The sequence below is a fragment of the Paenibacillus sp. KS1 genome (assembly GCF_001680695.1).
Taxonomy (GTDB): domain Bacteria; phylum Bacillota; class Bacilli; order Paenibacillales; family Paenibacillaceae; genus Paenibacillus_B; species Paenibacillus_B suaedae.
This window is the reverse complement of sequence record NZ_MAIS01000040.1, coordinates 1-55908: the sequence shown is the minus strand read 5'-3', so window position 1 is coordinate 55908 and position 55908 is coordinate 1. Positions and strand designations below refer to the sequence as shown.

Here is a 55908-nt window from a genome sequence, read left to right as displayed (position 1 = left end):
TTGTTGCGGGCCTTGCTGCGAGCTTTGTTGTAAGTTAAATTGGGAACTTAATTGATCTCCGTTCGAGGAGGCGGTAGAAGGTGCAGATACAGACCATGCAGATCCGCCCGAGCCTCCCAGCTGATCCGGCCTACTGTTCGTGGCCATGGCACCTTGTGATGCAGCTGAATCTGCTTGCTGTGTGGAATTATCACCTTGCAATATTTGACTATCGTTCAAGAGCGACTCCATCATAAAATCAGTTATAATCGCCTGGTCGGCTAGTCCATCCGTATATACTAATGCGATTCTTTGCTCGCCCTTGCCCCCAACTCGCAATTCACGAATCACAATATCAGAGCTATTGCCGAGCTTCGTCCGAATATAATCCAGATTGCGTTGTAAGCTTGCTTGCAGCTGATCCATAGACGTCCTTCCTCGCTTCTGCAGTTGATCGCATGCCTGCTTGTTGTGCTGCTGGCCTTCCGCCGACAGCCATAGATTCTGCTTTCCAGTATTGCCGTGCATTCAGCCAGTTAAACCGCCAGTCGATTCATACCCGCCCCCTTAGTCGACAGGCCTTCCCCTCAGTGATACTATGAGAGTAATATATGCTACCAAGATTATGCCAGCACGCTGGAAAGATGCATGCCGGCTCATACAGGAGGGACAGCCAACATGGCGACACGAACCAGAGGAATGACGCTCGTATATACAGGTGATGGCAAAGGGAAGACGACAGCAGCAGTCGGGCTATGCGTCAGAGCGGTTGGACATGGCTTCAAGGTACTGATGCTCCAGTTCATCAAGAGTCCCAAGCGCTCTTACGGAGAACAGGCTTCGCTGGAGAAGCTGGGTGTTGAAGTAAGACAGCTGGGGATCGGATTTACTTGGCTGAAGACACCGGAGGAGCATCGTGAAGCATTCAAGCAGGCATGGGCGATTGCGAAGCAGGAGATCCAGTCTGGTGATTATGATCTCATCGTACTGGATGAATTGAACAACGCACTTGCAATTACAAGCTTCCCGATTGATGATGTTCTGCCAAGGGCTGAGGTCGTCGAAGTGATTAAAAATCGTCGCGAGCATCTGAATATCGTGATAACAGGACGTTCAGCTTGTCCGGAAATCATGGAAATTGCAGATCTCGTATCGGAAATTCAGCCCGTGAAGCATTACTACGAAGAAGGCATTCCTGCCGTGCTGGGACTTGAATTTTAATTCATTCTATCTATCTCTCGATTATTCCCTTCATCAAGGCTGCATGTCCCTACGATCTCTACCTGGAGACAAGCAGCCTTATTCTATTACCTGCATCCCTCTTAGCAAACCGCGGCAACACTCCGATGACCCTGACTTACTTTCCATCATTCCTCATTGCACAATTTGCCTATTTTTTTATTGAAATGAGGGTAATTATCCCTCTTTTTTCCATACCATATAGATTGTTACTTCAACCATTTACCACTTTACTATAATATAGAAAAAAAGATGAAACAGCTTCTTTCCACCGCAGACAGGAGGATCGTTTATGGGAAAAACTATCGCAATCATCGGAAGCAGCGGAGGCAACCTATACAACTCAGGGGGCAAAGACCCTCTAAAGCTACTCCAAGAACTTGTCATTCAATTGGAGAGTGCCGAAATCAACTGCGGGGCAATTCAATTCGTCGGCGCAGACGCATCAATGGACAATGCCAAGGGCTCTACGCAGGCTGCCCTGTATGGCTGGAATGAGTCGCTCCAGACTCCGAAGCGACTTGCAGAAGGATCACTAGATGAGATCAATCAGGTTGCCACGCAATTGGATCAAGATATTGCGGCGCAGATTCGCCAGGGTCGTATTGGCGCACTCATTATGATGAGTGCAGATCCTACCCGCACCAACGCATATGCCGTGGAAGCAGCGATAGATATGAATCTGCCGATCACAGGAACTGGCGGCACGTCCATGGCTCTCACCAGTGCCAAGGGAGCGAATGTGCTGGCCGTGTCTGGCACGACCGGAACGACGAATCGTACAAGAGCAGTCACGTTCGTGACCACACTATGTCAGCATTGGGGATTGACCTATCGGCCAATTATCGGCGCAACTGCTGATGCCACATCTGGCAGAACTGGAGAAGGCTCGCCCTGGAGACGCATTAGCATACGCGGCATTATGCTCGCCTCTCTGCCCGGCTTTATTGCGATGGCACTGCTGCTTGCCTTAAGTAAAATCCCTGCACTGGCCGGACTTAGCGAGATATTCGACATTATGATCAAGGCGCTCCCTGTCATACTGGCAGCTATTGCAGCGAAGCAAATCTCGGATCTTGATGAGGTATCCATCGTCTCAGGTATCATCGCTGGAGTCATGTCTGTCGAGGGCGGCATTATTGGAGGAATCATTGGGGGAATTGGGGCTGGACTGCTCGGGCACGCCCTCTTTCGTAAATGTGTGCAGTGGCGCTTCCCTGCTACAACTGTCAACATTGTCGCCGGCGGACTCTCCGGCTTAATTTCTGGGCTTATCGTCTATTTCATGATTGCTCCAATCGCCCTGCAAGCCGGTGAAGGTATTCGCTGGCTGCTGGAAGCAGCTGTATCTACAAGCTCAATACTAGCCGGACTGCTCGCTGGACTGCTCATATGGCCTGCCATTCTAGGCGGTGTATATCATGCAGCCATCCTGCCCATTGTCCTGCTCGAAATGGAGCGGACCGGGAATAGCTTCCTTGGAGCTGTAGACATGGCTGGACTTGTCATGGTGTCTGCCGGTATCACGTTAGCGAATATAATTGCCCCTCGCGATAAGGGAGAAGCAGCCGTCGCCGTACCTGGCTTTCTGATTAATATCGGGTTCGGCACATTCGTAGAAGCAGCGTATCCCTTCATGTTCTCGAACAAATTCATCTTCGGCGGTGCTATCGTATCCGCAGGACTGGGCGGCTTATTGGTCGGAATGTTCGAAGTACAAGGCACCGCATACGTTCCTTCGTTCATGGCGCCTCTGTTATCCAATAACATGACTGGATTCATCGTTGCGATGGTCGGGAGCCTCTTATCTGCCTTCATGATTACTTTGACCGTCAACCAACTGTCACGCAGATCCAAGCGGCTTGAGCATGTGACCAAGCAAGAGGTGCAGACCGACAATCTTGCCGGATAAGCCAAGCATTCATATCACAACCTTCAACCCTTCACCAAACTAAAAAGCGCTGGAGACTTCGCGAACCATTCCGCTTGCTCCAGCGCTTCTGTATGTGGACATACATATAAATAAAAATTACATGATATGAGTTCAACTGTGCACAAGATACAAGTCTATGACGTTACCGCTTGCGAATCATGAACAAGTAGCTCAGTACCGCGCCAAGTCCGCAGCATGCAATAACAACACCCATCGGAACGGCTGTATGGCTGCCGGCAATGCCGACAAGCGGAGCAGCAAGCGAGCCTGCAATGAAGGACATCAAGCCCAGCATAGCCGATGCGCTGCCCGCTCTCTCCCCTTGGCTTTGCATCGCTAGAGAGAAGCCTGCCGTATTGACCACCCCTGTACTCGATACAACAATGAACAGGGCGATGACAACTGCAATTAACGGTGCCTGCAGCAGTATCGCAGCTAAGAGCAGCAAACCACCGCTAACGGTTTGAACAATTCCTGCAATGAAGAGCCGCTTCTCATGGAAGCGAGACGCCAAGCGACCCGTAATTTGTGTCGCAATGATGAGCCCAAGGCCATTGAGTGCGAAAAACAGGCTGTATGCTTGCGGGGATGCGCCGTAAATTTCCTGCAGCACAAAGGGTGATCCCGATATATAACCGAACATCGCAGCGAAAACGAAGCCTTGTGTGCAGGCATATCCCATGAATTCACGATCAGACAGCAGTGTACGGAAGGTTGCCATCGTCGTGCGCAGACCGCCGGTAGAACGGCGCTCAGGCTGAAGTGTCTCCGGCAAACCGAACCATGCGGCGATCATCATAAGCAGACCGAGCAAGCCGAGCACGATAAACACCCCATGCCAAGTCGTAAACTTAAGCAGCTGCCCTCCAGCAATCGGCGCTAATATTGGAGCCAAACCGTTAATAAGCATGAGCAGGGAGAAGAACTTCGTCAGTTCACTGCCCGAATACATGTCGCGCACCATGGCACGGGCAATGACAATGCCTCCAGACCCAGCCATGCCCTGAATGAAGCGGAGAGCAATCAGGCCCCCTATGGACGGAACAACAGCACATAGAATAGAAGCTATCACGTAAATGGCGAGTGAGAGGATCAGCGGCTTCCGGCGCCCTCTTGCGTCACTGAGGGGCCCCAGCATCAACTGACCAAGAGCTAAGCCCATGAGACAGGCAGTTAAGCTCAATTGCGCGAAGGAAGTGCTCGTCTGCAAGTCACTCGCCAACATCGGCAAAGAAGGCAGATACATATCAATCGACAACGGACCAATCGCTGTCATCGATCCAAGAATAACGGCCATGGACAGCCTCTGCTTCCGAGTAGGTGCAGACATGGCTGAGGCCGTATTACTGTGTTGCACAGGTATACTCATAGATGGTTTTTCATTTCCTTTCTTCAATCGTAATCACCGCTGAAACCAACAATACAAGATATGTCAATTTCAACCTACATACATGTAACCATTATAGTTACAACATTACAGCGAATCAACCCTAAATCCTGTAAAGCTCTCTGTTCCGTATTGATAGGCAAATAACAACAGCCCCCACTTCATGTAAGAAATGAGGGCCGCCGCTCGCTTGACCTGCCACGAGGCAAGAAGCGCATCTATTCATGATGATATCGATTAATTGCGAATGAGATAATCGAATGCACCCAATGCTGCTGTAGCACCAGATCCCATCGAGATGATGATCTGCTTGTATGGGCTATTCGTGCAATCGCCGGCTGCAAATACACCAGGTACGCTTGTTGCACCATGGCTGTCTACTACGATTTCACCCATGCGAGTGCGCTCAACGGTATCAGCTAACCAGTCTGTGTTCGGCACAAGACCGATTTGTACGAATACACCTTGCAGCTCAACATGCTTCGTCTCCCCCGTAGCGCGATCGATATAGGAGATGCCGTCAACCTTATCTGTACCGGTAATTTCTGACGTTTGCACGTTCTTCAATACCGTTACATTCGGTAGGCTGTACAAGCGGTCTTGCAATACAGCGTCGGCTTTCAGTTCTGGAGCGAACTCAAGTACCGTCACATGTTTCACAATACCTGCAAGGTCAATTGCGGCCTCAATACCAGAGTTCCCGCCGCCAACGACTGCAACATCTTTGCCTGTGAACAGAGGCCCGTCACAGTGTGGACAGTAAGCTACCCCTTTGTTCTTGAACTCAGCTTCACCAGGGACGCCGATGTTCCGCCAACGGGCACCTGTCGATACGATTACGGTCTTACTTTTCAGTACAGCACCGTTTTCGAGTTCAATTTCGATAAGATCCTTCTTCTCCAAGCGTTTTGCACGCTGAAGCTTCATGACATCGATATTGTACTCTTTCACTTGATTTTCAATATTCGCTACGAGCTGAGGACCTTCCGTGTATTTCACACTGATGAAGTTCTCAATGCCAAGCGTATCATTGACCTGACCGCCGAAGCGCTCTGCAACGATACCCGTGCGGATCCCTTTGCGTGCTGCATAAATCGCCGCACTCGCACCGGAAGGCCCGCCGCCGATAACAAGAACATCGAATGGATCTTTATTATCGAACTCGGATGCATCTGGAGCTGTACCGAGCTTAGCCAGAATTTCTTCAACGGTCATACGTCCGCCGCCGAAGAATTCGCCGTTCAGGTATACGCTAGGGACAGACATAACATCCTTGCTCTCTACCTCTTCCTTGAATACGGCACCGTCAATCATCGTGTGCGAAATGCCAGGGTTAAGAATGCTCATCAAGTTCAGCGCCTGCACAACATCCGGACAGTTATGGCAGCTCAGGCTGATATAAGTTTCAAACTTATATTCGCCGCGAATGCTTTTAATTTGATCAATCACACTCTGCTCTACCTTCGGAGCTCTTCCGCTCACTTGCAGCAAAGCCAATACCAAAGAGGTAAACTCATGACCAAGCGGAGTACCGGCAAAAGTAACGCCTGTATCTTCACCTACACGGTTCACACTAAAGCTTGGAGTGCGGGACAACTGTGTCTTCTCCACAGTAATCCGAGACGACATGCCAGCGAGTTCCTCCACCAAGGACAGCATCTCCGAAGACGCATCATCAGAGCCAGCGCTGACCTTGAGAACAATATCTCCCTCAAGAAGCTGGAGATATTGTTCTAGTTGTGCTTTGATATCTTGATCTAATGCCATTGTAAGGACACTCCTTAGATTTTACCCACGAGGTCAAGGCTTGGCTTCAATGTTTTGCCGCCTTCTTGCCATTTCGCTGGGCAAACTTCACCTGGATTGTTGCGAACATATTGTGCCGCTTTGATCTTGTTGATAAGAGCACTTGCATCACGGCCGATGCCGCCAGCGTTGATTTCAGCTGCTTGAATGATTCCATCTGGGTCGATAATGAACGTACCGCGGTCTGCAAGACCTGCTTCTTCGATCAATACGTCGAAGTTGCGGGATACGATATGGGATGGGTCGCCGATCATAATATATTCAACCTTGCCGATAGCCTGGGAGCTTTCATGCCAAGCTTTGTGCGTGAAGTGTGTATCTGTGGATACGGAATACACTTCAACACCCAATTTCTTCAGCTCTGCATATTGGTTTTGCAAGTCTTCGAGCTCAGTAGGGCAGACAAATGTGAAGTCAGCTGGATAGAAGCACACTACGCTCCATTTACCTTTGAAGTTCTCTTCTGTAACTTCGATGAATTGACCTTTTTGGAATGCATTTGCTTTGAATGGCAGTACTTCTTTTCCGATAAGTGACATAGTTACTATCTCCTCTACTTTGATTTATGGTTTATTTAGAGCATGTCGGTAACAACACACTCAGTAACACACTTTATAATAATTATTATTAACTAAACGATTCAATCTGTCAAGCTATTTTATAATAATTATAATGTGAAAATGATATTCTTTCTCAATTAGGTCATAATTCAGACATACCTTCTTCATTATGCTGTTAAATAAGGCGAAGTATTCATTTCTCATTCTCAGGTGAATGCCGAGCTGCAGTTCAATGCTACTTATTTATTACCCTATTTGAACCGTTAGCAATCTCCTTCATTAGAAATTCGATCACCCTGTCCATCTTCCTTCCTGTTTACGAAAAACATCGGGAACGATAGCAAAGAAAATACTCATATTGAAAAAATAGCACCAGAGTCTCACCCTGATGCTACCCTGACTTTTTCTAATTCTTCTATATAGAAGCATACAAAACAAAACCTCAAACGCTATGAAAATTACAGTAACCCTTTGCCTGGGCGATCTAAATGATACAAGTTGCGGTAGCGCGGATATTGCTCCATAAGCTCGGCATGCGTACCATGCATTTCCACCTGGCCATTTTCGATAAATACGATCTCATCCATCTGCTCAACACCAACAAGATGGTGGGTAATCCAGATGAGCGATTTGCCCTTCATCGTCTCGAACATGGTCGCCAGCAGCTCCCGCTCCGTCTTCGGATCGAGACCAACTGTCGGCTCATCGAGGATGACGACTGGCGTACGCTGAAGCAGTACGCGCGCCAGCGCGATACGCTGCCGCTCCCCTCCGGAGAAGCGCTGTCCGGTCTCCATCATCGCCGTATCATACCCTCTCGGAAGAGAAGCAATAAGTGTATCCAGCTTCACTTGTTCCGCTACCTGACGAATCTCTTCATCCGAGGCACTGCGCCGTCCTAGACGAATATTGTTCGCTACTGTCGTATCGAATAGATGTGGACGTTGATTTAGCACAGACAGAATCTCTGGGATATGCTCACCATACTCGTCAGCGCGAACATTATTGATCATGACGCTTCCAGACTCCGGCATAAGCGCACCTTGAATTAAGGTAGACAATGTGGACTTGCCGGCACCGCTGCGTCCGATAAGCGCAATCTTCTTGCCTTGCGGCACATCAAGTGATACCCCATCAATCGTTAAGGAGGCCGATCCTGCATGCCGGAAGCTGACTTGATCCAAGCGGATATGGGTAGACTCGCGCGCTTGCTGCAGCAGTTCTGGCTTCACATTCGCTGCGCTGCCGACAGTTTGTTCCACAGGCGCCTCTCCCATGCCCGACAGACGTTCTAACGAATCTTCATACTGAGGAAGCTTCTCTACTGCTTCCGATACCGGCAGGAAAGCTTCCATTAGAGGGAATACAACAAGGCCGAACGCCGCAATCATGACGGCAGGCATATTTCCATCAGCCGCTTGACCGCCAGCCCAGTACACCATCGTAATGACCGTCAAGCCGACGACAGACTGGGCAATGAGTGTCCGCCACCGCGCCCACATCCGTAGATCTCGGTCTATACGGGCCACTCGCGCCTCATCCGTTTCATACGAATCGACGAATTGGGGAGCTCGGCCGCTAATGACCCAATCGCTCATACCAAGTACCGCATCCGTCAGCTTCCGATATAGCCCGCTGCGCTCCTGCTTCATTAGGCGGTGCTTCCGACGTGTGAACCATAGCGATATCCATGGCAGAATGAAGACGAGTACGGCAATATATAGTGCCATCAGCAGTGCGAACGGGAGATCGAACCAGCCGAGGGCTGCGATCCCTGCCGCATACATTACAATCGCGACAATGCTCGGAAAAATAGTACGTACATAGACATTTTGCAAATGTTCAATATCATCTGCCAGCACGCCAAGCACATCCCCTGTGCGGAATCGGGAGCGAATGAATAAAGCTTGCGGCTCCAAAATCCGGTACAGGCGAACACGCATCTTCGATAAGATGCGAAGCACGGCATCATGACCTACAAGCCGCTCTACATAATGCACGACGGCTCTGCCAATACCAAATGTGCGCACAAGCACAATCGGTACATACACCATGAGGATGTTCTCCGGACGTGCAGCTGATTTGGATATCAAGAATCCAGAGGTGAACATGAGCGCACTCGCGCACAGTACTGTCAGCATGCCGAGGAAAATAATGAGCGCGAAGCGACCGCAGTAGCGCCGCAAATAAGGGCGCAGCCATTGATTCTGTTCACGTGTCATGATATCCCCTCCTGCTGCGAAATCAACATGCTGTAATACACGCCTTGGCGTTCAAGCAGCTCCTGGTGCGTACCTGCCTCTGCTACCTTTCCATGATCCATGACGATAATCCAATCCATATCTTCCATCCAATGCAGGCGATGCGTCGCAAGGAAGACCAGCTTGCCTTCGAACAGCGATAGCATCGTCTGCTTCAGCTCATATTCTGTCTCAATATCCAGATGGGCCGTAGGCTCATCCAGCATCATAATCGGTCTGTCGCTCAGGAATGCACGAGCAAGCGCCACACGCTGCTCCTGTCCGCCGCTAAGAGAGCGGCCTCCATTGCCAATAAGCTCATCCCGACCATTTGGCAGCTCAGCAGTCAATGTAGACAAACCAGCGGCTGCAAGGGCGCGATCCACTTCTTCATCAGAAGCTTCAGGCGCATAGAATCGGATATTGTCCGCGAGCGACACGTTGAAAAGATACGGATGCTGAGGAATATAAGTCGTCAGCTGACGCCAAGCTTCCTCATCAAGCGATGGCACATCCACGCCGTTCAAGGTGAACTGTCCTGATGTCGGACGAAGGAAACCGCCAAGCACATCAATGAGCGTAGACTTGCCCGCCCCGCTCTCGCCGACAATGCCGACTTTCAAAAGCCCCGTCACCTCACACGCTACATCCTTCAGTGAAGACGGTCCATCCGCTTCATGCTTCACACCTATACCGGACAAGGCGATTGTGCTATCCTTCGTCCAAATAAGAGAGGACGGAAGCTGTGAGGCACTTTCTCCTACTTCAGTTTCATGTTTAATGATCGCATCAATTGCTTTTCCAGCTTCTTTCCCGTTCAATGTCGCGTGATAATCCGCGCCAACCATGCGAACAGGCAGGAAATACTCAGGGGCTAGAATCAGCACCGTAAGCCCCGTCACCAATGTCATTTCTCCATTAATAAGACGAAGACCCAGGCCGACTGCTACAGAGGCAACGGATAACATCGTAAAGAAGTCAAGGGCGAAGGAGGAGAGAAAAGCAACACGAAGCGTACGCATTGTCGCAGAGCGATACTTGTCACTCACTTGCCCAATCGTATCACTGTGCTTGCGGCTCTGCCCCAGAAAACGAAGCGTCTCCAAGCCTCGAAGCGCATCGACAAAGTGGTTCGATAAAATGCGGTACGACTCCCATTGTCGATCCATCTGCTTGCGCGCAGCAAGCCCAACCAGTATCAGAAATACAATCAAAATCGGCAGCGTCACAATCAAAATAATACCGGACGCCGTATCTAGCGTGAGTACATAGAATAGGATGAGAATTGGCGTAATGCCCGTACCCATCATCCGAGGAAGAATCAGTTCCACATACGTGCGGAATTGGGAGACCCCTTCAAGCACAAGAGTTACGAGATTGCCCGTACCTTCTGACTTGGCAAAGCGAGGTCCATACTGGAACAACTTATCCATCAACTGACGCCGCAAGTTTACCCCTGTCTTCTCGGCGAAGTTGTAGGCTACCTTCTGCATAAGCAAGGTCGTCACTTGACGGACGGTAAACGCAAGCAGGAACAGACCCATATTTGCGGCTTGTTCCTGCAACGGCGCGCCGGCAAACAGGGCGGAGATAACCTCCGCCAGCTTGATTGCCAGACCTATGATGGATAGTGTTTGCACAAGAGTAAGGACGGCAATGATGAACATCGTCGGCCTTGCCCCTTCATACTTGAGCAAATTTTTATCCATTAGTATTCTAAATGCTCCTTCTCGTGAAGCCGTTTATGAAAGACGAAATAACTCCAAATTTGATATCCTAGCACGAACGGCAGCAAGGTTACAGCTACGATCGTCATCACTTTCAATGAGTATTGCCCAGAAGCTGCGTTATGAATCGTTAAGTCAAATGCCTTATCAATCGAGCTAATCATAACACGCGGGAATAATCCGATAAAGACTGATGCGATCGATAGAATGATAACCCCGCCTGTCATGCCAAATGCCCAGCCATCGCGCTTCTTCGCCATGAAGTAGCCAGCGAGCAAATAGACAATAACTCCAACTACAGCGACAGCCGCTAAGATCCCACCACGAACCTCAAATACATCCGTCTTGAAGTACGTCATAGCACCGAAAGCAACAAGCAATACCGCCAAAGGCACAAGCAGCATCTTCGCTTGCTTACGAGCGCGCTCCTGCAAGGAGCCAATTGTGCGCAGTGTTGTGAACATCAAGCCATGCACGAGACATAGTACCGTCACGGTTACCCCGCCAAGCAACGTGTACACATTCACCATATCGAACAGTCCAGCCTTCATTTCCATCTGGCCGTCAATTGGCAAGCCTTGAATCAGACCCGCGAATACTACCCCGAACAAGAATGGAGGAAGCAGACTTCCCAAGAAGATCGCCCAGTCCCAGGACTTCTTCCAGCGTTCTGTCTCTTTCTTGCCGCGGAATTCGAATGCGACACCGCGTCCGATCAATGCAAGCAGTACAACGACAAGCGGCGTATAATATCCGCTGAACAGCGTAGCATACCAGTTCGGGAATGCTGCGAACATCGCCCCGCCGGCCGTAAGCAGCCATACTTCATTGGCATCCCAGAATGGACCGATCGAGTTGATTAATACGCGTTTCTCTCCATCTGTACGGGCCAAGAACTTTGTCGACATGCCGACACCGAAGTCGAAGCCTTCCAAGAAGAAGAATCCGACAAATAACACTCCAACTAGTAGAAACCACAATTCATTAAGAGATAACATGTTGTCCCTCCTGATCAAACGGGTCATTCGAATGTTCTGCCTTCAACACTTCATTCGGACCCTTTTTGATGACACGAACGAACAAATACACAAGCACGATAGCAAGTACGGTGTAAATTGTCGAGAATGCGATAAGCGAGAATAGCACTTGACCGCCCGACACGCTCGGCGAAATACTGTCTTCTGTCCGCATGAGACCGAATACCGTCATGGCTGACGACCAATTTCCGTCATAATCCAACCTGCTGTATTCGCAATGAACGGCAATGAGATTGCATAGAGCATGAAACGCATAAACCACTTATTCGGATTGCCCAGCTTCTTGCGTGCTGCCAAGAACCAGCCATACATGCCAAGCAGAATCATCAATGTTCCGGCAAGAACCATGATGCGGAAGCTCCAGAATGTTGTCTTCACCGGTGGAATGTAATCGCCTGGGCCATACAGTTGTTCATATTCCGCTTGCAATTCCTTCATCCCGCGGACTTCGCCGGAGAACTTACTATAAGATAGGAAGCTAAGCAAGTATGGAACTTTGAATTCCATGCTGTTCTCTTGCTTGTCTGTATTGATTGCTGCAAATACCGTCCACGGCGCAGGGTCGCCACTTGTTTCCCATAAGCCTTCACTTGCCGCCATCTTCATTGGTTGGGTATGCATCAAATATTGTGCCTGCTGGTGACCGAAAACCGCAACCAGAATGGAAGAGACCGTAGCTACGATAACACCAATCTTGAACGATTTTTGGAAGAAAGAAACGTCCTGCTTCTTCAGCAGTTTATAAGCACTCACCCCAGTGATGAGGAACGCTCCTGTTGCAAATGCACCGAAAATCGTATGCGGGAATTCAACAAGCAGCTGACCATTTGTCAGCAGCGCGAAGAAATCGTTCATTTCCGCACGGCCATTGTTAATCTCGAATCCGACCGGACGCTGCATGAAGGAGTTCGCCGCCAAGATCCACAAGGCGGACAACGTTGTACCGATGGCTACAAGCCAAATGCACAAGCAGTGCACCTTCTTCGATAAGCGATCCCATCCAAATATCCATAATCCGATAAACGTTGATTCCATAAAGAATGCCAGCAATGCTTCAATCGCAAGCGGCGCACCGAACACGTCTCCGACGAAGCGAGAATAGTTCGACCAGTTCATCCCGAACTGGAATTCCTGAATAATACCTGTGACAACACCGACACCGAAGTTAATGAGGAACAGCTTCCCCCAGAACTTCGTCATCTTCTTGTACTCTTCATTTCCCTTGACGACATACATCGTCTCCATCATTGCGATGAGCAATGCTAGACCAATCGATACCGGTACGAAGAAGAAGTGAAAAATCGTCGTCGATGCAAACTGAATGCGCGATAATAAGATCGTATCCCACATATCGTTGTCCTTCCACCTTTCTATTTATACTCTCAATTCCTATGCTGAATAGGCTGTAATGCCTGCGTCGAACACGGGATCAATGACGTTGATTACATGTTCCAGTTGTATTCTGTCAGATACAGAAACGCTGCAATGTGATATTAATCACAATTTTAAAGCAATTACTTGATCAAAATAAGAACATTGTGTCGAATTTCACAAATATGTCGAAAAAAAGTGAAAAAAAGAAGAAAAAAGACATTGTGCCTTCTTTCCTCTTTACAAGCAGCCCGCAGTGTGCTGCACCTTTTTACCAAAAGTTATTCTGAAATTTGTCACGAATTTGGGCATGTCACATTGCTGTCACAACAATGTATTTCACTGCATCTATTTTTATTTATACAGGTCGATCGTATCAATCTTGCGAATCGTCAAGTAACCAATCACTATACCAAGCGCAGCAAAAGCAAATGGCACTGCAATAATGGACCACAGAGTAAATCCGCCAGTCGACGAGCCTAGAAAGCCTGCAATTAGAATGGAGCTCGTAATGGTCGCCGCCGCTGAATATTTGCGCATGCCGAACCATAATGGAATCAGACTTAAGCAGCTGGCTGCTAAAGAGTTGATAACACTAGTTGTCACTTGATGCGCGACCATACTTATTGTCGCCGTGCCAGGTACAGTGTGCGCATAAGAATTGTATAAGAGGAATCCACTGATTAGTACAATATTTGATAGAATAATGGCAATGAAGGTGTACAAGACCACAATGATCAGCTTAGCTGTCATGAGCTTTTTCCGTGGAATCGGGTACATGAACATGACCGTTATAGACTTGCTCTTGAACTCATCAATAACCATCCGGCTTAGCAATACCGAGGCCGTAATAATGAAGGCTACCTTCACAAACGTATCGATGATACTGAATACCTCGGATATATCATGGAACGCGATATCGCTTGTATCTCCATAGATTCCAAGCAGAATAAAGAGGAAAATCCCGATCGTGACATACATGGCCGTACGTATATAGGTAGCAAACCGGAATTTCTTCAGTTCCAGTCGAATGAGCTTATTCACGAGCAGCCCCTCCATTCAACAGCTTCATAAAGTAATCCTCCAAGGAATGATGCTTCTTATGGACAGACTCAACCATGACATCGTTCATAACAAATGCCTTCGTAATATCTTGCTGAGACACCCCCGATTGATAGATACGGATGATCCGGTTGTCTGTAATGCGGAAATTCGAAATATGCATGACTTCTTCAAGCACATAGGCTGCCTTGCTCGCATTATCAGTGATGACCTCAATGAATTCAGACTGCTGCGCCCGGACCCGCTCCATTGGCACTTCCTCCAACAGCACCCCATGGTTAATGACACCGATCGTGTCTGCAACCAACTCCATTTCCCCTAAGATGTGGCTGGAGATCAAGAGCGTAATACCGAACTCGCGTGACAGCTTCTTGAATAGGTCACGTATCTCCTTAATCCCAATTGGGTCAAGACCATTGATCGGCTCATCCAGGAGCAACAGCTCTGGCTTGATCGATATGGCCCGCGCGATGCCTAGACGCTGCTTCATCCCGAGGGAGAAGTCCTTCACCTGCTTGCGTTCAATGCCGTTCAGCCCTACCAGTTCCAATGCTTCCCCAATCGCCTGCTTATTATGGTAGCCCATGTAATCGCAATGAAGCTCCAGATTCTCTTGCGCAGTAAGGCGATCATAGAAGATCGGCTGCTCAATAATCGTTCCCATGCGAGATAGCAAGGAATAGGATGAGGGCGTCATCTTCTCGCCGAACATCTCAATCTCACCGCTCGTTGGCTGCACGAGATTTGTCATCATTTTCATAATCGTCGTCTTCCCCGCGCCATTGGGGCCAAGGAATCCGTATATCTCGCCCTTCTTAATATTCATGCTCACATTCGATACGACATCTTTGCCCTGATAATTCTTCGTCAAACGATGCGTCCGTATAAGGAAGGTCATTTCATTTACCCCTCTCATCTCTTCTGATATCCTCATTGTATCGATGAGCTATTTCTTATTTCTTACCTAATCCTTACGAATTCCTTACGTTCTTTCCGTCTTGACATACAAATAAGGTCCGCAGAGTGCCATACTGGCTACAGCACAGCAAATCTCTTCGAACCTTGTAACCCTTCCTTCGACGATAATAGACCTGAACCGTCTATTCATTCTCAGCCAGCACCAATCGGTTTCTCGTAGAATACCTCAAGATATTCGCAGGAGCTTAATTGTAAAAGTCGTTTTCTTATACGGCTTACTATGAAGTTCTATCGAACCGCCCATTGATTCAGCGAGCCGCTTCGTGATCGTTAACCCCAATCCGCTGCCTTCGTAATTTTTGTTGCGGGAATCCTCCAATGTATACATGCGCTCAAATACACGGTCTTGGTGCTGTTCAGGAATCCCCTTGCCACGATCCCATACATCTACGAATAGATGCGTATCATCACTGCGCAGGGCTATGCCCAGCACACAGCCATCAGCCCCATACTCTATGGCATTGGAAATGAGATTGTTCAGCATGCGATCCAGTGCGTCTTCATTTCCCCTCGCATAAAGAGAGGCTTCCGGAATCTGAATATCAACCTCGAACCCCTTCTTTGTAAGCCGCTCATAAAATTGGAGAATATTCTTGCGGCATAGCTCGCTCATATCGACTCGAGTCAGCTCGACATGCTTGTCCCCAGATTCCAGCTTCGCTAAATCAAAAAAGGTATGTATAAGCTCGATCACTTCTACCGTCTTGCCATGCACCCGTGTGAGCAGGCGATTCCGTTCTTCGTCACTAATGCGCTCACTGCTCAGATTCAGCGTCTCCAAGTAACCAAGTACAACAGTAAGCGGGGTCTTCAGATCATGAGAGATGTTCGATATCATCTTCCTCATCGCGATCTCCGTCTTCGCGTAATTCGCCAGTGCCTTCTCATGATCGACCAGTAATTCATTTATTTGCTCAATGACCCCAATAATCTGCTTATCATCCGTAAACAGCAGAAGCTTCTCGGCAGATTGTGTCCGATGAATATGTTCCAACTTCTTTTGAATTTCTGTTAATTGCTTATTTCGTCTTGAATGATTCACATGCTGCGTGTAGACTACGATCAACAGGATTACCATACATATAGATAAAAGGCCCGTTATCATCATTGCTCAACCTTCCCACTTGTAGCCAATCCCCCACAAGGTCTTAATATGGATAGGATTCGACGGATCGTCCTCAATCTTCTCCCGCAGCCGGCGAATGTGAACGTTAATGACATTTTCATCGCCATAGTATTCATCGTTCCATACAAATCCATATATTTGTGCTTTTGTGAACACACGATTCGGGTTGGTTACGAATAACTTTAAAATATCGAATTCTTTGGAAGTGAGTTTCATAGTTTCTTCTTGCTTCTGTACAAGATAATTATCAAGATCGATTAGCAGTTGACCTGCCTGAATGACGTTCTGTTCGGGCATCGGCTTCACCGTATCGATCTGAACGTACTTCGTAGCGCGTCTAATTGCCGCCTTGATTCTCGCAGAGATCTCTATCATCGAGAAGGGCTTCGCGATATAATCATCTGCGCCGAAGCCAAGTCCGAGTGCCTTGTCTACATCGCTGTCCTTCGCGGACATAATGAGAATAGGGATTGCGCTCCGCTCTCGAACAAGCTTAATCATCTCAAACCCATCCAGCTTCGGCATCATCAGATCGACAATCATCATATCGTATGTGTCAGAGGTGAACTTGGCCATGCCTTCTTCACCATTGCTTGCGGTCACTACATAAAATCCTTCCCTACTCAAATAATCCGATACCATTTCTACAATAGAAGCGTCATCTTCTACGATCAACAGCTTATGCTGCATGCCAGACTCACACCTTTCTCAGACCTTCTCGTTCATTATAGAACAATTACTTAATTTTGGGTCAAATCCCATTGGAAAAGGTAAGTAATAAAAAAAGCTGAAAATCCCCATAAATAGGACCAATAGCGGATAGAACTGGAATAGAGTCCGGACAGCATGCCCGACTCAGGTCTAGGATATAACCGAACTGAGGGCCATTTTCATGAATGAGGAGTTAGGATACGATATTAGTACCAGATAACAAGGAAACGATTGGCAGCTCAGCGCAATCGAATATATAGACGAAGACTCAACTACGGCGAAGGAGTGTTATGAACATGTTCGAACGGATGGAAGCACCGTCCACACCGGGCAGGGCGAAGGTGCTTGTACTATCAGGCTCGATTGGCCACGGCCATATGCAGACTGCACAAGCAATTAAAGAAACGGCTGAACGCTGGTACGGTACAGAAGCAGATGTACACGTTGTTGATTATATGGAGCAGGTATCTCCTCACTTGCACAGTGTCGGCACGTATTGCTTCGTACAATGGGTGAAGCTGTTCCCTAGCATGTACGGGTACTTGTTCAATATGACTCGCAAGGATCGCAAGCTTGCACAATTATTGAAGGGAGTTCGCTTCACAAGCTTGCGCCCGCTGATAAAGCTCGTAGAGCAGATGAAGCCAACTGTCATTGTCAGTACGTTCCCTGCTGCCAGTGCAGCAGTATCGAAGCTGAAGGAGCGCGGCATGATTGATTGCCCAGCTGTCACGGTCATTACTGACCATACAGATCACAGCTTCTGGCTGCATCCCTATACAGATTTATATTTAGCTGGCTCTGAAGATGCCAAGACGCAATTGATTGAGCAGGGTGTTCCTCAATCCCGCATTCAGGTGACGGGAATTCCGGTTCGTCCAGCCTTCTATGAATCCTATTCGAAGACAGAACTGCGCAAGAAGTACGGACTTGATTCCTCCAAGCTGACCGTTCTTCTGATGGGTGGTGGCTGCGGTTTGATGGATCCATCCATGTTGGATGTCATTGAGCAAGCTGGATGGGCACAGGATATGCAATTTATCATCATTTGTGGCAGCAACGATAAGCTTCGTTCACAATTAGAACGCTGGGCCGAATCCAGCCCGCTGCATGTTCGTATTGAAGGCTATGTGAAGCCTGTGCACGAATATATGGCGATGTCCGACCTAATGATTACGAAATCCGGCGGTGTTACTACCTCCGAGGCAGTTGTCCAACAGCTGCCACTGCTCGTCTATAAGCCACTTCCTGGTCAAGAACAGGATAACATTCGCTACTTGCTGCGCAGTGGGGTTGCCTGCTGTGCGGAGGATGCAGAAGAATTGGTTGCGCAGTTGTCGATCTTCTCCCGACATCCGGAGACACTGCAATGGATGCGAGAGCGCGCGCAAGAAGAGGCTCCACGTTCCCCATTCCATGCGATGGATGCGATCGTGAATGCCCAGAGATACTCCTTATCGCGACGCCACACAATGGACCAATGGCTGAACGAGACAATTGTGTAACTTTTCAATTTGCTTTCTTCACCTACCGCATAGGGCTATTCGCTTTATACTACGTATAAAGCAGAATAGCTCTTTTTTTAGAGCCATGCACCTGGCATTTTGCTTTATACTGCACGATCACATATCATATGAATAACCATCAGATTCTATCTTTCACGAAATTTGTTAGGAGTCATATAGAGACAGTGTAATAATATGATCTAATAAAAAAGGGGGAGTGATTTGACCGAATAAAAAATAGACCTCACCGCGTGAGGCCTATATGTATAAGTCCGATTTTATTCAAAACAAGCGGAATAGATTGCTCCTGCACCAAAAAGACCCAATAAAGCGTCTATTATTTCCTGACCGGCAGTTTTGGCTGCATCTTGCACACCCATTTTGATAGCCTCCATCGTAGACAAGCCCATTCCTTTGGCCACTTTGTAGGTTTCCAGGACCTTTGTCACGAACTTCACGGTTCCGCCGCCCGCTTTAATGGCGTCTTTTATTTTTGCAATTTTGGCTGGTGCAAAAATAAGACCTACCAAAGCCCCCCTACAGCAGATATGCAGCCAAAAGTTCCGCTTGATGTATATTCGGAGATTCGAAACTCCGTATTCGTATTAAACCACTCCATGATCGCTTCCGGACCGCGCTCAATGACATCATCAGGTATTCTTTCGATTGCAGCAAGAGCTTTTTCCACTTCAACGAAATTCGGATCAGCCTGTGAAATTTCAGCACTAACTGGCAAGCTTGCTTGACTTGCTGCTGCACTTGCCGCGCTCCCCCACGAGAACACAGCAACTGCAATTGCGGTGACCAGCGACAATGCCTTCATTCCAAAACGTTTAAACACGGTACATCACCCTTTCTTCAGGAAATATTATCCATTTTTATGTTACCATGTTGTATAATATTGTCAACAATGGATTTATTAAAAAGGAGTGGTTTTAATTGAAAAAAATAAGATTTAGTTACATTCTTCTTGCGATCATCGTAGCATTTGCCGTTTTTGCGTACTTTTTCATCCCCAATCCTCTCATACAGGAGATTGCCGTTTCTGGCGCCATTTTATATTTCGCAATTATGATGCTCCTACTCAGAATAAGGGACGATAGGGAGCAGCCAGATAGAGCGAATAAAAAGACGGGGATTTACTCCGAATTTTACAGAGGAGTTTACATCGGTTTCGGTATCGTTCTAGGCATTAATTTTTTCATTCACCTATTTGCCGATGATGAAACCATGAAAATTACATCTAGAGTGTTCACATGTACCTATGCCGCTATTTTAGGCATTTTCTATTTGACAACGAGGAACAAGTAACAAGTGCTGCTATTTAGTAAACCGCCTTTATGTGGACATGATTTTCCCTTCAACCGGTTATAGTATCAAGGAATGCCTAACAAGGAGGGATCTGTTCAATGGAAGACACCAAGCAATTCGTGGATAAACTGCATGAAGACCAGCAGAAGGCGAAGCGCAACCAGCAGCGCCATGGCGAAGGCAACCCGGGTTCAAGCTTGCCGGGAAAGCAGCACAGCACTAACAAATAAAAAAAAGAAAAGCCGCGCAAAAGATCCCGAAGCCGCATTCAATCGCGGTAAGGAATCCTGCACGGCTTGTTTACTATATAGGGGAATCATTCATCCTGCATACTCTAACTTTATCTACAACGCCAAACAGAAGGACGGGCGCATGCGTTGACTTAGACGAATGTGCAGCAGTACGATAGACAGGGGGTTTCCGAAATTCGGCAGACTAAATGAACAAGCAAAGAAAGCCTAACGTGGAGCCTTATTTACATTGAATCATGATCCGAGGTGGAACCATTTGTAATTCAAGAGCAAGTCACGCTAACGTTACAACGAACAGAACTTCCGAACCCAGCTACGTAAAACTACGCCGCAGAGATATCCGCCAAGCTGCCGTCGTCCTTGCGCAAGGCTTTATGGATGACCCGCTATATGAGCATATGCTTCCGGAGCGGACAACCCGCCTTGAGGTGCTCATCATCTTCTTCCGCAACTATATTGCCATGCTGTATGGGGAAGCCGACCTGTATGCAACGTCCGAACGGCTTGAAGCCGTTGCCCTCGTGTTCCGCTCTGAGCGGACAGGAGTGTCCCGGTTCTCACATGCACAGTACTTGTACCGAATTGCTTGTGCAATTATCAAATCAATCCCCATGTGCCGTTATATCAGCTTCCATCAATTTCTACGTGGACTGTCAACGCTTAACTCCATGAGCTCCGCCTGGATATCCGAACTGAACGAGCAGGATTATATCCATTTGGACATGCTTGTCGTGCAGCCGCAATGCCGCGGCCAGGGTTTCGTCAGCCAATTGATGAGGCCCTTGCTCTCTGAGTGCGATGTGCGTGGCATTCCTTGCACGCTGGAGACACATAACCCTAGCAACATTTCCTTGTATGGACATTATGGATTTGAAGTGGTGGATACAATCCCAATGCCCGGGAATAGCGTATCCCAACAATACTGCATGGTGTATCGTCCCGACAAATAGATAATTCACACTTTTTACATGTATTTACATTTACTAAGCCGCATATGATCAATTATCCCTGAGCATAGGTTAAAATAACCTATGCTCTAATTTATATACGAACAGGAGGACATATGTACATCGATATATTGTTGCTTCATCATCTCATGATTAAGCCTAAGCACGGCTATGAGGTAAAGAAGCAGTTGGAGCGTCTGTTTGCTGACACCATCCGTGTCAACAACAATATGCTCTATCCCTCCCTTCGCAAGTTCGAACAGATGGGGGCCATTACAAAAGAAGTGGACGCCCGGCCTGGGAAGCCTTCCCGCCACATGTATGCCATTACTGAGTTAGGAAAAAAAATGTTCCATAAGCTGCTGCGGGAATTCCCTCCGGAATTTGCAGCTCATGAGAATGAATTCATTGTTCGCGTTAGTTTGTTCGATTATTTGCAGCTTCCCGAACAGCAGGCGATTTTGAACGCCCGAACCGATTATCTTCGCAGCCAACTCGAAATCATTACCCAAGGACAGTCACTCACCGAAGGAAAACCGTTCGCCATGAGCACGTTTCAATTCCTGATCAAGAAGCTTCGAGACGAACTGAACTGGATCGAAACTCTTAACGACCAGCTATACAATTACGGAGGAGGTAAATCAATTGAAAACAAAGGGTGAAATTTTTATTCATGAGATTACTGGGTTCAAAACGAAAGAGCAGTTGTGGAATCCGTATGCCTGGTTCCAGCATATGCGTGAAAAGAACCCTGTCTATTACGACGCAGAGCAGGATGTGTGGAATGTATTCCGCTATGAGGATGCAAAACGAGTTCTCTCGGATCATCAACTCTTCTCCAGCGTACGCGACCGTAGTATCGTCCCCGTTCCGAGGGATAACAGCGGTATCAGCCTGACCCTCTCGGATCCGCCGATACATCGGAAGCGCCGTGCGCTTATTGCCAAAGCATTCGTTCCACGCAGCTTGGATCAGTGGAAGCCGAAAATTCAAGCAATCGTCGATGGATTACTTGACAACATGCAATCACAGAGCACGGTGGACATTGTGAAGGCATACGCTGTCCCGCTGCCTGTGACCGTAATTGCCAACCTGCTTGGCGTGCCGTCACGGGATTGGGAACAGATCAAACACTGGTCCAACATTTTGTTCATGGGCCATCATCGGGGGAGCATTGAGCAGCAGAAGCTTCAAAAAGACACTGCCATTAAAGAATTCTCAGCATATTTACTCCCCCTTGTTTTGGAGAAACGAGCACACCCTCAAGATGACATCTTGTCCGACCTGACCATGGCAGAATACGAAGGAAGCCGATTGACCGATGAGGAAATCGCAAGAACTGGTATCGGCCTCTTGGGTGCCGGAAATGAAACGACAACTACACTCATTACGAATTGTTTCTATAGTCTGCTCTATGATCAACCGTCTGCTTATAAAGAGCTGCGCCAACATCCTGAGCTTGCCCCGCAAGCGATCGACGAAACACTGCGCCACCGGTTCCACATATCCATTGATCGTACAATCACGCAGGATACGAATGTGTTCGGCCCGCCTATGAAGAAGGGGCAGATCGTGATCGCTTGGATGAGTTCCGCGAATCGGGACGACAGACAATTTGCCCATCCAGAGAAATTCGATATTCATCGCATAGGCAACGACAAGCATTTGACCTTCGGCAGCGGCCATCATTTCTGTCTTGGCGCACCACTTGCCCGGCTGGAGGCAGAATATGCGATAACATCCTTCGTCAAGCGGTTCCCTTTCGCTTCCGCATCGGAGACCTTCTACCTTGACGAGCATATGCCTGATCACAGCCACAAACTCTCCAGCCTACCGATCCGAATTCATGGATAGTCCATTTCCATCTCCAACTCCACCTTTCCGCAACAAGAGAAATCTATCGCCGTATTTTTAGCAAATTCGACAAATTTTTTAAATGAACTTACAGAAGTCAATCCGCCCCGTTGCATTTCTATCAACCTTTCGATATGCTAAAGATAACTATCTTCATCTATGAAAAGGAATGTTTCGACATGCAGGATTGGATTGACTATTGTTTTGACAAACAAGGCGCTCGTCTAACCTACCCGTTCGGTGACGAAATTCCCGTATTTCGTGTAGGCGGCAAAATGTTTGCTTTGTTCCGTGAAACGGACGGTTCTCCAAGTGTTACGTTGAAGTGTGACCCCTTCCGTGCCGAGTCCCTGCGCGAGCAATTCGCCGAGATCACACCGGGTTATCACATGAACAAGCGACATTGGAACACGGTGGCGCTCAATGGCAGCTTAAGTGATCAAGATATTCAGATGCTCATTGACCACTCTTATGATCTCGTCTTTAAGTCTCTGACGAGAGAAGAGAAAGCCATCATTACCGCAAATCAATTGATGGGGCGAGTGTAGGTGATCATTCACCTTTACGGTTCGGAGGACGTCAAGGTTCTACATGGATGACGTCTTTTTGCGGACAAATAAGACAAGGGATGTGCCAAGCGGCACATCCCTTGTCTTATTTTCAAGAGAATAAGATTGCTAATCCCAACACAAGGATACGAGCAGCATTCATCAGAATGAAGTTCTTCACGGCCAGTACAAAGGTATGTTCCTTCGTCTGCTTCGTTATGAATTTCTTCATATTTCTTCGTACAGGAATGAACGTCGCCACAATAAGCAGCAACAGCAAGGGGTGCACCCCGATGGCAAAGAGGACAATGACGTCCAGGTACGCCGCCACATACAACCATTGGAACAACATCAGTGCGCTCGGCTTCCCGATATATACGGGCAGTGTATACCGCTTGTTCGCCAGATCATCCTCAATGTCGCAAATATTATTGGCCAACATAATATTCGCTATGCTCAGAACAGCTGGAATCGATATCGCGAACACCAACAGCACTTCTATTAGATTGATATCGAGATGAGCCATCCGGAAGTCAATCGCCAGTGATACAAGCTGTTCCTTGTCTACATGTATGTATGTAGAAATGAAAATGATAACGAACCCCATAAACAATCCGGAGAACAACTCGCCAAGCGGCATTCGTGATATCGCAATCGGACCCAGCGAATAGAGGAAACCTACAAGGAATGACAAGCCTCCTAACCCAAGAATAAGAATATCCGTCTGCAGCACCAAGACAACCCCAGAACTTATGGCCGTTACAAGAAGCGTCGCAATGACCCCGACTACCGTTGACTCCTTAAGTCCATAGGATACAATCGCATTGTGTACTTCATAACCATATCCGTGTGTTTTAATCGCCTTTTTGTAATCAATATAATTATTAATGGCCGTGGTCGCCATGTCGAAAGACAATAATGAGGCGAACATAAGTAGAAATGGAACTAGCCGAAATTCATGAAATCGATATAGCGCGTATAACGTTCCGATGAAGAACGGTATCATGCTCGCTACTTTCGTTTGGATTTCAACTAACCTAAAAAATTGCCCAACCTTCACCTCGTTACCCCCATGTTTCGCAAATAAATTGGTGTACCGCCACTGTTCTCGAACCCACATAAAAATATATCAAAATCCGCCTTCCTCGGATAGCGGATGATATATTCTACCTCATAAAGTGTCGTATTCTAGCGAAAACCCGCGAATTCACGAGTAATTAGAGCTAAAAACACTCTATCCTACTTAAAATTAGAATTATTTCCTAACAATCGTTATGAATGGTTATTCTGTGCTGTTCGTAAACGATGCATTACAAAACGGAGCGAGCGTGCGCTAGAACGAGCAATTCGGATCTCCCTATTGCTTATATACCACGGTTCATACCAACTTGCACATTCACTTCTGTTGTACACAAATCCTTTAAAATTGAGGAATAATGTGGGTTTTACCCCCTTTGAAGGGCGCACAATTGTGACAGTATTGGTACACTTGATGGTCTTAGAGGCAATTATGAACAAATTTCAAAAACGGCGATTTTGGCGGAAATTCAATGATATTTATCACTTTTTCGGCTTTTGGGCTTAATTTGGGCAGGAAAACTTGATCCTTATATGGATATCTATGTCAACTAAGGATCACTATGTCATTTGTAATTCAGAGTGCTTCCTAATAAGATATAGCATGGTTACAATATCCCGATTTCCTACTATATATAAAGCCAACCAACAGAGAAAGGGGTACCTTGATGAAAAAGAAAGGGTTGTTATTCACCTTATTCGCAGCTCTTCTTGTCCTCTTGACCGGTTGTGATTCATTAGATGTTTTGAATCCGAAAGGTCCTCAGGCCAAGACGCAGTCCGACGTCATTATTTTCTCCATGATTATGATGGCAGGAATTTTGTTCGTCGTGTACGCACTTTATATTTTCATGTTAACGAAGTATCGCGCTTCAAAATCAGCACCTGATTATGAGCCTCCTCATGAGGAAGGAAGCAAGTGGCTGGAGATTACGTGGACGTTAATTCCGGTCATTATTGTAACCGTGCTATCTGTTGTGACGATTCGCTCTACTGTTGCAGTAGAATCGCCTCCAGAAGGCTATGACAATCAGAAGCCACTCGTTATCTATGCCGCATCTTCGAACTTCAAATGGCATTTCAGCTATCCAGAAGAAGGCATTGAAACGGTGAACTATCTGAATATCCCTACGGATCGCCCAATCGAGTTCCGTCTCTATTCTTACGGACCGATTACAAGCTTCTGGGTACCGCAGCTTGGCGGTCAGAAGTACGCGATGAGCGACATGGTGACGACGCTTCACCTTGCAGCTGATCATGAAGGTTCATTTATGGGTAAAAACTCGAACTTCAGCGGTAAAGGCTTTGCACACATGCAATTCGAAGTGCTCGCAATGTCCCCTACCAAGTACACAGAGTGGGTAAAAGAAGTGAAGGGTACCGCTTCTGAATTGACAGAAGAGGAATTCAACTCCTTGCTGAAGACCGAATTTGTGGGACGGAAATCTTATTCCTCCACACACTTGACATTCAGACCAGCACCAGAGGGCGAACATGGCGGCCACAATCATGGTGGATCGTCTCATGACGACTCTCATAAGGAATCGGATAAAGAAATGGACCACTCGAAAATGGATCACTCGAAAATGGAACATTCCAACGATGAACACCAAGAGATGGATCATTCTCAACATGGCAACTAGATTGAACAAGAAAGGAGTAATTTGAGACTATGAAATGGGACGAATTTTTCGTTACCGGCGAACCGATGATTTATGGCGCTATGGCCAGCATCGTGCTCGTGACGATAGCCATCATCTTCAGCTTGACCTATTTCAAAAAATGGGGCTATCTGTGGCGGGAATGGCTGACAACCGTTGACCATAAGAAAATCGGTATCATGTACATCCTGAGTGCCCTGGTCATGCTGTTCCGCGGCGGTATGGACGCTCTGATGATGCGTACGCAGCTGGCTGCACCTGATATGAAGTTCTTGGATGCCCAGCACTATAATGAAGTATTTACAACGCACGGCGTTATTATGATTCTCTTTATGGCGATGCCATTTATTATCGGCTTGATGAACGTAGTTATACCGCTCCAAATCGGGGCACGCGACGTCGCATTCCCTCGCCTGAACGCAGTCAGCTTCTGGCTGTTCTTCTGGGGAGCAATGCTGTTCAACATCTCGTTCGTTATCGGGGGCTCCCCGGATGCGGGCTGGACATCTTACTTCCCGCTTGCAGGTCCTGAGCTTGCACCGAAGATCGGGAATAACTTCTATGCGATCGCTTTGCAGATTGCAGGTCTTGGTACTTTGATGACAGGCGTCAACTTCATTGTTACAATCTTGAGAATGCGCGCACCTGGCATGACATTGATGAAAATGCCAATGTTCACGTGGTCGGTTCTGATCACGAACGTTATCATTTTGTTCGCATTCCCTGTATTGACTGTAGCGCTTGCGCTTATGACATTCGACCGCATGTTCGGCTCTCAGTTCTTCTCGATGGCCAACGGCGGTATGGATATGCTCTGGGCCAACCTGTTCTGGGTATGGGGACATCCTGAGGTATATATCGTTATCTTGCCGGCCTTCGGTATATATAGTGAAATTATCTCAACGTTCTCTCGCAAGAACTTGTACGGTTACAAATCGATGGTTGTCAGTATGGTAGCCATCTCGCTCTTGTCCTTCCTCGTGTGGGCGCATCACTTCTACACGATGGGTCATGGCGCAATGGTTAACGGATTCTTCTCCGTTAGTACGATGGCGATCTCAATTCCGACCGGGGTTAAGATATTCAACTGGCTGTTCACCCTGCGAAAGGGTAAGATACAGTTCACAACACCGATGCTGTACTCCTTGGCCTTCATTCCAATCTTCACGATTGGTGGCGTAACAGGCGTTATGCTTGCAATGGCAAGTGCTGACTATCAGTATCACAATACGATGTTCTTGGTTGCTCACTTCCACTACGTATTGATTCCAGGTACCGTATTTGCGGTTATCGCAGGTATGTACTACTGGTTCCCTAAATTGTTCGGCTTCCGCCTGAACGAGCGTCTTGGTAAGATCAGCTTCTGGTTCATCGCAATCTTCTTTAACGTGACATTCCTTCCATTGTTCTTCTTGGGACTGAAAGGTATGACACGCCGTATGTACACGTACTCTGCAGAAACTGGCTTCGGCCCGCTCAACTTGCTTGCAACAATCGGTTCTGTCGGTCTTGCTATCGGCTTCGCGATTCTCGTGTACAACATTTACTGGAGCTTCCGCTACCAGCCTAGAGATACAACGAGCGATCCGTGGGATGCACGCTCGCTTGAATGGGCAACGCACAGTCCGGTGCCTGAATATAACTTTGCTATCGTTCCAAAGGTGAAGAGCCTTGATGCCTTCTGGCTCTGGAAAAAGAACAAGCAACCATTGTTCGAAGGTGAGCTTGAAGAAATCCATATGCCGAACAATAACGGCCAGCCGTTCATTCTCGGTGTTATCTTCTTCTTCTGGGGATTCTTTATGGTATTTATGTGGTGGACACCTGCCATTATCACAAGCTTCCTCATTCTGATTATGCTTGCAGTACGTTCCTTTGAACGGGATCATGGCCGCCATATCTCGGTGAAGGAAATCAAAAAGACGGAACAACAATTGCGGGGTGATAGAGCATGAAGATCGATAATACGCTGCCGCTAGAATATCAGACAGAGGAGAACCGTAACCGGATCTTCGGCTTCTGGCTGTTCCTCGGCGCGGAGATTGTACTCTTCGCGACTTTGTTCGCCGTTTACTTTACACTGTGGACTCGTACGGGCAACGGCCCGTCTGCCAAAGAAATCTTTGAAATCAAGCCTGTATTGCTGGAGACATTCCTGCTCTTAACGAGTAGCTTCACTTGCGGACTTGCGATTCACAGCATGCGCATGAAACTGAAGAAGCCAGCCATGGTCTTCTTCGGAATCACGCTGCTGCTCGGCCTAGGCTTCCTGGGCGTTGAGATTTTCGAATTCGTCACTTACGTGCATGAAGGTGCAACACTGCAAACTTCTGCCTTCCTATCCAGCTTGTTCGTCTTGCTTGGAACACACGGTGCGCACGTAACGATGGGTCTTCTGTGGGGATCCGGATTGATGATGCAAATCAAGCGTGAAGGATTTACACATGATACAGCGAACAAGTCGTTCATCTTCTCGCTGTACTGGCACTTCCTTGACGTAGTATGGATCTTTATCTTCAGCTTCGTATACTTGAAAGGAATGATGTGATATGAAACAACTATTCCCGATACGTCATATAATGGGTTATGTCTTCTCTCTCGTCCTTTCTGTCGTTGCGTTAGCCGTCATTGTATGGGATATGTCATTCACAACAGGACTTACAATCTTGATCATCTGCGCAGCTATCCAGGCTGCCGTGCAATTGTTCCTGTTCATGCATATCGATGAAGATAAGACAACGAAAACAGCCAACTATACGAATATTCTGTACGCATTATTCGTAGCTCTCGTAACATTGTTCGGTACATTGTTCACGATGATCTGGGGTTACTTGTAAGAAGAACGAAGAGGCTATCCTTGAAGTCGCAAGACTTCGGGATAGCCTCTTTTTATATGTGCTGTATTCTGGTTGTCATCGTATAAGTACAACCTAACCGTTCAACATAAGAGCATCCACGTCCTAGAGTGGTTGCTTGGACCTTATGACTAGTATGGAACGTTGGTGCCTGTATGAAGAATAAATTCGTTATGCAGCGACCATGCCTTTTGCTTGCATTGCGGAGCGTGATTGCTCGTCAGCTGGATGATAGCCCTTTTCCATCAATTCTTTGATATACATTTTGTTGTAGATAAAAGAGAAGATAATTCCCGGAATCCACGCTCCAATCCCCAACGTGAATAATCCGAATAGAAACGAGCAAATAAACATAATGCACGCCCACTTCAAATCGCCTCTGAACAGTGCTGGGAAAAACGCGAAGAAGAGGGTTGTCCAACTGAAGCCCAGCTTTGCATTCTTTAATCCACCTGCAGCATTTTTCAAGGTAATCATCATCTTTACAATTTCCCCTTTCCATGATTTACATATACAAGGAATAATTATAGGTAAAAAGTATGATTTTGTCGATATTTTGTTTTTTACATAAAATTTTATCGATTATTGCGCTAAATAAGAAAAATTAGGTACCAAGATGTATAGAAGCAGCATCTGGCTGCAAATCGAAGATGCTTTCGTACTATCACTTCCCCTACATCGATAATTAGAACTATAACGTTACTAATTCTGGAGTTCACTGTTTGTCGTTGTTCTGATCAGTGAAGAGGCTATCCTGAAGGTAACAAGAACTCAGGATAGCCTCATCATTGTAATAATCTACTTCTTTGCCAAGAAGGCATCGATTTGACGCTGCAGCTCCTGCTGAATCCGCTTGAGGGAAGGCCCTGCCTCAGCCTCGAACTTCTTCAGTGTCTCCTCAGGATCGAGGACGCCATTAAACAACGCAGGATAGTACTTCGCTTCGACCGTATTATATTGGCTAAGGTCATTCTGTACAGCAGAGGAATCAAATTCAAATCCCGTCAGAATATCCTTCGTGAAGCTGTCTGCATCGCGGAGTACAGCATCGAAGTGTTCGTACGTTTTGTCTGCTTCCACATCTGTCCGCTCATCGATTGGATTCCATACCCATACATAGCCGAATTGCGAATACCCCTTCGTATCGAGCAATTTGAATTCTTTGTCGCCAAGAGCTTCCCAATGTTTCCCTTGTATCCCGTAGGACAGCAGATCATAATTTTCCTTCTGATTCGCCCAATCCATAAACATGACAGCGCGTTCCTTATTTTTGCTTACCTTCGGAACGGCGAGGAAGTTCCACTGCTTGAAGTTCGAGATATTTGCCCCTTTGGTCGGATCGAAGAAGGTCACGGTCTCCAGATCACCGTTCGGAACATTGCTCTTGAACTGTTGATCGAAGGAGAGTCCTGTACCGAACGATCCCTTCGTCACGATAGCGGCTTTCCCGCTCATGAAAGGCTGAATGAAATCCTTCGCAGTCAAAATATCCTTGTATACGAGGCCATCTTTATACATCTGTCTGGCCTCCTTCAACCATGCCATAATCGGTTCCTTATCCTCGAACAGATTGAATACCTTGCCATCATTATTTTTGTAGTATAAGGTCAGACTGCTTCCGAGTGCATGGGTAAACCGCGCATGCGTAATGTAATCATGAAGACTGCGCTGGCCGACAATCGAATACGTCTGCTGCCCGGTAGTTCCTGCCGCCGTAAACGGCGCAATGCCCGGCTCCTTATCCTTCACCTTGTAAGCAAAATCAATTAACTCCTTATAGGTCTTGATAGGCGGCACACCCAGCTTCTCACGAATATCCTTGCGCACGACATAAGCGTTGCCCGCCATGTAGACTAATCCAAGCGGCACTGCCATGATTTTGCCGTCATACTTGTTCGCATCCCACATTTGCTGTGGACGCTTCTCTAACACGTTCTTGCCATACTGCTTGAGCAGATCATCTAGCGGCTCATAGTAGCCGTCTGCAATCATTTGATTGATATGCAGCCATGGTGCATCGAAGATCAGATCGATATTTTCACCAGAAGCAAGGGTCACCTGTGTCTTCTGTCCCAAGTCAGCCCACGGCACGAATACGATGTCCAGCTTGACGTTAATCGTATCCTTCATCCGCTTTTCTGCTTCAGCAATGACAAGATCCATATCTGGCGGACGGTCTCCCGGGATCATAATCTTCAATGTAACCGGTTCCAATTTACTGCCTGACGACTCGCTCCCCTTCGAGGCATCCGTGCTGGACGATCCTTCCGTCCCTTTCGAGCAGCCCACAATCAGAGACAAGGACAATAGCAACACAAGCGAGATCTTCCACCAGCGTTTCATTTTCATTTCTTCGTCCCCCCTACAACAAGATATGAATTAGCCTTTCACGGATCCTAATGTCATGCCTTTAATGAAATATTTCTGTACAAATGGATATACGAACACAATCGGCCCAATTGTGATGCAGACAATAGCAAGCTGCATGCCGTAGGTTGGGACGACAATATTGTATTCCGTCCTGCTCCCGGCTACGTATGCCATGGCATTCAAGTTAGACATCAGCTGCCTGATCATCATCTGCAGCGGATGAAGCTTATAGTTATCAATAAATAGCAGCGACAAGTACCAGTCATTCCAATATTGCAGCGCATAGAACAGAGCAACCGTTGCAATGACCGGCAAGGAAATCGGCCATATGACACGGAAGAAGATACGAATGTCATTGGCCCCATCCACAGTGGCTGCTTCGTTCAACTCATAAGGCAGAGACCGATAATAGGACACAAGGATGAAGGCATAGAACGGGTTAAGCAGGTATGGCAGGACAAGAGCCCATAAAGAGTCTTTCAGATTAAGCCAGTTTGCAATGAGCATGTAGAATCCTACAAGTCCTGCGCCAACAGCATCGTGAAGAAGGTCAGGAAGGACAGAATATTCCGATATTTCACCTTCGGATGACTCAGCACGTATGCATAGGAAGCTGTAAGGAGAACGCCAAGCACCGTTCCGGTAATGGTGACAAATAACGTGACACCATAGCTCCGGAAGACCTGCTCTCCGGACAAGAGCATGGCGTACGCATCTAAGCTGAAGGACGTGGGGAACAACTGATATCCAGCAGTCTGGATATAGGATTCGTTCGCAAAGGAATTGATCAACACAATCCAAAACGGGATGAAGCAAATCAGGGCAAAACCAATTAGAAAACCATATACAATGACAAGAAACAATCGTTCACGCATGTTCATCACACCTTAGAACAATCTAGAATCTGGGTCAACCTTCCGTGTCAACCAATTGAAAAAAACAACGGCGATGAGTCCCATAAGAGACTGATAGAGGATAATCGCAGAGGACATGCTGAAGTTGCCCATCTGCCGCAGCGCGCGATATGCATACGTATCAATGACATCCGTCGTTGGGAATAATACGCCAACATCTCCAATAATGGCGTATATCATACCAAAATCCCCGTAGAATATTCGGCCGATGCCAATCAGCGTCATAATGATGATGATCGGACGCAATAGCGGAAGCGTGATATACATGATTTGCTGGAAGCGGCTCGCCCCTTCCATTTTGGCACATTCATAATATTCAGAAGAAATACTCGTAATCGATGCCAGAAAGATAATGGAGTTGTATCCCGCTACCTTCCATACGTACACGAAGGTTAGAATATACGGCCATACTCCAGGGGATAGATACCAATCCACCCCTTCAAAGCCAAGCGCCGTCAATGCCTGATTCATCATTCCTTCTGTTGAGCTGAACATCGTCTGCACCAACATGCTGACAACGAGCCAAGAAATGAAGTAGGGCAGAAAGACAAATGATTGCGCGGTCTTCTTGAACCACTTGCCTGTGACCTCATTCAACAGAATGGCGAGCACAACTGCTGTCCCAAGACCGAACACAAGAAATAATCCGTTCAGAAATACGGTGTTCCATGTGACGCGCAGCCAGTCATTGCCTTGAAAGAAGAACTCGAAGTTCTGGAAGCCTATCCACTCACTGCCGAACAGTCCATCGGCAAGCCGGTATCTCTGGAAAGCCAGCAAGTGCCCCAGCATTGGCATATAAGCAAAGAGAAGCAGAAACAGCAGCCCTGGCAGAGCGAGTAAGTATAGGTATCGATTCTCCCTTATCTCATAAACAAATCCATGGCCTCCTCTTTTTGTACGTCGCAAAGCCTCCCCTCCTCACTATTCACGATCTATGTGTGGAACCATTGAGTAATAGGGTCATCGTAGCAGTTCACCTATGGATCTCACTAGTTCTCATTGGCCGAATCAGGTTCTGCTGTGGTATATGTCAGGGTTCTTATTTTGCCGATTTGGCTTCTATTTGCGTTTACGGCTCATTCCCTCCGCTAACCACTTGCCTCTTGCACCTGCTCCAGTCGGTACTGTGCTGGTGTCATCCCTGTTGATTTTTTGAAGGCGGTGAAGAAGTGGCTCTTGGTCTGGAAGCCTGCCTGCTGTGAAATATCTGCAACACTCAAATCGGAATGCAGCAGCAATTCCTTCACCATTTCGATACGCCTATTGAGTATGTACTGAGACATGGAGTATCCATAATGATCGAGAAATAGCTGGCGCACGTATTTGGCGGAGAGTGCAATATGGTCTGCGATATCATCGACGGACAGTGCTGGATCGTGAATATGATATTGAATATATTCGACCACCTCTTGAACGATCTTCCCCTTGCGATTCAAGCTCTTCTGATTACCAAGCAGCGACATGATACGGACTATCTCTTCCTTCATCCACATATGGATATCCTCCAGCTTCGTGAACCTCTTCAGGCGCTGCTCCATCCCCTCCACATTATCAATGGAAGTCAGCTTGCTGAAGGATTTGACGAAAGAGAAGAATAATAGCCGCAGCTGGAACTGACATTCTGAATACCTCATCGTCTGCAATCTTGCAAATAATTGCTCCAGGAGGTTCAAGGATTGCTCTTCCTTGCCGCTCCGAATAGACTGGATGAGCTGATCCAGCAATATATCATCCGGCTGACAGTGCAAATCTGCGTATCGTTCATACTCCTGCTCCGTATAAATACGATCCTCGCCGCTAACGAACTTGAACAATGTCACCTCACATAGCTCATCATAGACAACACGCATATCATCGCGAACATGCTTGGCTGCACTATAAGCAACAGTGATGTTCATCTGCACATGCTCCTTAGCCTGACGACGGAGCTCCGTTAATTGCTCCATCACATCATCTGCAGGTTCGGCAACTCCAATCAGAAGCAGCAGGTGATCACCGCCAAAGTCGACTACTTCGATCGTTCGGCTCTCGCTGCCTAGAAGTTCTTCCGCAATATTGCCAACTGCATACTTGAGCAGCTTCCGGGACATAAAGTCATATTGCTCCGCAATGTCATAGAAGCCATCAATCTTCACGACAGACAGCCTTATCCATTCGTGTTGAAGAATCCTCGATTCACGAGCAAGCGCTGCCCGCGTGCTGTCTCCCAATCTGCCCTGAAGAATCCATTGACGCAGGTATTCCGTCTTGATAAGGGGGGAATGATCGCGCAGCAGCGTGACACTCTGCTGAATCGCATCGTAATCACTGACAGCATGAACTCCAAGCTTCCCGTGAACCTGATTCGCCAGTCTTCGGAAGGGCTTGAAGAAGAGATGTGAATTCCAAAATACAACGATGAGCAGGACAACTAGCAGAAGTACCGAGTACAGCACGATCGTCTGCTGAAAAGTCGTCGCCTGCTGCCGGAATTGCTTCATTCCCGAGAGCGAATATAGGGTCCAGCCTTGCGCTTCTAAGTCGATATAGTTGATGTACAGTCTCTCCCCCTCGGTCTTGAGTTCGAGAGCACCATGTTTATCATTCGATCTGGACTGAATAACCTCAGGCATAATTGACTCGTTGATTGCGCCAAGCACCTGTCTCCCCGACCGGTCTAATAACGCGACTTGATAATCCGGATCAGCGTCTCCCGCGATGAGGTACTGCTCCATTGCACGCTTATTCAACAATACTACGAGATAGCCATACTGCTCCTTACGGATATAGGAGGACGGAAGCAATAAGCCTATGTAGGATTTGTTTCCTACTTCATGATGAAAATATTGCAATAGAGTGGGAGCGCCTTGCTTCACTTTCTCGAGAATCGTATGGTCGGAGAATTCCTGAAAGTCGATCAGCCCTACATTGAAATCAATCACTTTTTCTCTGCGCATATTCAATAAGTAAGCGCCTTCAAAAAAGGGTTCTTTCGATAGGTACTTGGATAGGGTTTGGAGTGCTGCTGCATCCTGCAGTGGATCATCTTGATTCGAATACATCCAGTTCTGAATGGTCTGATCCCCATACATAGTCAGGCCATACCCTTTCAGCTTCGACAGAATAAATTCCGTCCGCTCCCTCGTCTCCTCAATTCTCTCCCGATTCATCGTACCTAACTGCACAGTGGCATAATCTGAGAAACGCTGAACAAGAAACAAGGAGAACGGAATAATTATGAGGGTGATAAATATGCCACTCCATACAAAAATGCGCAAATACGTAGATTTGAACATAACCGTAAACTGCCCCCCTCCTCGACGATCTGAACAGACAGTTGTCTGGAAACTTATGAGTACTATCTTAGCCGAACCTCCCCGCAATTGCCTAGTTCTCGATCTTCCGTCAAGTTCTCTTTCGCCCAATTTCCATGTGTCCAAGCTATATTCTCGCCTATTGATCGTGGTCGAATCCTTGACCTGTTGCCTTCCCCTTTCCAGATTCGTCCTGTAATATAGAATGTATATACCTATTTGGAGGGAGATCCTTGAAGATCCTAAAGTGGTTAAACTATGTTTTGGCCGCCGCCGTATTGTTGACAGCCGCCGTCTTCCTCTTCCGTCCCAAAATTGGTTTAGAGTCCGATATTACCATCCGGATTAACCATGCAGAGGCAGAACTAAACGGTAAACCCATATTTCAGTCGGGACGCATATACGTGCCGATGTTTTCACTTGGCCATTATTTATCCTTTTTCACCTGGATGGATAGTTCCAACGATTCCTTTCGCGTGCTTGTTCCCGGACAAGAGGTCATAATGAAGGTAGGGGAATCTCAAGTCAAATCCTTTGGCAAAACGATACAGCTTGAGGGAGCCCCGATTATACATAACAACGCGCTGTATGTTCCGCTTCAGCTGTTCTCTTCCGTATTGCAAGTACCGATGTCTTGGGAAAGCAGGACTGGCATCGTGGATATTACGTATAACACGCCGTATATATTCGCAAAAGAGAAGGGTGCGGCATTTTGGTTTCGAAAAAGTATAGGAGACCTGTATATGAGTACAGGCAATAAGCCATTTTTACTTAAAAATATAAACTTGGAAACTTCGGATACCAGCATATTGACTGCATCCCAGATCAGTAATGACAGCTATATGCTGCAAATCGAAGATGACTCTACTAGGAGTTATGTTATCTATAAAGCGATCATCCATCATCATGAAGTTGCGACTTCGTCCATAGTCGGTTACGAGAGAAACGGAACTAATCTTAAAAGCATTGAAAAAGCCGGAGACTTATGGATCATGATCGACAACAGCACCTTGAAGCTCGCCGATACGGACGGAACAATCAAGACATCCTATTCTGCACAGGAGATTTTCGGAGAGAACGATACGTTTACGGTGGAGGAAGCCTTCGACGATTACTTGCTCGTGCGCCCATCCACACAGAAAATCCTGTATCTCTTCAATAGGAGGACCAAAGAATCGATAGCTTTATACAAGCACCTCCTGACCGGCGAAGAAAAAGCATCGATCGACTCCGCATTGGCCAACGGATTGAACGAGTTTGGCGACAGTCTTCACTTCGAGCATATAAAGGGAGACGTGCTCTATTTTACTCGTCGAATCGCTGGCGCGAATCCGAGCTCTTATACATATCAACTGAAGCAGTAGGACAAGCCTCAGGACTGATCTCATTTGGGTCAGGCATCCCAGTGAACCTGCTTCCCGGTCATGATATTACACAGGCACAATCCGTTCTAACGGATATGGGAAGGTTCTCAAGAAGCGCTTCGTTCACAGCTCCTGGAGGAGAACAGGGGATTAGTATGGCGGTCGTCAATGCGCTCTCATCCAACCTTTCTGTGGAGATTCGCCGTGAAGGAAGAGTATTCCGCCAAGATTATAAGCAGGGTATTCCACAAGGAAGATTACGGACAATCGGTATTACTCAAGATACAGGAACGAGCATTACATTCCTGCCAGACAATAAGCTTTTCCGCTTGGCAATTGAATACGACATACTAGCTGCACAAGTTAACATAATTAACGGAGCTTACCCCGATTTAAACATCTGTATTCATCATGAATAGCTGCACGCTTTAGGCATGAGGCTGGCCAAGAATCCATTTACACATCTTGTACTGTTGCAGTCTATAAAGGAATCTTGGCCCCCCGTTGGGCTGCTGTCAGCGATCCGGTTAATCAAGCAGCTTCAAACCGACCACGCAGCCAATGATCCCTAATATGCATAACAGGCGAAATGGGCGCTTCGATTCCCGGTATACCAGCATCCCCACCAATGCCGAACCTACCGTACCGACACCTGTCCATACCGCATAAGCGGTCGATAGTGGTATCATCTGCATGGCTCCGATAAGCAATTTAAAGCTGAGGAGGAAAGCGGCAATCATCATCATATTATTTGGCCAATTGTTCTTCTCAGCAACCCGTTTAATACCGATGACACCGATGACTTCAAGCAGCCCTGCCGCAATTAATGCTATCCACGCCATCTCAGTGCCCCTCCTTCCCACTCGTCAGCTTCAAGCCCATGATGAACAGCAGAAGCAGCAGTATGATTCCGATTTTGAGCGGATTAAACGTATTAGACATAACCGCTTCTACAACGACCGTTCCAACAGTCCCAATACCTGCAAATACGGCGTACGTTGTCCCGATTGGGATGACCGCAGCAGCACGGATAATAAGGTCAAAACTAAGCAGCAGCGCTACAAGAACAACTAGCGGTGGAATCTGCTCGTACTTGAAGCCGCTTGCCCACACGATCTCTAAGGTTCCTCCTACCACAATGTACAGCCACGCACGATTGACTGAGATTACCTTGCTCTTCTTGGCAGCAGCTTCCGCCTCCGCGGGCTTTAATGGAGGGCTCTCATTCATTGCACTCTCTCCCTTTCTTCTTATGGCGTTCTACTTGTGACCTTCTACTACTTCAATTGCCTCTTCTTCTTGCCACAACAGTTTCCTATATATACCATTATATAATTATCCTCTACTACGATTATCTCGAAATTAAGTAACTAAATTTTCAATAAATGCGGTGAAATATAGCCCGATCGAGTCTTGTCTGCTTTTTCGCATCCACATACAATGACCTAGTATTGCAACCTAGCCCCTGTTTTTAGAGGAGGAACATCATAGTATGAAAACAAACAACAGACTTAGCCATATGTTTTGGCGATGGCATTTCTATGCGGGGTTGTTCATTGCCCCCCTGCTGATTACGTTATCGCTTAGCGGAATTGGATATCTGTTCAAATCGGAAATTGAGGATATCGCATACAAATCACTTTACTTTGGACAGAGCACCAACACCCAGACCTTAACAACAAGTCAAGCGATTGCCGCTGCGGAGCAAGCGTACCCGGGGGAACGAGTGACGAAGGTCAGTTACTTCGATGATGAATCGCGCAACACCAGATTCTCCATGCGTGATGATGCTGGTCAAGAAAGATATGTATTTGTAGATCGTAACAAACAACTCGTTGGAAGCATCCTTGCCGACGATACTTTTGGCAATATAACTCGGAATTTGCATAGTTCATTGCTAGTGGGTGGAACCGCCGTTAACTACTTGGTGGAACTAGCGGCGTGCTGGGCAGTATTTCTGATCATCTCTGGCCTATATATGGGTTGGAAAAAGAGAGCGTCTGCCACTGGAACGAAGCGTGAGAAGGCGAAATCAAGGCATACCGTTTTCGGTATTATATTCACCATACCGTTGCTTATTCTTATCGTTACAGGGCTGCCTTGGTCTGGCTTCATGGGCAATCAGATCTATCAACTGGCGGCAAGCAATGAATCGATCGGGTATCCGAAGCTGTATGTGAGCCCGCCGCAATCCGAAGCGCAGGAGCTGCCATGGGCTACTAGAAAGGAGAAAGCTCCGCAATCCTCATCCGGCTATCTGCCACTCTCTGTAGACGATATCGAGCATATGCTCCATCATTACGGAGTGACCAAGCCTTTCGTCTTGAGCCTGCCAGCAGATGAGAAAGACGTCTACACGGCATCTAAATCCGCAGGATCAGGCATTACCGGAATGGATGTTATCAAACCTAGCGAGGAAATAACAGCTTACTTCGATCAATATAGCGGCACACAGATTCATAAGATCGACTACCGTGATTACGGACTTATCGCCCAGTGGTTCACTTATGGGATTCCTTTGCATGAAGGGCATCTATTCGGTTGGCCGAACCAGATCCTATGCCTGCTGACGGTAATTGCACTGCTTGCCATTGTATACTGGGGAGTTAAAATGTGGTGGATGCGCAGACCTCGCGGAAGACTTGCAGCACCTCCAAGACAGCCGTACACGAAATCAATGATCGGCTTCTATGTCATTTTAATCATTCTCGGTCTGCTCATGCCGCTGCTTGGCATGTCCCTGCTTGTGATTGCACTTATTGAATTGTTACGCTTCCTGTTATTCCGAGGAAAATCAGCGAAATCCGTAACCGGTTAATTGAAAATTAGAAAAGGGGGCAGGCCTCGGCCTTCCCCTTTCTTTGCTCTACCCGGTTACAATAAAATAATCGTCCTGCCGCACACGTATGATATAATCCCCACAAACCTAATGTAAAGGAAGTGGTATTTCATGACTCTCTCTATAATGGGGGTTATGGCTCTATTATTATTCTACGCCTCATTGACAATAGGCGTTATTATCCTAATCAGCAAACGAGCAAATAACCCCAATCGTAAACTCGCTCTCCTCACGCTAACCATTACATGTGCGATTTTGCTCAATGAATTGATATCCAAGTTCTTATATGGACAGCGAATTAATCTATTTACAATATTTTTATTAATCATCTTAGCTGCCTCTTGTTCTATACAATTCAGAAAGAAAAATTAAGGGAGAGCGTACTTCATCATCACCTTATCCCTTGACTCGCCTACGCATCACCTGATGCAGAACTTCTGAAAAAATGATTCCGATCGCGATAGCGCCCGATATCATCGACGCCTTGAAGGCAAGTTGAATCGCCTGATCGTACTGATCTTCTACAATATTTCGCATCGCATCATATGCTATGCCACCGGGTACAAGCGGAATGACACCGGCAACGTTGAACACAATAATCGGGGTGCGATACAGCTTAGCGAACAAATGACTCATCATCGCAATGACGAATGATGCGGCCAAGCTCGCAGGAATAGGGCCAATATTATTGTCCGTGCACAGAATATATACGAACCAGCCTGCCATGCCGACAAATCCACATTGAAGCATCAGCTTAGGCGGACTGTTGAATAGAATTCCGAACGCAGCCGAAGCAACGAAGCTCACAATGAGCTGCTCAATCATAACCAAGTGCCTCCCTCAGTCTATATGTCCATCGTGTTGAGTTCTAAATCCACTACTTAATTGCGATCCTAGGCAAATGACAAGACACAAGCGACTCCTGCTCCAATCGCGAAGGCAGTCAAAAATGCTTCCGCTCCCTTCGAGATCCCAGATACTAAGTGTCCCGCCATCAAATCACGAACTGCATTCGTAATGAGCAGCCCAGGAACAAGCGGCATCACCGATCCGATGATGATCTTATCGAGATCACGACCTAGACCATACTGAACACAGAAATAGGATACCGTTCCGACTACAATCGATGCTAGAAATTCAGAGAAAAACTTAATCCGCGATAAGCGATGGAAATACAGAAAGAGTGAAAATCCAAGCCCGCCAGCAAGCAGCGAGGGAATGAACTCAGGCCATCCGCCCCGGAACATAATCGTAAAGCAGCCGCTCGACAGCATCGCAGCAGCAATCTGCAGCCATATGGGGTAAGCCAGATTGGAGACCTCAATTTTTTTCAGCAAACGATGAGCCTCTGTATAGGACAAGCTGCCGCTGCTGATCTTCCGTGAAATATCATTGACGAGCGTCACCTTCTTCAGATCCGTCGACCGCTCAGAGATTCGGTACAAGCGTGTAATTGGTGCTGAACCATCTATTGCGAAAATAATACCTGTAGGTGTCACGAAGCTATGGCAATTCTCGTATCCATAGGAAGCAGCAATACGTATCATGGTATCTTCCACCCGACTCGTCTCTCCGCCGCTCTGCAGCATAATCTTCCCGGCTAATAAGCACAGCTGTGTAATTTCATAGCTCTCATTTGCTTGTAGGCTCATCCGATGTCTCCCCTATGAATGGCATGAATTTCCCATATTGTAACCGACAGTACAATCTTTAGTCTATGCCTGCTGATTATGCGTCTATTCGCGAGATTTGTGGTTGGATCCCTTACGGTTGAACGACACCCCAAAAAGGCCCATTGAGTCTTCAATGAGCCTTACCATGCCGTTGAGCTCAAGCAGCGGACTCAAGCCTCAACGCCTAGTTTTGTTAAGCGCCTCCGTTATCACCTCGCGGTAGCACGTAAACGGGACAGCGTGGGTGCTGCAGCGATTACTCCGTTGCTCGATGGATTCTTCGAAACTGCTGGCAGTATCGTCTCGAATGTCGTCTGATACGTATTGCTGTATGCCGCGATTTGCCCTCCATGAGCCTCGATAATACTTTTCGTTATCGCCAGCCCGAGCCCCGTACCGCCTGTCTCCTTGGAACGAGACTGCTCCACACGATAGAATCGGTCGAAGATGAATGGCAGATCCCGCTCCGGTATCGGATCCCCGTAATTGATAATGCGAATAACCGCCTGTTCGTCCAGCGACTGGATCTCAATATCGATATATCGCCCCTTGCGGCCATATTGAATTGCGTTTGACAATAAATTCTCATAAGCTCGAACGAGCCTGTCGCCGTCTGCCAGTACCTTGAGCGTGTCCTTCTCTACATGCAGCCTGCATTCCAAGCCTGCCTTCTCCAGACTCGGTACGAATTCCTCCACTAATTGACGGATGAAGCTCGTAATGTGCAGTTCCTGTACTTGAAGTGGAAGCCCGTTATTGATACGTGTATACTCGAACAAATCATCGATTAGTTTTTTCAAGTCGAGCGCTTTCTCATAGGCAATGTTGACATAATAACGAATCTCCACCTCGTCATGATAACGATCCTTCTCAATAAGCTCAAGGAAGCCGAGGATCGATGTTAGCGGTGTGCGCAAATCATGCGATACCCCTGTAATGAGATCGCTCTTTGTTTTCTCCGCCTTCCGCTCTTCCTCAATCGATTGGCTTAACTGTCGACTCATTTGGTTAATACTCTCCGCCACATTGCCCAGCATTTGAGCTGATCTTACCGGTATTTCATGTTGAAGCTCACCCGTAGCGATTTCACCCAGTCCATGAGTAATCTCTTGCAGGTAGCTGTCCAATTCAGTTGCTACGCCATTGATCCTTTGTGCAATATCGCCTAGTTCGTCCGACGAATCTATTTGGATATTCACAGCGAAGTTCCCGTTCGCCATCTCCTGTAGCCCATTCGAGATATTCGTGAATTGACTTACTATAGGGCGACTCAGCTGATAGTAGCTAAATATAAATAATAGGCATCCCGACATGACAAACACGGGCTGGGAGCCGATATTATTGATCACCCATTTCAGCGCTATATTATACGGGCTGTGCTGCAGCAAGTAAGAGGCCAGCAGCTGTCCGAGCAGTAAAAAAATACCCGTGGCACCGATACTCGCAATAAATGTAATCAGGAATTTCCATCGAATCGAATTCAGCCATTTCTTCGTCATGTTTCGCTTCTCCATATCCGTTCTTATCCCATTTTATAGCCGATGCCCCAGACCGTCTTGATATATTGCGGGTTTTGGCGATCCTTCTCGATTTTTTCCCTTATCTTACGAATATGTACCATTACCGTGTTTTTAGATTCCATGAAGGGCTCGTTCCACACTTCCTCGTATATCTTCTCCATGCTGAGCACGATCCCACGATTGACCGCAAGCAGCTTCAATATGGCGAACTCCCGCGGCGTTAGCTTTACCGGAATATCATCTACCATAACCGTGTAGGTCGCTGTATTGATCACCATATCGTCAATGAAGATTTCATGTTCAGTATGCGGATTTTCCTCTTTCCGGAGCTGTTTCGTTCTCCGCAACAGAGATTTGATTCGCGCCATCAGCACGAGCGGATTGAACGGCTTCGTCTCATAATCATCGGCGCCAATGCTGAGCCCTGTAATTTTATCTATATCCTGATCCTTCGCGGATAGCATAATAATAGGTGTATTGCGTTCCTCCCGAATCTTCATGCATGCCTGAATGCCATCCATATGAGGCATCATCACATCCAGAATAATCAGCTGCACCTCATGCTTCTCCAGTAGATCCAAAGCCTCGATTCCATTGGATGCCTGAAGCAGCTCGTACCCTTCATTCTTCAAATAAATTTGCAGCAGTTCAATAATTTCCTTCTCATCATCAACGACAAGAATCGTTTCCTTGCCCATGTGACTATCTCCCTTTCCATGTATGCTAATAAAACGCTTCTGCTTGAAGGAGCGTCTTCCCTTGGTACATATTAATTCGACTTCCAACTACTTACTCCTCTTCTAGCAGCGGGATGAATACGAACCCCTTACGCGTTACAATTCAGCTTACGTAAGCGATATTATGCGATATATAATAGGACGCCCAGTTAGGGGGATTGTTCCTGCCGTTAAGTGAATGTTAAGAAATTAAGAATTTGATAAGGATTGGCCCTCAACCAGAGACAAGAGACATCTGAATATGCCGTATTGCTGCACAGCCCTAACAAGACAGCAGGAAATATCATAACGCGGGAAGCTTATCCCGCTACACTAGAACAAGAGCTAACAATGTCATGAAGGGGGATTTATGTATGCAGCAAATCCAAGGCTATTTTTCTTATATCGAGGGAACGCGTTTTGAGGCGGGGTACCAGCAAGGAGAGTTTGCGAAGAGGCATCCTCACTTTCTGCAAGGCATATTATTGAACGAGCCGTTACCTGAGGATCAATGGAAAGAGGCGGCCGCACTACTTGAACAATATTGTCCAGGAATAACGGAGGAGATTGACGGATTCTGTGCGGCATTAGAAGTGCCGCCGTCGCTGATTTCTTATTATGCCAACTCTGCGCTTCATTCAGGATGCAGCCATTGTGCTATCCTTCCAGCTAAAACCGAGAATGGGCACACGTACATGCTCCGCAATTACGATCTCTCCCCCAATGTGGATGATATGAGGCTATGCTCTACATCCATTGAGAAGGCGTATAAGCATACTGGCTTTTCCGTATTTCTGTTCGGCAGAACGGAAGGCATGAATGAGCATGGACTATGCGTCACCTTCTCTGCTTGCGGTATGCCTGTAGGCAATGCACCCGGTATGAGACCCCCTAGAGCTAGCGGCTTGCAATTCTGGGCAGTCGTGCGCGCTTTACTAGAACAGTGCCGCAACGTCAGCGAAGCCCTGCATCTCGTGAAGGAGATGCCGATTGCATCCAACATGAATCTCATCATCTGCGACCCGCATGGTCATGCAGCATTGGTTGAAACCTTCGACGGACACAAAGCAATTCGCGAGGTAGGAGATACAAGCCAAACTCCTTATATCGCAGCCACGAACCATCCGCTGTTCGCGGATATTGAGCAATTGGAGCCCGGCAAATTGAATCATTCGGTCGTCCGCCAGCACATCTTGCAGCAGTTCCTGGAGCGGCCTGATTCTGTAACGATGGAGGATCTGCAATCCTTAGTTTCAACTGAATACCCGCAAGGCTTGGCTGTTCATAATTACAACCAGTGGTTCGGCACATTGCGTTCCATGCTGTTCGACTTGGATGATCGAACGATCAATATATGCTTTGGTTCTCCAATTGATAATCCATGGTATACTGTGCCCGTAGGCGGGAAAATGCCAGTTGATCATGTGCAGATATCGATACGTCATCATGATTATGCACCTGATTTTTGGCAAATGAAATAAGTGGTGATCCGGTTATGCAAACCTATAAGGAACAAATTGAACAAGCGATTCGATTCATCGAATCACATCTGACAGAGCGGCTGGATGCAGAGCGTGTAGCCGCCTCTGTCCATTTGTCATACTATCATTTTCATCGTATTTTTGCTGCAATGACAGGGGAGAAACTCGGTGACTACATTCGCAAGCGTAGACTAACCGAAGCTGCTGTAGTCTTACTGTCGAGTGAGCGATCCATATTGGACATTGCCTTAGAGTTTCAATTTGAGTCCCAAGAGGCCTTCTCCCGCTCATTCAAGCAGGTCTTCGGCATAACGCCAGGCAGTTTCCGTAAGCGCAGCAGACGTCCCATCTTCCTCGAGAAGGATACACTGTTGGGCGAGCGCCTGCAGCATCGGCTTGATTCCATTAGCCTTGTCCCCAGCATCACGGAAATCGATGATATTCATGTCGTAGGGGTTAGCGGGGCTGTCTCTCCCGATCACAATACGATACCGGAACTGTGGAAGGAACTACTTCAACGTCGTCATGAAATCCGCGCTCTGACGTCGGAACTCACAAGCTACGGAATATGTCCACCCCAACAAGATGTCAGGTTCCGAGACATCACGGAGCATTCAACTTTTGGGCATATGGCTGGATTCGCCGTGGAGCGTATTGCTGACATTCCGCACGGCATGTGGTCGTACACCATATCTGCCGGTACCTATGCTGTCTTCAAGCATCAGGGTACTACCCAGCAGCTCCGGAGCACCTACGATTACATCTGGGGAACATGGCTGAACAACACACCGCTTCGCCTCGATGATCGGGCAGACTTCGAGGTATATGGACGTGACTTCTATGGACCACAGCATCCACAGTCGACGATATGGATTCACATCCCCATTCAAAAATAGGGAGGGTTCATGAGAAGTTGGAATGGCACCCCCTCCCCTCTTAAACATGTTCCAAGGGGACGCTGCCACAAATAGGGTAAAGTCCTGCTATTCGTGGTAAGATGAAAGGAGATTGATACGCTACTATTCAGAGGTGAAATGTCGTGAAACAAGAACTAATTGAACGCTTTACATCCTATGTTAAAGTGAATACCCAATCCAATGACGACAGCGAAACTTGCCCTTCCACACCTGGACAGCTCGACTTGGCTCGCCTGCTCGTGGATGAGCTGAAGGCACTCGGCATGGAAGAAGTGACAATGGACGAGAACGGCTACGTCATGGCTACGCTTCCTGCCAATACAGACAAGGACATTCCTACAATCGGCTTCCTCTCCCATGTGGACACAGCTACCGAACTATCGGGCGAAGGCGTGAATCCTCAACTGGTTGAGAACTACGACGGCAAGGACATCGTGCTGAATGAAGCACAAGGCGTTGTTCTCTCGCCAAAGGACTTCCCTGAACTACATAATTACATCGGGCATACGCTCGTTACAACAGATGGCACAACACTGCTCGGCGCAGACGATAAAGCTGGCATTACTGAAATTATGACAGCGATGGCGTACTTGATTCGTAATCCAGAAATCAAGCACGGGAAGGTTCGCGTTGCCTTCACTCCGGACGAGGAAATCGGCAGAGGCCCTCATCGCTTCGATGTAGAAGCCTTTAATGCTCGTTATGCGTACACGGTAGACGGAGGCCCGCTTGGCGAGTTGGAATATGAGAGCTTCAATGCTGCACAAGCCACATTGACCTTCAAGGGCAAGAACGTGCATCCAGGTACGGCCAAGAACAAAATGGTCAATGCTGCGAAAATCGCCATGGAGTTCAATAGCCGCTTGCCTGTAGAGGAAGCTCCAGAATCGACAGAAGGCTATGAAGGCTTCTACCATCTGTCCTCCATTAGCGGCGACGTAGAGCTGACGAAGCTTCGCTACATTATTCGTGATTTCGATCGAGACAACTTCAACGCTCGCAAGCAGAACATGGAGAACATCGTGAAGAGCTTGCAGGAGAAGTATGGAGCTGAACGCATCAGCATTGAGCTGAAGGATCAGTATTACAATATGCGTGAAAAAATCGAACCTGTGAAGCACATAGTCGACATTGCCTACAAAGCGATGAAGAACGTTGGCGTAGAGCCTGATATCAAGCCGATCCGCGGTGGTACAGACGGTTCACAATTGTCTTATATGGGACTGCCTACACCGAACATTTTCACAGGCGGAGAGAACTATCATGGCCGCTATGAATATGTGTCTGTCGATAATATGCAGAAGGCTACAGAGGTCATTGTTGAAATTGTGAAGCTGTTCGAACAGCAAGGCGCTGAATAATTGCTTCACGCGTTCTGTCTAAAATAGAGGAACGGAAGAAGGCTGTCCAAGTTGGGAGATTCCCCATTCTGTTGGACAGCCTTTCTTTATGGTAGTACGGAAATAAACGCTTAGACTGGCGATCGTATGGGGACGATCCTCCTTGTGCACGTAGGTCTGATGCACAAAAATTCTAGCTCCGTTATTAGCTATGTTATTCACTATGCATATGGGAATCTGCCTCATCCCATGGAACTCGATACGCCTGTCCCTTGGCACAGAAGATGGAAGAGGATGTATAGGCCGGATCTGCGTCCTTGTCGTAGCTCTTGCGTGCAATCACCTCATCCGCATTATGACACACATCGTATCCGCCGAATAGAAGCTGAATCATCCCTTTGCCCTGTGTATAGGCGGCAAGCTCCGTGCTGTAGTTCATGAAAGTGGAGACCGGAACCTTCCCTGTGATGACCGCCTTACTGCCGATAAATGCAGGGGGTTCAAGTGCACCATGCGCCTTCTGCACATCCGCCATTACCTTGCCCATATCATCCGTATCCACCGTTATTTTGAAGTCGTAATACGGTTCCAACAGTACGTTATCCGCCTGCTCCAACCCTTGACGCAGCGCACGGAAAGAAGCCTCTCGGAAATCCCCGCCACTCGTATGGCAGTTATGTGCTCGTCCTGTCAGCAGTGTAATCCGCACGTCCGTTAGCGGCGACCCCGTCAGCAGCCCATGGTGATCCCTTTCCAGCAAATGCTGCATAATTAAATTCTGATAATTGACGCCAAGCTCATCGGGATGACACTCGTTGAACACCTGAATGCCGCTGTCTCGTTCTCCAGGCTCCATACGCAAGCGTGCCTCTGCATAGTGCCCAAGCGGTTCAAAGTGTCCGCATCCATTCACGGTAGAGCGTATCGTTTCTTTATAGAGAATTTCAGGATCCGCAAATGATACCGTAATGCCGAATCGTTCCTTCACGATCCGCGCTAACACTTCCAGTTGAATAGCACCCATGACGTGAATGTGAATCTCCTGAACATGCTCATCCCACTGCACACGAAGAGCAGGATCTTCCGCATCCAACCGGTGGAAGCAAGCCAGCACCTCCTTCACGTGCAACTCGGCTGGGAAGATAACCTTGGACTTGAGTGTAGGTACAATATGATAGATAGCAGTGTCCTTATAGGCGCCGACACCCACTCCTGCAGAAGCAGCCGTAAGCCCCGTTACCGCACATAGCTGTCCTGCTTCTACAAACTCGACCTTTTGTGCCTTCTGCCCATTATAGACACGAATAGATGTAATCTTCTCAAGGATGGTATCCACTTCTGTCCCATATCGGATTTCATCCCGAACAGACAACGTCCCGCTCGTAACCTTCATATGGGTAGTACGCGTTCCCTGGTCATCAAAGCGGACTTTATACACCAGTCCCGCCATTTCTCCCGTGGTGCAATATTCAGTCTGCACGAATTGATGGATAAGCTCCAAAGCCTGCTGCACGCCTACATCCTGCAGCGCCGAACCGCATACGCAAGGGAACCATCTGCGCTCGGCAAGCATATGCCGCATCTCCCTGAGCCATACCGCTTGCTCATAGCCTTCCTCCATATAGAGCTCGAACAACTGATCATTCCGCTCAGCCATGAAGGCAATGATCTCTTCACTCAGCCCTTGATCCGGATCATAAGATGTCATGTTGATGATATCTGGGGTCAAATTCTCGTGGATATCTGCGATGACCTGATCTACATCCGCACCCACTCGATCTATTTTGTTCAAGAAGAAGACTGTTGGCACTCCCCGCTCCTGCAGCAGCTTCCATACCGTTTCGGTGTGCCCTTGAATACCTTCCACACTGCTTACAATGATGACGGCGACATCCATAACTTGTATCGCCCGCTCCATTTCTGCGGAAAAATCGACGTGGCCGGGTGTATCGATAAGTGTGTAGATATTGCCTCTATACGTCATCACGGCTTGATCGGCAAATATCGTAATGCCGCGTTCCTTCTCAATCTCATGGCTATCCAGAAAAGCATCCTTGTTATCTCCCCGTCCCCGCTGCTGTATGCTTCTCGTATGATATAGAACCTGCTCGGCAAAAGTCGTTTTCCCTGCGTCCACATGGGCGAACAGGCCCAATGTAATATTCATAAAGACACCTCATTGCTGCTATAAATGTCTGTCCCCTGCGTCTGTTTTGCCCATTTCTGCTTATGTCCCTTTCCTGTTGTCTATGATAGCATAGACTTACCTACTTCATGAGAGGCGGATAGAAACAATGAGCGAAGACAACAATCAATTCGTGCCACAGCCAAAGCAAAATGAACGAATCATCAGCTTGGAAGGCGCATGCAATGTGCGTGACCTAGGGGGATATCCAACAAAAGAAGGGCGTGCAATCCAATGGGGGCGCTTCTATCGCGGCGATGGCCAGCACAAGCTGACCGAGCGCGACCAAGCGCTATTGCTGGGACGTGGAATTCATACGGTTATCGACTTGCGTCACGCGCAAGAGGTGAGCGTCGCCAAGGATGCATTTGCTGATTCCGACAACGTTGCCTATCATAATGTCGATCTCCTGAATCCAGCGACAACGAACCAACCTCAAGTTAATAGTCTAGGCCAACTGTACCTCAGTATGCTGGACAATAGCCAAGATGCATTCCTGGGAATATTCGAAATTCTTGCTAATCCTTCTGACGAAGCCGTTCTCTTCCACTGTACAGCTGGGAAAGATCGAACAGGTATGGTTGCTGCCTTGCTGCTGGATCTGGCAGGTGTACCGCATACAATCATTATTGAGGATTATGCGATGACAGCTGAATGTCTCCTCCCTATTATGGACGAGCTGCGCGCCGGCCGACCGGAAGGAATGCCCGCAGACTTATATGAACAGTTCCTTGGATGCGATCCTAGCAACATGGAGATGATGCTTCAATATCTGCATGCAGCATATGGAGGATCAGAGCGTTATTTAGCGGCAATTGGATTGACCGAAAGTCAAATCATAGCCTTGAAGCAGAAACTGCTTGAGGCATTGAACAATAGTTAAGAACAGGACTAACCCCACTCGGATTAGTCCTGTTTGCGTGTGAGGATGAAGTCAATCCCAGAGAACGTATTGCACCTAGCCATAAGTGTGGTATAAACTCATTTTAAAGGGTATTTACCCCATTTATTGATGGCACATGATTATCATCTCTTTGTATAGGAGGTATTGCGAATTATGGCAGGTGCTATTGGAGTTGGTAGGATAGCAGCCATTTTATTTTTTTCTTACTCTCATCCTAATTGATACTTAATAGTTCCAATATCTCTTATAGCAAATGTATATCAGTGACATAAATAGAACTTGTTGATCAATCAGGGCAAACCCACATCGGCTAGCCCCTATGATCCATTGCCTTCTTCTCCTGAGTCAGGAGGATCGAGGCGTACATCTTTCGCTTCTCAACGGCTATCGTTCTGACAGATTCCAGCTGTTCAATCTGCGCGTTAAGTCGCGTAAGATGACGATCAAGCATGTCCATTCGTTTGTGCAAGGTATCCTCTATATCATGCGGCAGACGCTCGCCAGACAATAGGCATCCATCCTCAGCAAACGCTGCAATATCTTCCAGCTTCATGCCCGTTTGCTTCAATCCATAGATGAATTGAATGAATCTCAAATCCTGATCGCTATACTGTCTCACACCTTCCGGTTTCCCACCTTGACGCTGCGGACTAGGGAGGAGGCCAATCTGTTCATAATATCGAAGTGTATAGGCAGATACCCCGGTTATTCGTGCTGCTTCCCCAATGGAGTACATCCCTTTATTAGCTCCTTCCCAACGACTTAATTACGTATTTTCCACAAGAATGATTTTCCCCACAGAATGGGCTCCTGTCAACAGCTCCTGCGCGTGAGCTGCCTCTTGCAGTGGAATCCGATGAGAGATAAGAGGATGGATCTCACCCGCTTCCAGCAGGGACATGACGGCTTGCACATCTTCACGGAACCAATCCAATCGTTCCTTCTTCAGCGTAGTAATACTATACATGTGCACAGGGTTCCCGCTCTCCGTTGTCCCGCAGGCAGCGGCCCCCGTCCAATCCTTCACCCAATTGTTTGTATGTCCTTTCTCCAGTACGGATGTATAGCCGTAACCGACAAAGCGTCCCTTCGTACTCAACGTCCGCATGGAACGCTCCCAATTGGAGCCCCCAATCGGATCGAACACGGCATCCATTCCTTCAGGAGCGATGCTAGCAAGTACCTCAACAAAGTCATCTGCATGATAGTCTATCGGAATCGCACCATACCCTGCAACAACCTGATGCTTCGCTGCCGAGGCTGTTCCGTACATCTCCAGTTTCGCCAATCGCCCCAAGTCCAGCAACGCCGTCCCTACACCACCGCTCGCGCCATGGATAAGGATTCGTTCCCCCTCCGATACATTCGCGATGCGGTGCAGCATCTGATATGCCGTCACATAATTCAGCATACAAGCTGCCGCCTCTGAAGCATCTACTTCCGCAGGGATCAGAACAACCTCCTCCATTCGGGCATACACATGCGATGCATATCCGCCTGTTCCGTTAAAAAATACAGCAACGCGATCCCCTACTGCATAGTCGTTCACGTCAGCTCCAACTGCATCAACGATCCCAACCGCATCATATCCAGGAACAAAAGGTACCTCAGGCGACATCGGATACAGACCTTCCCTGCGCATAATATCTGCAAGCGCAACGCCAGCACTTTGTACCTTCACGCGAACTTCGCCCGCTTCGGGTGTACGCAGCGGTTCTTGCATAGCATGCAGCACATCCGGCCCTCCATATTCAGTTACAGTCATCTTGATATTACACACAAGCCATCTCTCCTTTAGCTGATTCTTCGTCGATGGCTGTATTGTAGACCTTCGAGTTCACTCGAAGTCAACACTCAAGCTTATTTCGCATCATCCCTCCAAATTACTTCTCCCGTCTTGTTAATACATGCATGGATCGAATGGTTGGGATCAGGCGATTGTAATTCCACTTGGGCGATCCCGCCTTCAAAGGTGGAGGCATACTTAAATTGAGGTTCAATAATCGTCTTCCCGTTCACATCCATATAGCCATACAAGCCTTTGCGCTGAAAGCGAACAAGCCCTTCAGAAAGGTCGGAGAGATTGCTGACATTAGGAAACAGCAGCTTTTTCCCCTTCTTATCGATGAAACCTGTTGTTTTGGACTTCCGATCATAGTACTGTGCGAATCCATTTTGAAAAGGGTAGAGATCTGCATCTTGCATCGTAATTATCCATTTTCCCGTTCTGTCTATATAACCATTTTTCTTGCCGCTTTCAGCAGCCGCCATCGCCATTCCATCAGAAAAATATCCGGCATAATCGAACATAGGTGGTATCACGAACTTGCCAGTCGTATCAATAAATCCAGTTTTCTGCTTGATCTCTCCATTGGATTGAGTAAAAACAGTGACGGCTGTCAATCCCTCATGGAATGGATCGGTACTAGCACTATTCGGTATTGGTGCAATCGCCGTCTTGCCATTATGATCGATATAAAATGTTTTTCCGTTCAGCACGACTTTGGCCAACCCGTCGGAGAAGCTATAACCGTGATCATACTTGGCAGGAATGGCAACTTTCCCTGTACGGTTCAAGTAGCCGTACTTCACTTGATACCCATTTCCGCTTTTTTGCAATTCTTTGAATGCTGCTAGTCCTTCGGAAAAAGAATCAAGTCGATAATACGGCGCTTGAACAGCCAGCTTGCCACTGCGATCCATGTATCCAACATACTGATAACCATTCATGACCGGAGTAAGCTCATCATAACCAAAGTCTACATGGCCGCCGTATTCCGAATTCAGCAAGATTTCTCCCTGATTATTCATAAACCGCGTATTCTGCTCATTATTCAGCACATGCCAATACTGCTTCTGAATATGCGCTAGTGCATCTCCCTCAATAGGCCGAAGCTGAATGAAGGATGTTCCGGGTACAACAGAATAACCGATATCGGTCAAATAACCCGCCATTTCCATCGTGATGAACAGATTGCCGTTAATGAAAACTGCAGGTTTCTCCATCTGCTTGTTTGCTGCATCATTTATACGGACAGTCGTGCTGCCCGCCGTGAATAACAATTTCCCGACTACGCCGCCTTGGGCTAATACCTTATCCTTTGACGCAAGACTCACTTGGTAGCCAAATCGCTCAGCAATCGGACGAAGCGGCACCATAATGACTCCATCCTGTTCGATTGGCCCTTCGGGTAAAAATACGTGCTCGCCCTTGTCATAAATCTCCCAATTTGCTGCTTGAGCTGCATCTGCCCCTAGTCCTATCGCTGCTCCCATCACGATGAACGCGATCGAAATGGTTCCCACTATCTTAGTGAACCTAAATTTAGCAAATAAATTCATACTCCCCCTCCTTACTCATTCGGATCATTGGACGTATGCAAAAAGGTAAATGTTTCTATTTACGATAAATATATTTGAAGCCGAGCACAAAAAAGCACAGGAACCCGTATCCTGTGCTTCACCTTAACATATACATGTATTTCGCTTAGCGCCGAGCTTGCCTGCGGCTTCCACTTTGCGAATATAGGCCGCCGCTTCCGGTACTTTGCAAGCTGTCTCGCCCATATTGACCTTCACTTTGCCAATAGCCTCTGCCACCCGCATTGCCTCAGCATGCAGGGCCAATACATACGAACCTACTACAATGACAAATTGATTCATTGCATACCGCACCCGATTGCGTTCCTGATGAACCGTCGATTCGACGAGCGCAAGCATTCTACTTAACTCATCGATATCCAGCTTCTCGTCCGAAGTAATCGAGATATAGTGCAAATAGGTGCTCCATCCGCATGTCGCAATCAGCTCTTCTCTGGATGCCATCCATTCGCGCGCTAATTCGAGAGCATACGGACTTTCTGCAGCCACACCCGCTACCGTACATTCAACAATCATATGCCAGTGTGCCTTTTGAGCCCATGATTTCAGAAGTTCCTTGGTCATTGCAGATGGATCGACCGTCAGCCCTGCCAAATACATCGCATCGCTATTCCCTGTATCGAAAAGCGCACGCGCAAGCTGCTGATCCTTCTTAACTTCCTTGACCAGCCTCTTCAGATCGCCGATCTTTACACCGAACAGCGGCTCCTGCGCCCCATGTCGGAGGAACGTTTTCTTTGTTTGCTCTGTGCCCATCGCTTCCAGCTTAGCCATGACTTCGTCCAGTGTCACCGTCATTCCTCCTGCTCCTATCTACAACGATATATGATCCAACTTATCCGGGTTAAATATAACATAAACGTTGCTTATGCGATCTTGCTTAGCCGTTAGCTCACAGCAGCATACCGCCTTCACAACTCCTTGCTCCCGATACACCATATTCATGCTCGTATTTACCATAGTGAAGGAGAGATCCCAGCTTCGCAGCGCCACGAACGCTTTAGGAGAAGTAAGCAGCCTCAGTACACGGCTTCTTCCTATAATAGGCCGCATAGCAGCATGGACTTTGCCTCCTCCATCGGTAGTCAGTCGCACATCCTCTGACAGCAAGGACAACAAGGCTTCCATATCGTATTGCTGAAAGGCAGTCACGAATTTGGAGACAAGCGTCCGCCTAGCTTCCGTATCTTGACTAGCAGAGGGGGAATATTCTCGCGCGTGCTCTTTGGCGCGGCTCAATATTTTGCGACAGTTGGAAGTCGACTTGCCAACCGTATCTGCGATTTCCTCATACTCATATTCGAATACTTCCCTCAGCAGAAATACGGCTCTCTCCATCGGGGTCATCCGCTCAAGCATCACCATATACGCATAGGATAGCGAATCTGCACGCTCCGCCACTTGATCGGGCTGCTCTCCTTGTTCAACGATAGGCTCTGGAAGCCACTCGCCGAAATACGTCTCTCTCGTTCGACGGGAAGATTGCAGCACATTCAGACATCGGTTCGTCATCCACTTGGCGATATACGCCTTGATATGCCGGACATCATCCAAGTTCCTACCAACCATATCCGCAAATAAATCCTGCACGGCATCCTCCGCATCAGACACCGTGCCCAGCATCCGATATGCAATGGAAAATGCTAAGGTCCGATAGCTGCGATACAATTGTTCAACAGGATTAGCTTCCTGTGCATGAAGCGAATGGAGCTCTTTTACATCCATGTTCCCACTCCTTTGCCCCCCATTCTATCATTCCAAAGCTATTCTGATCCATCGAGTAAAGAAGAAAAAGAGGAGCACAAGGCTCCTCCCAGATTGTTGAGAAACCCTGTCTTTTTAT

General features: G+C 47.4%; 52 protein-coding genes and 1 pseudogene. 20 read left to right on the top strand and 33 right to left on the bottom strand.

Going from position 1 to position 55908, the window contains the following annotated elements:
* On the bottom strand, window positions 1-507 hold a 507-nt coding region (locus tag BBG47_RS29460), incomplete at its 3' end, for a spore germination protein (RefSeq protein ID WP_254659830.1).
* Window positions 508-657: 150 nt separating this feature from the next.
* Between BBG47_RS29460 and BBG47_RS14985 the strand changes: the two genes are divergently transcribed.
* A complete protein-coding gene (locus tag BBG47_RS14985; RefSeq protein ID WP_065292351.1) occupies window positions 658-1200 on the top strand; it encodes a cob(I)yrinic acid a,c-diamide adenosyltransferase in 543 nt (180 codons plus the stop codon).
* A gap of 310 nt (window positions 1201-1510) precedes the next feature.
* Window positions 1511-3130: a PTS sugar transporter gene (locus BBG47_RS14980; RefSeq protein ID WP_083189318.1), complete on the top strand. Its 1620-nt coding sequence runs from the start codon at window positions 1511-1513 to the stop codon at window positions 3128-3130.
* A 163-nt stretch (window positions 3131-3293) separates the two neighbouring features.
* Here BBG47_RS14980 and BBG47_RS14975 read toward each other — a convergent pair whose 3' ends face one another.
* From BBG47_RS14975 to BBG47_RS14925, 11 genes and pseudogenes are all read right to left on the bottom strand, one after another.
* On the bottom strand, window positions 3294-4520 hold the full coding sequence (locus BBG47_RS14975; RefSeq protein WP_083189317.1) for a Bcr/CflA family efflux MFS transporter: 1227 nt from the start codon (window positions 4518-4520) through the stop codon (window positions 3294-3296).
* Between the two features lie 255 nt (window positions 4521-4775).
* Window positions 4776-6305 (bottom strand): alkyl hydroperoxide reductase subunit F, encoded by a 1530-nt coding sequence (gene ahpF, locus BBG47_RS14970; RefSeq protein WP_065292350.1) that lies wholly within the window; start codon window positions 6303-6305, stop codon window positions 4776-4778.
* Between the two features lie 14 nt (window positions 6306-6319).
* Window positions 6320-6883, bottom strand: a complete 564-nt coding sequence (gene ahpC, locus BBG47_RS14965; protein ID WP_021257326.1) for an alkyl hydroperoxide reductase subunit C — start codon at window positions 6881-6883, stop codon at window positions 6320-6322.
* Between the two features lie 479 nt (window positions 6884-7362).
* Window positions 7363-9126, bottom strand: a complete 1764-nt coding sequence (gene cydC, locus BBG47_RS14960) for a thiol reductant ABC exporter subunit CydC (RefSeq protein WP_065292349.1) — start codon at window positions 9124-9126, stop codon at window positions 7363-7365.
* Window positions 9123-10853: a thiol reductant ABC exporter subunit CydD gene (cydD, locus tag BBG47_RS14955; RefSeq protein ID WP_065292348.1), complete on the bottom strand. Its 1731-nt coding sequence runs from the start codon at window positions 10851-10853 to the stop codon at window positions 9123-9125. Before cydD ends, cydC begins: the two co-directional genes overlap by 4 nt.
* A complete protein-coding gene (gene cydB / locus BBG47_RS14950) occupies window positions 10853-11869 on the bottom strand; it encodes a cytochrome d ubiquinol oxidase subunit II (RefSeq protein ID WP_065292347.1) in 1017 nt (338 codons plus the stop codon). Before cydB ends, cydD begins: the two co-directional genes overlap by 1 nt.
* Window positions 11856-13258, bottom strand: a pseudogene (locus BBG47_RS14945) (cytochrome ubiquinol oxidase subunit I). The gene cydB and the pseudogene BBG47_RS14945 overlap by 14 nt, the downstream one beginning before the upstream one ends.
* 375 nt (window positions 13259-13633) lie before the next feature.
* Window positions 13634-14323, bottom strand: a complete 690-nt coding sequence (locus tag BBG47_RS14940) for an ABC transporter permease (RefSeq protein WP_083189315.1) — start codon at window positions 14321-14323, stop codon at window positions 13634-13636.
* Window positions 14316-15239 carry an ABC transporter ATP-binding protein gene (locus BBG47_RS14935; protein WP_065292345.1) on the bottom strand — a complete coding sequence of 308 codons (924 nt, stop codon included), beginning with the start codon at window positions 15237-15239 and terminating at the stop codon, window positions 14316-14318. The genes BBG47_RS14940 and BBG47_RS14935 overlap by 8 nt, the downstream gene beginning before the upstream one ends.
* A gap of 246 nt (window positions 15240-15485) precedes the next feature.
* The gene (locus tag BBG47_RS14930; protein WP_217492506.1) at window positions 15486-16421 is read right to left on the bottom strand and encodes a sensor histidine kinase; all 936 of its coding nucleotides are present in this window, start codon (window positions 16419-16421) and stop codon (window positions 15486-15488) included.
* Window positions 16422-16430: 9 nt separating this feature from the next.
* The gene (locus BBG47_RS14925; RefSeq protein ID WP_065292343.1) at window positions 16431-17135 is read right to left on the bottom strand and encodes a response regulator transcription factor; all 705 of its coding nucleotides are present in this window, start codon (window positions 17133-17135) and stop codon (window positions 16431-16433) included.
* Between the two features lie 317 nt (window positions 17136-17452).
* Here BBG47_RS14925 and BBG47_RS14920 point away from each other — a divergent pair, with 317 nt between their 5' ends.
* Window positions 17453-18661, top strand: a complete 1209-nt coding sequence (locus tag BBG47_RS14920; protein ID WP_065292342.1) for an MGDG synthase family glycosyltransferase — start codon at window positions 17453-17455, stop codon at window positions 18659-18661.
* Window positions 18662-18939: 278 nt separating this feature from the next.
* On the opposite strand, the gene BBG47_RS30725 is transcribed toward BBG47_RS14920, so the two are convergent.
* Window positions 18940-19191, bottom strand: coding sequence for a hypothetical protein (locus BBG47_RS30725; protein WP_065292341.1), 252 nt, complete (start codon window positions 19189-19191; stop codon window positions 18940-18942).
* Window positions 19185-19502: a hypothetical protein gene (locus tag BBG47_RS30720; protein ID WP_065292340.1), complete on the bottom strand. Its 318-nt coding sequence runs from the start codon at window positions 19500-19502 to the stop codon at window positions 19185-19187. The genes BBG47_RS30725 and BBG47_RS30720 overlap by 7 nt, the downstream gene beginning before the upstream one ends.
* Before the next feature lie 98 nt (window positions 19503-19600).
* Here BBG47_RS30720 and BBG47_RS14905 point away from each other — a divergent pair, with 98 nt between their 5' ends.
* The 6 genes from BBG47_RS14905 (at window position 19601) to BBG47_RS14885 (ending at window position 23572) form a co-directional block, all read left to right on the top strand.
* On the top strand, window positions 19601-19972 hold the full coding sequence (locus BBG47_RS14905; protein WP_065292339.1) for a hypothetical protein: 372 nt from the start codon (window positions 19601-19603) through the stop codon (window positions 19970-19972).
* A 98-nt stretch (window positions 19973-20070) separates the two neighbouring features.
* Window positions 20071-20202, top strand: coding sequence for a DUF4023 family protein (locus BBG47_RS28980; protein ID WP_021257338.1), 132 nt, complete (start codon window positions 20071-20073; stop codon window positions 20200-20202).
* A 257-nt stretch (window positions 20203-20459) separates the two neighbouring features.
* Window positions 20460-21173: a GNAT family N-acetyltransferase gene (locus BBG47_RS14900; protein WP_175400543.1), complete on the top strand. Its 714-nt coding sequence runs from the start codon at window positions 20460-20462 to the stop codon at window positions 21171-21173.
* A gap of 113 nt (window positions 21174-21286) precedes the next feature.
* Window positions 21287-21832 (top strand): PadR family transcriptional regulator, encoded by a 546-nt coding sequence (locus BBG47_RS14895; RefSeq protein WP_065292338.1) that lies wholly within the window; start codon window positions 21287-21289, stop codon window positions 21830-21832.
* Window positions 21816-23024, top strand: coding sequence for a cytochrome P450 (locus tag BBG47_RS14890; RefSeq protein ID WP_065292337.1), 1209 nt, complete (start codon window positions 21816-21818; stop codon window positions 23022-23024). Before BBG47_RS14895 ends, BBG47_RS14890 begins: the two co-directional genes overlap by 17 nt.
* Window positions 23025-23203: 179 nt before the next feature.
* Window positions 23204-23572, top strand: coding sequence for an MmcQ/YjbR family DNA-binding protein (locus tag BBG47_RS14885; protein WP_065292355.1), 369 nt, complete (start codon window positions 23204-23206; stop codon window positions 23570-23572).
* Between the two features lie 112 nt (window positions 23573-23684).
* Here the strand turns inward: BBG47_RS14885 and BBG47_RS14880 are convergent, their stop codons facing one another.
* Window positions 23685-24632 (bottom strand): prenyltransferase, encoded by a 948-nt coding sequence (locus BBG47_RS14880; RefSeq protein WP_065292336.1) that lies wholly within the window; start codon window positions 24630-24632, stop codon window positions 23685-23687.
* A gap of 685 nt (window positions 24633-25317) precedes the next feature.
* Here BBG47_RS14880 and qoxA point away from each other — a divergent pair.
* Genes qoxA through qoxD form a run of 4 tightly spaced genes read left to right on the top strand, consistent with a single transcriptional unit; the run spans window position 25318 to window position 29147 of the window.
* Complete coding sequence (gene qoxA / locus BBG47_RS14875; RefSeq protein ID WP_065292335.1) at window positions 25318-26292, top strand: cytochrome aa3 quinol oxidase subunit II; 975 nt, start codon at window positions 25318-25320, stop codon at window positions 26290-26292.
* A 29-nt stretch (window positions 26293-26321) separates the two neighbouring features.
* Window positions 26322-28265 carry a cytochrome aa3 quinol oxidase subunit I gene (gene qoxB / locus BBG47_RS14870; RefSeq protein WP_021257345.1) on the top strand — a complete coding sequence of 648 codons (1944 nt, stop codon included), beginning with the start codon at window positions 26322-26324 and terminating at the stop codon, window positions 28263-28265.
* The gene (qoxC, locus tag BBG47_RS14865) at window positions 28262-28858 is read left to right on the top strand and encodes a cytochrome aa3 quinol oxidase subunit III (RefSeq protein ID WP_021257346.1); all 597 of its coding nucleotides are present in this window, start codon (window positions 28262-28264) and stop codon (window positions 28856-28858) included. The genes qoxB and qoxC overlap by 4 nt, the downstream gene beginning before the upstream one ends.
* Before the next feature lies 1 nt (window position 28859).
* A complete protein-coding gene (qoxD, locus tag BBG47_RS14860; protein WP_065292334.1) occupies window positions 28860-29147 on the top strand; it encodes a cytochrome aa3 quinol oxidase subunit IV in 288 nt (95 codons plus the stop codon).
* A gap of 189 nt (window positions 29148-29336) precedes the next feature.
* Here the strand turns inward: qoxD and BBG47_RS14855 are convergent, their stop codons facing one another.
* The 6 genes from BBG47_RS14855 to BBG47_RS14835 form a co-directional block, all read right to left on the bottom strand.
* A complete protein-coding gene (locus tag BBG47_RS14855; protein WP_065292333.1) occupies window positions 29337-29645 on the bottom strand; it encodes a hypothetical protein in 309 nt (102 codons plus the stop codon).
* A gap of 318 nt (window positions 29646-29963) precedes the next feature.
* On the bottom strand, window positions 29964-31514 hold the full coding sequence (locus tag BBG47_RS14850; RefSeq protein WP_065292332.1) for an extracellular solute-binding protein: 1551 nt from the start codon (window positions 31512-31514) through the stop codon (window positions 29964-29966).
* A gap of 30 nt (window positions 31515-31544) precedes the next feature.
* Window positions 31545-32042: a carbohydrate ABC transporter permease gene (locus BBG47_RS30715; protein WP_254659829.1), complete on the bottom strand. Its 498-nt coding sequence runs from the start codon at window positions 32040-32042 to the stop codon at window positions 31545-31547.
* Between the two features lie 8 nt (window positions 32043-32050).
* Window positions 32051-32410 carry an ABC transporter permease family protein gene (locus BBG47_RS30710; RefSeq protein WP_254659828.1) on the bottom strand — a complete coding sequence of 120 codons (360 nt, stop codon included), beginning with the start codon at window positions 32408-32410 and terminating at the stop codon, window positions 32051-32053.
* A 12-nt stretch (window positions 32411-32422) separates the two neighbouring features.
* On the bottom strand, window positions 32423-33358 hold the full coding sequence (locus BBG47_RS14840) for an ABC transporter permease (RefSeq protein ID WP_065292331.1): 936 nt from the start codon (window positions 33356-33358) through the stop codon (window positions 32423-32425).
* 182 nt (window positions 33359-33540) lie between these two features.
* Window positions 33541-35727 (bottom strand): helix-turn-helix transcriptional regulator, encoded by a 2187-nt coding sequence (locus tag BBG47_RS14835; protein ID WP_065292330.1) that lies wholly within the window; start codon window positions 35725-35727, stop codon window positions 33541-33543.
* A 251-nt stretch (window positions 35728-35978) separates the two neighbouring features.
* Between BBG47_RS14835 and BBG47_RS14830 the strand changes: the two genes are divergently transcribed.
* Entirely contained in the window at window positions 35979-37109 is a 1131-nt protein-coding gene (locus BBG47_RS14830) for a stalk domain-containing protein (protein WP_065292329.1), read from the top strand.
* A 155-nt stretch (window positions 37110-37264) separates the two neighbouring features.
* Window positions 37265-37528: a hypothetical protein gene (locus BBG47_RS14825; protein WP_065292328.1), complete on the top strand. Its 264-nt coding sequence runs from the start codon at window positions 37265-37267 to the stop codon at window positions 37526-37528.
* A 108-nt stretch (window positions 37529-37636) separates the two neighbouring features.
* Here BBG47_RS14825 and BBG47_RS14820 read toward each other — a convergent pair whose 3' ends face one another.
* Both BBG47_RS14820 and BBG47_RS14815 read right to left on the bottom strand, forming a co-directional pair.
* The gene (locus tag BBG47_RS14820) at window positions 37637-37951 is read right to left on the bottom strand and encodes a DMT family transporter (protein WP_065292327.1); all 315 of its coding nucleotides are present in this window, start codon (window positions 37949-37951) and stop codon (window positions 37637-37639) included.
* 1 nt (window position 37952) lies between these two features.
* On the bottom strand, window positions 37953-38339 hold the full coding sequence (locus tag BBG47_RS14815; RefSeq protein ID WP_254659827.1) for a DMT family transporter: 387 nt from the start codon (window positions 38337-38339) through the stop codon (window positions 37953-37955).
* A 262-nt stretch (window positions 38340-38601) separates the two neighbouring features.
* Between BBG47_RS14815 and BBG47_RS14810 the strand changes: the two genes are divergently transcribed.
* Complete coding sequence (locus tag BBG47_RS14810; RefSeq protein WP_065292326.1) at window positions 38602-39927, top strand: PepSY-associated TM helix domain-containing protein; 1326 nt, start codon at window positions 38602-38604, stop codon at window positions 39925-39927.
* A 417-nt stretch (window positions 39928-40344) separates the two neighbouring features.
* Here the strand turns inward: BBG47_RS14810 and BBG47_RS14800 are convergent, their stop codons facing one another.
* The 4 genes from BBG47_RS14800 to BBG47_RS14785 all read right to left on the bottom strand — a co-directional run bounded on the left by BBG47_RS14800 (window position 40345) and on the right by BBG47_RS14785 (window position 43839).
* Window positions 40345-40773: a threonine/serine exporter family protein gene (locus BBG47_RS14800; protein ID WP_021257356.1), complete on the bottom strand. Its 429-nt coding sequence runs from the start codon at window positions 40771-40773 to the stop codon at window positions 40345-40347.
* Window positions 40774-40841: 68 nt separating this feature from the next.
* Window positions 40842-41600 (bottom strand): threonine/serine exporter family protein, encoded by a 759-nt coding sequence (locus tag BBG47_RS14795; RefSeq protein WP_065292324.1) that lies wholly within the window; start codon window positions 41598-41600, stop codon window positions 40842-40844.
* A gap of 230 nt (window positions 41601-41830) precedes the next feature.
* Window positions 41831-43120 carry a sensor histidine kinase gene (locus tag BBG47_RS14790; protein WP_254659826.1) on the bottom strand — a complete coding sequence of 430 codons (1290 nt, stop codon included), beginning with the start codon at window positions 43118-43120 and terminating at the stop codon, window positions 41831-41833.
* 23 nt (window positions 43121-43143) lie between these two features.
* Window positions 43144-43839 (bottom strand): response regulator transcription factor, encoded by a 696-nt coding sequence (locus BBG47_RS14785; RefSeq protein ID WP_065292353.1) that lies wholly within the window; start codon window positions 43837-43839, stop codon window positions 43144-43146.
* 392 nt (window positions 43840-44231) lie between these two features.
* On the opposite strand from BBG47_RS14785, the gene BBG47_RS14780 reads away from it, so the two are divergent.
* The 3 genes from BBG47_RS14780 to pepT all read left to right on the top strand — a co-directional run bounded on the left by BBG47_RS14780 (window position 44232) and on the right by pepT (window position 47616).
* The gene (locus BBG47_RS14780) at window positions 44232-45338 is read left to right on the top strand and encodes a C45 family autoproteolytic acyltransferase/hydrolase (protein ID WP_065292323.1); all 1107 of its coding nucleotides are present in this window, start codon (window positions 44232-44234) and stop codon (window positions 45336-45338) included.
* 14 nt (window positions 45339-45352) lie between these two features.
* Window positions 45353-46234, top strand: a complete 882-nt coding sequence (locus tag BBG47_RS14775) for an AraC family transcriptional regulator (protein WP_065292322.1) — start codon at window positions 45353-45355, stop codon at window positions 46232-46234.
* 143 nt (window positions 46235-46377) lie between these two features.
* Complete coding sequence (pepT, locus tag BBG47_RS14770) at window positions 46378-47616, top strand: peptidase T (protein WP_065292321.1); 1239 nt, start codon at window positions 46378-46380, stop codon at window positions 47614-47616.
* Between the two features lie 193 nt (window positions 47617-47809).
* On the opposite strand, the gene BBG47_RS14765 is transcribed toward pepT, so the two are convergent.
* Window positions 47810-49762 carry a GTP-binding protein gene (locus BBG47_RS14765; RefSeq protein WP_065292320.1) on the bottom strand — a complete coding sequence of 651 codons (1953 nt, stop codon included), beginning with the start codon at window positions 49760-49762 and terminating at the stop codon, window positions 47810-47812.
* A gap of 127 nt (window positions 49763-49889) precedes the next feature.
* Between BBG47_RS14765 and BBG47_RS14760 the strand changes: the two genes are divergently transcribed.
* Window positions 49890-50663, top strand: a complete 774-nt coding sequence (locus tag BBG47_RS14760) for a tyrosine-protein phosphatase (RefSeq protein ID WP_065292319.1) — start codon at window positions 49890-49892, stop codon at window positions 50661-50663.
* A gap of 331 nt (window positions 50664-50994) precedes the next feature.
* Here BBG47_RS14760 and BBG47_RS14755 read toward each other — a convergent pair whose 3' ends face one another.
* The 5 genes from BBG47_RS14755 to BBG47_RS14735 all read right to left on the bottom strand — a co-directional run bounded on the left by BBG47_RS14755 (window position 50995) and on the right by BBG47_RS14735 (window position 55790).
* The gene (locus BBG47_RS14755) at window positions 50995-51420 is read right to left on the bottom strand and encodes a MerR family transcriptional regulator (protein ID WP_065292318.1); all 426 of its coding nucleotides are present in this window, start codon (window positions 51418-51420) and stop codon (window positions 50995-50997) included.
* 30 nt (window positions 51421-51450) lie between these two features.
* Entirely contained in the window at window positions 51451-52464 is a 1014-nt protein-coding gene (locus BBG47_RS14750) for a medium chain dehydrogenase/reductase family protein (RefSeq protein ID WP_083189314.1), read from the bottom strand.
* An 80-nt stretch (window positions 52465-52544) separates the two neighbouring features.
* Entirely contained in the window at window positions 52545-54026 is a 1482-nt protein-coding gene (locus BBG47_RS14745) for a WG repeat-containing protein (protein ID WP_065292317.1), read from the bottom strand.
* Window positions 54027-54149: 123 nt separating this feature from the next.
* Window positions 54150-54857, bottom strand: a complete 708-nt coding sequence (locus tag BBG47_RS14740) for a DNA alkylation repair protein (RefSeq protein WP_083189312.1) — start codon at window positions 54855-54857, stop codon at window positions 54150-54152.
* Window positions 54858-54878: 21 nt separating this feature from the next.
* Window positions 54879-55790: an RNA polymerase sigma-70 factor gene (locus BBG47_RS14735; RefSeq protein ID WP_065292315.1), complete on the bottom strand. Its 912-nt coding sequence runs from the start codon at window positions 55788-55790 to the stop codon at window positions 54879-54881.
* Window positions 55791-55908 lie beyond the last annotated feature (118 nt).

What these genes read in the sequence shown, in the direction of transcription:
- BBG47_RS14900 (WP_175400543.1), top strand. Translation starts at nt 20,460, where the DNA reads ATGATCCGAGGTGGAACCATTTGTAATTCAAGAGCAAGTCACGCTAAC.
- BBG47_RS14935 (WP_065292345.1), bottom strand. Translation starts at nt 15,239, where the DNA reads ATGACCTTCCTTATACGGACGCATCGTTTGACGAAGAATTATCAGGGC.
- BBG47_RS14985 (WP_065292351.1), top strand. Translation starts at nt 658, where the DNA reads ATGGCGACACGAACCAGAGGAATGACGCTCGTATATACAGGTGATGGC.
- BBG47_RS14825 (WP_065292328.1), top strand. Translation starts at nt 37,265, where the DNA reads ATGGCGGTCGTCAATGCGCTCTCATCCAACCTTTCTGTGGAGATTCGC.
- BBG47_RS14835 (WP_065292330.1), bottom strand. Translation starts at nt 35,727, where the DNA reads ATGTTCAAATCTACGTATTTGCGCATTTTTGTATGGAGTGGCATATTT.
- BBG47_RS14820 (WP_065292327.1), bottom strand. Translation starts at nt 37,951, where the DNA reads ATGGCGTGGATAGCATTAATTGCGGCAGGGCTGCTTGAAGTCATCGGT.
- qoxB (WP_021257345.1), top strand. Translation starts at nt 26,322, where the DNA reads ATGAAATGGGACGAATTTTTCGTTACCGGCGAACCGATGATTTATGGC.
- BBG47_RS28980 (WP_021257338.1), top strand. Translation starts at nt 20,071, where the DNA reads ATGGAAGACACCAAGCAATTCGTGGATAAACTGCATGAAGACCAGCAG.
- BBG47_RS14975 (WP_083189317.1), bottom strand. Translation starts at nt 4,520, where the DNA reads ATGAGTATACCTGTGCAACACAGTAATACGGCCTCAGCCATGTCTGCA.
- ahpF (WP_065292350.1), bottom strand. Translation starts at nt 6,305, where the DNA reads ATGGCATTAGATCAAGATATCAAAGCACAACTAGAACAATATCTCCAG.
- BBG47_RS14895 (WP_065292338.1), top strand. Translation starts at nt 21,287, where the DNA reads ATGTACATCGATATATTGTTGCTTCATCATCTCATGATTAAGCCTAAG.
- BBG47_RS14810 (WP_065292326.1), top strand. Translation starts at nt 38,602, where the DNA reads ATGAAAACAAACAACAGACTTAGCCATATGTTTTGGCGATGGCATTTC.
- BBG47_RS14780 (WP_065292323.1), top strand. Translation starts at nt 44,232, where the DNA reads ATGCAGCAAATCCAAGGCTATTTTTCTTATATCGAGGGAACGCGTTTT.
- BBG47_RS14885 (WP_065292355.1), top strand. Translation starts at nt 23,204, where the DNA reads ATGCAGGATTGGATTGACTATTGTTTTGACAAACAAGGCGCTCGTCTA.
- qoxD (WP_065292334.1), top strand. Translation starts at nt 28,860, where the DNA reads ATGAAACAACTATTCCCGATACGTCATATAATGGGTTATGTCTTCTCT.
- qoxC (WP_021257346.1), top strand. Translation starts at nt 28,262, where the DNA reads ATGAAGATCGATAATACGCTGCCGCTAGAATATCAGACAGAGGAGAAC.
- BBG47_RS14775 (WP_065292322.1), top strand. Translation starts at nt 45,353, where the DNA reads ATGCAAACCTATAAGGAACAAATTGAACAAGCGATTCGATTCATCGAA.
- BBG47_RS14980 (WP_083189318.1), top strand. Translation starts at nt 1,511, where the DNA reads ATGGGAAAAACTATCGCAATCATCGGAAGCAGCGGAGGCAACCTATAC.
- BBG47_RS14735 (WP_065292315.1), bottom strand. Translation starts at nt 55,790, where the DNA reads ATGGATGTAAAAGAGCTCCATTCGCTTCATGCACAGGAAGCTAATCCT.
- BBG47_RS14920 (WP_065292342.1), top strand. Translation starts at nt 17,453, where the DNA reads ATGTTCGAACGGATGGAAGCACCGTCCACACCGGGCAGGGCGAAGGTG.
- BBG47_RS30710 (WP_254659828.1), bottom strand. Translation starts at nt 32,410, where the DNA reads ATGCGTGAACGATTGTTTCTTGTCATTGTATATGGTTTTCTAATTGGT.
- BBG47_RS14850 (WP_065292332.1), bottom strand. Translation starts at nt 31,514, where the DNA reads ATGAAAATGAAACGCTGGTGGAAGATCTCGCTTGTGTTGCTATTGTCC.
- BBG47_RS14745 (WP_065292317.1), bottom strand. Translation starts at nt 54,026, where the DNA reads ATGAATTTATTTGCTAAATTTAGGTTCACTAAGATAGTGGGAACCATT.
- BBG47_RS14785 (WP_065292353.1), bottom strand. Translation starts at nt 43,839, where the DNA reads ATGGGCAAGGAAACGATTCTTGTCGTTGATGATGAGAAGGAAATTATT.
- BBG47_RS14925 (WP_065292343.1), bottom strand. Translation starts at nt 17,135, where the DNA reads ATGCAGCATAAGCTGTTGATCGTAGAAGATGACGCTTCTATTGTAGAA.
- cydD (WP_065292348.1), bottom strand. Translation starts at nt 10,853, where the DNA reads ATGGATAAAAATTTGCTCAAGTATGAAGGGGCAAGGCCGACGATGTTC.
- cydB (WP_065292347.1), bottom strand. Translation starts at nt 11,869, where the DNA reads ATGTTATCTCTTAATGAATTGTGGTTTCTACTAGTTGGAGTGTTATTT.
- BBG47_RS14755 (WP_065292318.1), bottom strand. Translation starts at nt 51,420, where the DNA reads ATGTACTCCATTGGGGAAGCAGCACGAATAACCGGGGTATCTGCCTAT.
- qoxA (WP_065292335.1), top strand. Translation starts at nt 25,318, where the DNA reads ATGAAAAAGAAAGGGTTGTTATTCACCTTATTCGCAGCTCTTCTTGTC.
- BBG47_RS30715 (WP_254659829.1), bottom strand. Translation starts at nt 32,042, where the DNA reads ATGCTCATTGCAAACTGGCTTAATCTGAAAGACTCTTTATGGGCTCTT.
- BBG47_RS14795 (WP_065292324.1), bottom strand. Translation starts at nt 41,600, where the DNA reads ATGAGCCTACAAGCAAATGAGAGCTATGAAATTACACAGCTGTGCTTA.
- cydC (WP_065292349.1), bottom strand. Translation starts at nt 9,126, where the DNA reads ATGACACGTGAACAGAATCAATGGCTGCGCCCTTATTTGCGGCGCTAC.
- BBG47_RS14760 (WP_065292319.1), top strand. Translation starts at nt 49,890, where the DNA reads ATGAGCGAAGACAACAATCAATTCGTGCCACAGCCAAAGCAAAATGAA.
- BBG47_RS14815 (WP_254659827.1), bottom strand. Translation starts at nt 38,339, where the DNA reads ATGAATGAGAGCCCTCCATTAAAGCCCGCGGAGGCGGAAGCTGCTGCC.
- BBG47_RS14790 (WP_254659826.1), bottom strand. Translation starts at nt 43,120, where the DNA reads ATGACGAAGAAATGGCTGAATTCGATTCGATGGAAATTCCTGATTACA.
- BBG47_RS14855 (WP_065292333.1), bottom strand. Translation starts at nt 29,645, where the DNA reads ATGATGATTACCTTGAAAAATGCTGCAGGTGGATTAAAGAATGCAAAG.
- BBG47_RS14765 (WP_065292320.1), bottom strand. Translation starts at nt 49,762, where the DNA reads ATGAATATTACATTGGGCCTGTTCGCCCATGTGGACGCAGGGAAAACG.
- BBG47_RS14800 (WP_021257356.1), bottom strand. Translation starts at nt 40,773, where the DNA reads ATGATTGAGCAGCTCATTGTGAGCTTCGTTGCTTCGGCTGCGTTCGGA.
- ahpC (WP_021257326.1), bottom strand. Translation starts at nt 6,883, where the DNA reads ATGTCACTTATCGGAAAAGAAGTACTGCCATTCAAAGCAAATGCATTC.